The 55,518-nt window shown below is 61.3% G+C and carries 51 protein-coding genes and 3 pseudogenes; 39 read left to right on the forward strand and 15 right to left on the reverse strand.

Features of this window, described 5'->3' with window-relative positions; genetic code table 11:
* Positions 1–418 precede the first annotated feature (418 nt).
* The gene (locus AB4Y42_RS39545; RefSeq protein ID WP_266232672.1) at positions 419–748 is read left to right on the forward strand and encodes an XRE family transcriptional regulator; all 330 of its coding nucleotides are present in this window, start codon (positions 419–421) and stop codon (positions 746–748) included.
* A 45-nt stretch (positions 749–793) separates the two neighbouring features.
* Here AB4Y42_RS39545 and AB4Y42_RS39550 read toward each other — a convergent pair.
* Positions 794–1,308, reverse strand: a pseudogene (locus tag AB4Y42_RS39550) (transposase); the annotation flags it as partial.
* Positions 1,309–1,367: 59 nt separating this feature from the next.
* On the opposite strand from AB4Y42_RS39550, the gene AB4Y42_RS39555 reads away from it, so the two are divergent.
* The 4 genes from AB4Y42_RS39555 (at position 1,368) to AB4Y42_RS39570 (ending at position 5,891) form a co-directional block, all read left to right on the forward strand.
* A complete protein-coding gene (locus tag AB4Y42_RS39555) occupies positions 1,368–1,541 on the forward strand; it encodes a hypothetical protein (protein WP_266232671.1) in 174 nt (57 codons plus the stop codon).
* A 697-nt stretch (positions 1,542–2,238) separates the two neighbouring features.
* The gene (locus tag AB4Y42_RS39560; RefSeq protein ID WP_368605640.1) at positions 2,239–3,462 is read left to right on the forward strand and encodes a ParA family protein; all 1,224 of its coding nucleotides are present in this window, start codon (positions 2,239–2,241) and stop codon (positions 3,460–3,462) included.
* Positions 3,446–4,456 (forward strand): ParB/RepB/Spo0J family partition protein, encoded by a 1,011-nt coding sequence (locus AB4Y42_RS39565; protein WP_368697317.1) that lies wholly within the window; start codon positions 3,446–3,448, stop codon positions 4,454–4,456. The genes AB4Y42_RS39560 and AB4Y42_RS39565 overlap by 17 nt, the downstream gene beginning before the upstream one ends.
* A gap of 277 nt (positions 4,457–4,733) precedes the next feature.
* Entirely contained in the window at positions 4,734–5,891 is a 1,158-nt protein-coding gene (locus tag AB4Y42_RS39570) for a hypothetical protein (RefSeq protein WP_368697318.1), read from the forward strand.
* A gap of 653 nt (positions 5,892–6,544) precedes the next feature.
* Here the strand turns inward: AB4Y42_RS39570 and AB4Y42_RS39575 are convergent.
* Positions 6,545–7,045: a hypothetical protein gene (locus AB4Y42_RS39575; RefSeq protein WP_368697319.1), complete on the reverse strand. Its 501-nt coding sequence runs from the start codon at positions 7,043–7,045 to the stop codon at positions 6,545–6,547.
* 234 nt (positions 7,046–7,279) lie between these two features.
* Positions 7,280–7,714, reverse strand: a complete 435-nt coding sequence (locus AB4Y42_RS39580) for a hypothetical protein (RefSeq protein ID WP_368697320.1) — start codon at positions 7,712–7,714, stop codon at positions 7,280–7,282.
* A 446-nt stretch (positions 7,715–8,160) separates the two neighbouring features.
* Between AB4Y42_RS39580 and AB4Y42_RS39585 the strand changes: the two are divergent.
* Both AB4Y42_RS39585 and AB4Y42_RS39590 read left to right on the forward strand, forming a co-directional pair.
* Positions 8,161–8,385: pseudogene (locus AB4Y42_RS39585) on the forward strand (IS110 family transposase); the annotation flags it as partial.
* 333 nt (positions 8,386–8,718) lie between these two features.
* The gene (locus AB4Y42_RS39590) at positions 8,719–9,300 is read left to right on the forward strand and encodes a hypothetical protein (RefSeq protein ID WP_368697321.1); all 582 of its coding nucleotides are present in this window, start codon (positions 8,719–8,721) and stop codon (positions 9,298–9,300) included.
* Positions 9,301–9,658: 358 nt separating this feature from the next.
* Here the strand turns inward: AB4Y42_RS39590 and AB4Y42_RS39595 are convergent, their stop codons facing one another.
* A complete protein-coding gene (locus tag AB4Y42_RS39595) occupies positions 9,659–10,057 on the reverse strand; it encodes a helix-turn-helix domain-containing protein (RefSeq protein WP_368697322.1) in 399 nt (132 codons plus the stop codon).
* 830 nt (positions 10,058–10,887) lie between these two features.
* Between AB4Y42_RS39595 and AB4Y42_RS39600 the strand changes: the two genes are divergently transcribed.
* The 22 genes from AB4Y42_RS39600 (at position 10,888) to AB4Y42_RS39705 (ending at position 33,139) form a co-directional block, all read left to right on the forward strand.
* Positions 10,888–11,181 carry a hypothetical protein gene (locus AB4Y42_RS39600; RefSeq protein ID WP_368697323.1) on the forward strand — a complete coding sequence of 98 codons (294 nt, stop codon included), beginning with the start codon at positions 10,888–10,890 and terminating at the stop codon, positions 11,179–11,181.
* A gap of 37 nt (positions 11,182–11,218) precedes the next feature.
* Positions 11,219–11,890: a lytic transglycosylase domain-containing protein gene (locus AB4Y42_RS39605; protein ID WP_368697324.1), complete on the forward strand. Its 672-nt coding sequence runs from the start codon at positions 11,219–11,221 to the stop codon at positions 11,888–11,890.
* Positions 11,891–11,902: 12 nt separating this feature from the next.
* A complete protein-coding gene (locus tag AB4Y42_RS39610) occupies positions 11,903–12,247 on the forward strand; it encodes a hypothetical protein (RefSeq protein WP_133189231.1) in 345 nt (114 codons plus the stop codon).
* Between the two features lie 6 nt (positions 12,248–12,253).
* The gene (locus AB4Y42_RS39615) at positions 12,254–12,682 is read left to right on the forward strand and encodes a VirB3 family type IV secretion system protein (protein ID WP_133189229.1); all 429 of its coding nucleotides are present in this window, start codon (positions 12,254–12,256) and stop codon (positions 12,680–12,682) included.
* Positions 12,675–12,872, forward strand: coding sequence for a hypothetical protein (locus tag AB4Y42_RS39620; protein WP_368691519.1), 198 nt, complete (start codon positions 12,675–12,677; stop codon positions 12,870–12,872). The genes AB4Y42_RS39615 and AB4Y42_RS39620 overlap by 8 nt, the downstream gene beginning before the upstream one ends.
* Positions 12,863–15,262, forward strand: a complete 2,400-nt coding sequence (locus tag AB4Y42_RS39625) for a transporter (RefSeq protein WP_368697325.1) — start codon at positions 12,863–12,865, stop codon at positions 15,260–15,262. Before AB4Y42_RS39620 ends, AB4Y42_RS39625 begins: the two co-directional genes overlap by 10 nt.
* Positions 15,243–16,085, forward strand: a complete 843-nt coding sequence (locus AB4Y42_RS39630) for a type IV secretion system protein (RefSeq protein ID WP_368697326.1) — start codon at positions 15,243–15,245, stop codon at positions 16,083–16,085. Before AB4Y42_RS39625 ends, AB4Y42_RS39630 begins: the two co-directional genes overlap by 20 nt.
* 14 nt (positions 16,086–16,099) lie before the next feature.
* A complete protein-coding gene (locus tag AB4Y42_RS39635; protein ID WP_368697327.1) occupies positions 16,100–17,032 on the forward strand; it encodes a type IV secretion system protein in 933 nt (310 codons plus the stop codon).
* A gap of 22 nt (positions 17,033–17,054) precedes the next feature.
* Positions 17,055–17,414 carry a hypothetical protein gene (locus tag AB4Y42_RS39640; RefSeq protein ID WP_266232655.1) on the forward strand — a complete coding sequence of 120 codons (360 nt, stop codon included), beginning with the start codon at positions 17,055–17,057 and terminating at the stop codon, positions 17,412–17,414.
* A gap of 184 nt (positions 17,415–17,598) precedes the next feature.
* Entirely contained in the window at positions 17,599–18,501 is a 903-nt protein-coding gene (locus tag AB4Y42_RS39645; RefSeq protein ID WP_368697328.1) for a virB8 family protein, read from the forward strand.
* Entirely contained in the window at positions 18,498–19,334 is an 837-nt protein-coding gene (locus AB4Y42_RS39650) for a TrbG/VirB9 family P-type conjugative transfer protein (protein WP_368605626.1), read from the forward strand. The genes AB4Y42_RS39645 and AB4Y42_RS39650 overlap by 4 nt, the downstream gene beginning before the upstream one ends.
* Positions 19,327–20,547: a type IV secretion system protein VirB10 gene (gene virB10 / locus AB4Y42_RS39655; protein ID WP_368697329.1), complete on the forward strand. Its 1,221-nt coding sequence runs from the start codon at positions 19,327–19,329 to the stop codon at positions 20,545–20,547. Before AB4Y42_RS39650 ends, virB10 begins: the two co-directional genes overlap by 8 nt.
* A gap of 21 nt (positions 20,548–20,568) precedes the next feature.
* A complete protein-coding gene (locus tag AB4Y42_RS39660) occupies positions 20,569–21,720 on the forward strand; it encodes an ATPase, T2SS/T4P/T4SS family (RefSeq protein WP_368697330.1) in 1,152 nt (383 codons plus the stop codon).
* A 97-nt stretch (positions 21,721–21,817) separates the two neighbouring features.
* Positions 21,818–24,139 carry a type IV secretory system conjugative DNA transfer family protein gene (locus tag AB4Y42_RS39665; RefSeq protein ID WP_368697331.1) on the forward strand — a complete coding sequence of 774 codons (2,322 nt, stop codon included), beginning with the start codon at positions 21,818–21,820 and terminating at the stop codon, positions 24,137–24,139.
* Positions 24,132–26,759, forward strand: a complete 2,628-nt coding sequence (locus AB4Y42_RS39670; protein WP_368697332.1) for a DUF5710 domain-containing protein — start codon at positions 24,132–24,134, stop codon at positions 26,757–26,759. The genes AB4Y42_RS39665 and AB4Y42_RS39670 overlap by 8 nt, the downstream gene beginning before the upstream one ends.
* 35 nt (positions 26,760–26,794) lie before the next feature.
* On the forward strand, positions 26,795–27,529 hold the full coding sequence (gene stbB / locus AB4Y42_RS39675; RefSeq protein WP_368697333.1) for a StbB family protein: 735 nt from the start codon (positions 26,795–26,797) through the stop codon (positions 27,527–27,529).
* Positions 27,526–28,017, forward strand: a complete 492-nt coding sequence (locus AB4Y42_RS39680) for a hypothetical protein (protein WP_133189209.1) — start codon at positions 27,526–27,528, stop codon at positions 28,015–28,017. Before stbB ends, AB4Y42_RS39680 begins: the two co-directional genes overlap by 4 nt.
* A gap of 39 nt (positions 28,018–28,056) precedes the next feature.
* Positions 28,057–28,392 (forward strand): killer protein, encoded by a 336-nt coding sequence (locus AB4Y42_RS39685; protein WP_342925288.1) that lies wholly within the window; start codon positions 28,057–28,059, stop codon positions 28,390–28,392.
* Between the two features lie 62 nt (positions 28,393–28,454).
* Positions 28,455–28,856, forward strand: coding sequence for a plasmid mobilization relaxosome protein MobC (mobC, locus tag AB4Y42_RS39690; protein WP_368697334.1), 402 nt, complete (start codon positions 28,455–28,457; stop codon positions 28,854–28,856).
* Position 28,857: 1 nt separating this feature from the next.
* Entirely contained in the window at positions 28,858–31,878 is a 3,021-nt protein-coding gene (locus AB4Y42_RS39695; RefSeq protein WP_368697335.1) for an LPD7 domain-containing protein, read from the forward strand.
* A gap of 338 nt (positions 31,879–32,216) precedes the next feature.
* Positions 32,217–32,672 carry an antitoxin Xre/MbcA/ParS toxin-binding domain-containing protein gene (locus AB4Y42_RS39700; RefSeq protein WP_368697336.1) on the forward strand — a complete coding sequence of 152 codons (456 nt, stop codon included), beginning with the start codon at positions 32,217–32,219 and terminating at the stop codon, positions 32,670–32,672.
* Positions 32,669–33,139 (forward strand): RES family NAD+ phosphorylase, encoded by a 471-nt coding sequence (locus AB4Y42_RS39705; protein ID WP_368619014.1) that lies wholly within the window; start codon positions 32,669–32,671, stop codon positions 33,137–33,139. The genes AB4Y42_RS39700 and AB4Y42_RS39705 overlap by 4 nt, the downstream gene beginning before the upstream one ends.
* A 69-nt stretch (positions 33,140–33,208) precedes the next feature.
* On the opposite strand, the gene AB4Y42_RS39710 is transcribed toward AB4Y42_RS39705, so the two are convergent.
* Both AB4Y42_RS39710 and AB4Y42_RS39715 read right to left on the reverse strand, forming a co-directional pair.
* Positions 33,209–33,610, reverse strand: coding sequence for a DUF6283 family protein (locus AB4Y42_RS39710; protein WP_368697337.1), 402 nt, complete (start codon positions 33,608–33,610; stop codon positions 33,209–33,211).
* A gap of 195 nt (positions 33,611–33,805) precedes the next feature.
* Complete coding sequence (locus tag AB4Y42_RS39715; RefSeq protein WP_368697338.1) at positions 33,806–34,234, reverse strand: H-NS family nucleoid-associated regulatory protein; 429 nt, start codon at positions 34,232–34,234, stop codon at positions 33,806–33,808.
* Positions 34,235–34,742: 508 nt separating this feature from the next.
* Here AB4Y42_RS39715 and AB4Y42_RS39720 point away from each other — a divergent pair.
* A complete protein-coding gene (locus AB4Y42_RS39720; protein WP_368697339.1) occupies positions 34,743–35,378 on the forward strand; it encodes an H-NS histone family protein in 636 nt (211 codons plus the stop codon).
* 571 nt (positions 35,379–35,949) lie between these two features.
* Here AB4Y42_RS39720 and AB4Y42_RS39725 read toward each other — a convergent pair.
* From AB4Y42_RS39725 to AB4Y42_RS39735, 3 genes are all read right to left on the reverse strand, one after another.
* Entirely contained in the window at positions 35,950–36,141 is a 192-nt protein-coding gene (locus AB4Y42_RS39725) for a hypothetical protein (RefSeq protein WP_368697340.1), read from the reverse strand.
* 374 nt (positions 36,142–36,515) lie between these two features.
* Complete coding sequence (locus AB4Y42_RS39730; RefSeq protein ID WP_368697341.1) at positions 36,516–37,031, reverse strand: hypothetical protein; 516 nt, start codon at positions 37,029–37,031, stop codon at positions 36,516–36,518.
* Positions 37,032–37,408: 377 nt separating this feature from the next.
* Positions 37,409–37,846, reverse strand: a complete 438-nt coding sequence (locus AB4Y42_RS39735) for a hypothetical protein (RefSeq protein WP_368697342.1) — start codon at positions 37,844–37,846, stop codon at positions 37,409–37,411.
* 819 nt (positions 37,847–38,665) lie between these two features.
* Between AB4Y42_RS39735 and AB4Y42_RS39740 the strand changes: the two genes are divergently transcribed.
* The 9 genes from AB4Y42_RS39740 (at position 38,666) to AB4Y42_RS39780 (ending at position 49,529) form a co-directional block, all read left to right on the forward strand.
* The gene (locus AB4Y42_RS39740) at positions 38,666–38,926 is read left to right on the forward strand and encodes a hypothetical protein (protein WP_368697343.1); all 261 of its coding nucleotides are present in this window, start codon (positions 38,666–38,668) and stop codon (positions 38,924–38,926) included.
* Between the two features lie 184 nt (positions 38,927–39,110).
* A complete protein-coding gene (locus AB4Y42_RS39745) occupies positions 39,111–39,431 on the forward strand; it encodes a hypothetical protein (protein WP_368697344.1) in 321 nt (106 codons plus the stop codon).
* Positions 39,432–39,903: 472 nt separating this feature from the next.
* Positions 39,904–40,200: an H-NS histone family protein gene (locus AB4Y42_RS39750; RefSeq protein WP_368697345.1), complete on the forward strand. Its 297-nt coding sequence runs from the start codon at positions 39,904–39,906 to the stop codon at positions 40,198–40,200.
* Positions 40,201–41,036: 836 nt separating this feature from the next.
* On the forward strand, positions 41,037–41,228 hold the full coding sequence (locus tag AB4Y42_RS39755) for a hypothetical protein (RefSeq protein ID WP_368697346.1): 192 nt from the start codon (positions 41,037–41,039) through the stop codon (positions 41,226–41,228).
* Between the two features lie 1,729 nt (positions 41,229–42,957).
* Positions 42,958–45,462, forward strand: coding sequence for a glycogen/starch/alpha-glucan phosphorylase (locus AB4Y42_RS39760; RefSeq protein WP_368697347.1), 2,505 nt, complete (start codon positions 42,958–42,960; stop codon positions 45,460–45,462).
* 507 nt (positions 45,463–45,969) lie between these two features.
* A complete protein-coding gene (pdhA, locus tag AB4Y42_RS39765; protein ID WP_368697348.1) occupies positions 45,970–47,058 on the forward strand; it encodes a pyruvate dehydrogenase (acetyl-transferring) E1 component subunit alpha in 1,089 nt (362 codons plus the stop codon).
* On the forward strand, positions 47,051–48,031 hold the full coding sequence (locus AB4Y42_RS39770) for an alpha-ketoacid dehydrogenase subunit beta (protein ID WP_368697349.1): 981 nt from the start codon (positions 47,051–47,053) through the stop codon (positions 48,029–48,031). The genes pdhA and AB4Y42_RS39770 overlap by 8 nt, the downstream gene beginning before the upstream one ends.
* 4 nt (positions 48,032–48,035) lie before the next feature.
* Positions 48,036–49,160 carry a dihydrolipoamide acetyltransferase family protein gene (locus AB4Y42_RS39775; RefSeq protein WP_368697350.1) on the forward strand — a complete coding sequence of 375 codons (1,125 nt, stop codon included), beginning with the start codon at positions 48,036–48,038 and terminating at the stop codon, positions 49,158–49,160.
* A 114-nt stretch (positions 49,161–49,274) separates the two neighbouring features.
* Positions 49,275–49,529, forward strand: a complete 255-nt coding sequence (locus tag AB4Y42_RS39780) for a hypothetical protein (RefSeq protein ID WP_368697351.1) — start codon at positions 49,275–49,277, stop codon at positions 49,527–49,529.
* A gap of 227 nt (positions 49,530–49,756) precedes the next feature.
* Here AB4Y42_RS39780 and AB4Y42_RS39785 read toward each other — a convergent pair whose 3' ends face one another.
* The 6 genes and pseudogenes from AB4Y42_RS39785 to AB4Y42_RS39810 all read right to left on the reverse strand — a co-directional run.
* Positions 49,757–50,209 (reverse strand): hypothetical protein, encoded by a 453-nt coding sequence (locus tag AB4Y42_RS39785; RefSeq protein WP_368697352.1) that lies wholly within the window; start codon positions 50,207–50,209, stop codon positions 49,757–49,759.
* A gap of 71 nt (positions 50,210–50,280) precedes the next feature.
* Positions 50,281–50,790: an NADH-quinone oxidoreductase subunit B family protein gene (locus AB4Y42_RS39790; protein ID WP_368697353.1), complete on the reverse strand. Its 510-nt coding sequence runs from the start codon at positions 50,788–50,790 to the stop codon at positions 50,281–50,283.
* Complete coding sequence (locus AB4Y42_RS39795; protein ID WP_368697354.1) at positions 50,790–52,352, reverse strand: NADH-quinone oxidoreductase subunit C; 1,563 nt, start codon at positions 52,350–52,352, stop codon at positions 50,790–50,792. Before AB4Y42_RS39795 ends, AB4Y42_RS39790 begins: the two co-directional genes overlap by 1 nt.
* A gap of 3 nt (positions 52,353–52,355) precedes the next feature.
* The gene (locus AB4Y42_RS39800) at positions 52,356–53,819 is read right to left on the reverse strand and encodes a hydrogenase 4 subunit F (RefSeq protein WP_368697355.1); all 1,464 of its coding nucleotides are present in this window, start codon (positions 53,817–53,819) and stop codon (positions 52,356–52,358) included.
* Positions 53,812–54,471: a formate hydrogenlyase gene (locus tag AB4Y42_RS39805; protein ID WP_342920062.1), complete on the reverse strand. Its 660-nt coding sequence runs from the start codon at positions 54,469–54,471 to the stop codon at positions 53,812–53,814. The genes AB4Y42_RS39800 and AB4Y42_RS39805 overlap by 8 nt, the downstream gene beginning before the upstream one ends.
* Positions 54,472–55,293: pseudogene (locus AB4Y42_RS39810) on the reverse strand (respiratory chain complex I subunit 1 family protein); the annotation flags it as partial. It abuts the gene before it with no gap.
* Positions 55,294–55,518: the final 225 nt, after the last annotated feature.

The following is a 55,518-nucleotide window of genomic DNA, read 5'->3' on the forward strand; positions in this document are numbered from 1 at the left end:
ACGGGAGCATCGCGCGCGCCGCGCGCCCGGATCGAGGCGCACGGGGTCCCCCATGGCCGCATCGTCGGACATGGGGAGAGCGCCGGCGCGCCGCGTCAGCGGCGGGACGATCCGGTATAGCCCAGGCCGGCCACCAGCCGGGGTCGTCAAGCGCCCAAAGGGCGCGTGTATCCCCCGCGGCGTAAGCCGTGGGGGCTGGATAATGACGGGAGCATCGCGCGCGCCGCGCGCCCGGATCGAGGCGCACGGGGTCCCCCATGGCCGCATCGTCGGACATGGGGAGAGCGCCGGCGCGCCGCGTCAGCGGCGGGACGATCCGGTATAGCCCAGGCAGACCACGGGCCGGGGCCGTCAAGCGACCGAAGGGAGCGTGTATCCTCCGCGGCGAAGCCGTGGGGGCTGATTCCATGGACCACAAATGACTACCAAAAATACTTACCTCACCATCCGCCGCGAATGCCTGCAACCCGGCATTTACTGGGCGAAGCCTACAGGTGCAGAAATTCAGGAGATTCTGCGGCAGTCTGGAATGACGGACCGTTCCGCGGCTGCATATCTTGGATTAAAGGACAAAACCGGGCGTCATATCCGACGCTGGACAAGCGCCGAGAATGACATTCCTTATTCTGCCTGGGCACTATTATGTTACGCCGCTGGATACGGGCTCATCTGGGAAATTGATCCTTCGAAGATGCGGACGACGCACGGATCAAACGACATGGAAGACAGCGGCACACCGTCGGACTGAATGGTCTGCGGCGACGCTCAAAAAGAGGACCATCTGTATTTCGTGGGCCATTTCGACCAGTAACGCGCGTACTCTCCGGTTACCCTGCCTGCTAATGCCCCTGGTCGGTATGGCTCTGGCCGCTCTCATAGAGCTGCGGCACCAACCCTACGCAGGCGCCCACCTGACGACGGTTGCAGCTCGAGCGCGAGGCGCGACGCGCCTACGTCGCCTATCCCCTTCAGGCGCGCAAGGGCATTGCTTCGCTGGCGCGCGAGAGCCGGCACGTTCGCCTGGCGTGTCTTCTCCAGCGTCGCGAGTTGCTGCTCGGCCAGCGCCAGTCGTTGGCACTCGCGCAGCAGCCGCTCCCGCAACTCGGGCGGGAGCGGCGCACCGTCGTGGCACCGCACCTCGTCACGCGCGAGCCGGCCGGCGAACTGTTTGTGATCGACCTCATCCCAGCAGCCGAGCGTGACCAGCAGTTTGCGCATGCGGTCGCGATGCTGCAGTATTTCCTTCTGCAGTTCCCCTCGATCGCACATCAGATGGCGCGACGCCTCGTCCTGCGGCGACGGTACGTGACCGTATCAAGCAATTTATCGACGAAATGTATTCCACGGGCGTCAAGTCCAACCGACGCGTGCTAATCGAACTGGACAAGATCCTGAACATCGCGGTGGTAACGGCAAGCATCGGACGCTACACCGAAATCCGTCACTACCTGGACGGCCACGAAATCGTCACAGCGTGGCTCACGAAGGAAGAACGCATGCGTTGGATCGCCCGCATGCGCGCCGAAGGATTCACCGGCTGACGGATGGCGACTTTCCTCGGCGTCTGTGAAGGAACCATCTACAACGATCAGCGGCACCTGCGGGAAGAGAAGCCGAACTGGCTGATCAGCCTCGCCTCTGTCCAACGCCTTAGCTACTCGAACATTCGGGTTCAGCTTACGCGCACCGCGGCTCGGCACGCCCACTGAACATCCCACAAGCTCCCTCCTCCGGAGGGGGCTTATGCCACGCCTACTTTTTTGGTCTCCGACGACCAGAAGCAGAGTTAATTTTTTACGGGGTTCCCAAACGGCAGAGCTTTGATCCAGTCTATCGGCGCCTGTCACCAAGACGGGACCAACCCAAGCGAAGACCCCGCGGTGCGACTGATCGTCCACCAACTTGGCCATCTCTGCGGAACGTGGGAGATTTTTCACGACCCAGAGGTCCACGCAAACCTCATCGCTCGCTGCGAGGAGAACAGTGCTGCACTGCAAATCCAACGCGCCGCCACCTGAGTGGGCAAGAAATTCCATTTGTCCAGGTGGGATTTCCTGATCCAAATTCGAGGATTTTCCGCCACAGCCAGGCCCGGTGCGGCTTTCCCTGGGGTACGACCCAGGAAAGTTAACTTGCAAGGGCGTTGTTAACCCGCTACATTTCGCCTAAACGATTACGTCGCCGGATTTCGAAGAATCTGGCATTTTTCGATGACGGACGTGAAACGAGGTTACAGACATGGCAATTAAAGACCTCTCGCCCCCAAGAATCACGATTGGGGTGAACGAGCTCAACGCGATCGCCGATCGCGCCGAGGGCACTCTCGCTAAGCTCCGCGACGATCTGCTCGAACCGTGGCCGCGCAAGCAAGCGCCCACGGTGACGGGCGCTCGCCTCGCGAAGATCTGCAAGCTCGAACGGGCACAGATCAATTATCTCTGTACTCGCGGCCACCGAGAAGGCCTTCCTGTTGGGACGATGCGCGGACGCAATCGTGAGTTCACGCTCGCTGAAGCCCAACAGTTCGTGCGACTGGCTGGCCCCTACGAGCCGCGCCCCGAGGGCGCTAAGGGCATTGTCATCTCCGTCGGCAACTTCAAAGGTGGCGTCGGAAAGACGACGAACGCCGTTGCGCTCGCCCAAGGGTTAACCCTGCACGGACATAAGGTGCTGTTGATTGACCTCGATCCGCAGGCGTCGTCCACGACGCTCATGGGTTATGTCCCGACGCCGGAAGTCACCGAAGAGATGACGGTGATGCCGGTTGTCTACGGTGAAGCTGCCGATCTTATCGACGTCGCGATCCCCTCGTACTGGGACGGTCTGGACATCATCCCGTCGTCGTCTGCGCTGTTCGGTGCTGACTACTATCTGCCGAACAAGCAGGCTTCGGAACCGGACTACGAGTTCTGGAAGGTCTTGGACAGCGCGATGGATACGATCCGCGAGCGTTACGACGTGGTGGTGATTGATACGCCGCCGACGCTCTCCTATCTCGCGATCGGCTGTTTCATGGCGACGGACGGGATGGTGATCCCCCTGCCCCCGGAAACCCTCGACTACGCGTCGAGCACCCAGTTCTTCCGGCAGTTCGCCGAACTCTTCCGCTCGCTGTCCGATGGGCGGTCGGTGGAGAAGACCTTTGCATTCATCAAGGTCGTGCTCTCAAAAGTGAAGCCGGGTGTTTCGACCACCGATGTCGTGAAGTCTTGGATCCAGCAGACCTACGCGGAACTGCTTGCTCGCTCCGAGGTACTGGAGAGCGATCTGGTCAAGAACGCGACAGCCGAGTTCAAAACGATCTACGACCTCTCGAAGTACGACGGCTCGACCGCGACGTACAACCGGGCGCTCGAGTCGTTCGACGGCGTGATCGATGAGTTGGAAGCTGAACTGCAGCACGCGTGGCGTCTGCAGATTGCGGCTCAAGGTAGCGAGGTGGCAGATGTCGAGCAAACTTAAAGACCGGTTGATGGCGCGGACGGCGAATCTCGCCGACAAGGTTGCAGAGGGCGCCACGGAACGTACGCCAATCGCTGAACAGCGTCCGATGACGATGCCTGGTCAGCTTGGCGCTTTCCGTCTTGAGGCCCAACGCTACCAAAGGAAGATCGAGGAGCTGACCGCCGAGCTCGAAGCGGCGCGCAATACCGGCGGCGCAGTTGAACTGCCGGTGGACAAGCTGCACGAGGTTCCGGGTCGCCGGCGGTTCAAGCCGCGCGAGAAGTACGTCGAGTTGCTTGAGAACGTTCGCCACAACGGACTCATCGAGCCGGTCGTTGTTCTCACGCGCCCTGACGGCGAGTGGGATATCTGGTCGGGCCACCATCGCGTGGACACGCACAGGGACCTCTCCCTACCCACGATTCGTTGTGTGTTGGGCACCGCCAAAGACGAGGTCGAAGCGACCGACGGCGCGTTCTTCGCGAACCTGATGCAGTCGGATCTGACCGACTACGAGAAATTCATCGGGCTCAAGCGCTTCCAGGAAGGTCACCCCGAGTTCACACAAACCGATGTTGCCGAGCGTTCCGGTCTCTCGAAGCAGGCCGTGAGTGATCTGTTCGCGTTCGGCCGGCTCCCCGATGAAGTGCTGGAGATCGTCGACACGAACAAGACGATCCTCGGAGCCGGAGCAGCAGCAGACTTGGCCAGCCTCGCAGAGGCAGGGAAATCGGCTCGGGTGATCGAGGCAGTCAAGCAGTTGGCCGACAAAAAACTCGATCAGAAGCAGGCGCTGAAGTTTGCGCGGACGGTTGACGCACCGACGAGGGCTCCCGCGGCAGCAGAGAAATTCAAGGTCAAAGCAGGGAAGGCGACTTGGTGCGACGTGCGCCGTGTGGGCAACGTCATGCGCATCGAGTTCAAGTCGGAAGAGCAGGCGAGTGCGGCTCAAGAGGCGATTCGCTTGCATCTCGAGCGGATGGCACAAGACAGCAGCCACCATCCAGAATGACTAAGTGATTGATTTTTAAGGAGTCGGCAATGCCGACTAACCTTCAGGAGCGTTGACGTGAGCTAAGCACGGCACATAAACAAAAGCCCTCGGCTGGAACCGAAGGCTTTTGACCAGCAGCTTGAGGACTGGGTCCTAAGCTACCTACCCGATATCTGGCGCCAACCAGTCATCGAGTTCTGTACATAACCGGGCAGGCTTTGTACAGCACCGAGTGTAGCCGATCCCCCTGGTCAGTCAAGCGTTTTTCGAATCCATTCTTGGAAATGGACTGGCTATGGCTATCGCGCGCGTACTCGGTACGGCTGGCGAGGGACAAACACACCCTTCGCAAGCAGATCTCTCCACTGACAACGTCAACCTCCCTTGGGTCATCCTCCGGGCGACGCATCGGGCCGCTCGGCTCGACGGCGTCCCGGCGCGCGCACGCGCGGTTCTGGCCGCCCTCGCCCGCACCGTCGATGCCGACAAACCCTTCGGTGAGATCTTTGCTCGTCGCACGCTCCTGACCGAACGCGCAATGCAATCCGAGCGCACGTTTTATCGCAGCCTCACGGACCTGGAGACCGCTGGCCTGATCGACCGTCGCCCGCAGCGCCGTTACGTCGAAGCGGGTCTGTTCGGACGCGCGTATCTGCATCTGACGGAAAAAGCTGCGGTGTTGCTCGGACTCGTGGACGCACCCGCCGCTGAAGCCGAAACACAGCCTACCGAAGCAACTGCCCAGTCCGAGAAAGAATTTAAGCAGCCGTATGACAGTGTGGCAGACGGTGCTAATACTAAGGATCTTATCCCTACATCTTTTCAAAAGAGACAACCGGGGGAGTTTTCCACAAACAAGGCCGGACAACCGCCGCAAGACCTGCAGCGTTTGCGGTCGCTCGGTTTCACGGATTTCCTGATCTTCAAGCTCATGCGCCAAGCCCGTGAAGCTGGGAAACTGCTTTCCGAGGTCGTCGAGGTTTGCTGGGAACCACTGCGCAAGGCAACGTACCCGATCAGCTACCTGCGAGCACTGCTCGCAAGCCCGACCGACTTCGGCCACCAACTGCGCGCCCGTTCCGCCGAACAAGCGGCTGTCCGAGATGCCGCTCAGGCGAAGCAAGGCGCTGCACGCGAACTCACGCAACTCGATGGCCAGACGTTCGAGGACGCTAGCGGCATGCAACACTACGTCGTCAGCGAGGGTGGGGCGTGTTTGACCGTCTATCGCTCAGGTGAGGACGTCGCCCGGCGCGTCAGCGGAGAATGGGCTGTAGAGTTCGTGAATTTGATTAAACGGGGCCATATCAAACGAATTGGCTTTGCTTCTCCGGCTCCGAGCGCTCAGGTCTCCGCAAAGACCGACGAGTCGCCGCGGCAGCTCACGCGCGACGTGGCGACACATCTCGCCGCTCTCAAAGCGCTCTGTGGCTCGCGCGTGAAACACGCCTAAGGTTTCCTACACATCGATCTAACCCTTGCCGGATAGGCGTTTCAGCGGATTTCATCGGCATTGTTTCACGGGATAAGCGTCGTTTTGGAGGTCACGACCCCACGCACCGTAAACGGGAACGTGCTGGAGGTAGCACACAGCTGCCGAAGTACGCTTCCGTAGTACGCATCACGTATTTCGTAATAAACGACACCAATACATGATCAAAATCGACGAGAGCACGGAGGGTCTGTGGCCAAAGACCGGACTTTGATACCGGAGGAAGTCCGCATACGGTTCGATCGAGCCTTGCGCAGCGACTACCGAGGGGTGGCCGATTTGGTTTCGTGGGCACCGGATCTCTTACCGACGACCGATTTCAAGCGCGCCACGGATCTCATTGCGGAGGCCTTCGCCACGCGGCCAAGCCCAAACAACGTCGTGCGACTCGCAATCAATCAAAGCCCGCGTCGCTGGCACCAACCCCCGACATCACAACCATGGTTCTCAGCAGAGGACACCTCGGCGCGAGAGCCAGAAGTCGCGACGGCGTTGCGCACTGGAGAGCGCAGCTTATTCCTGAGTTTCGTTGAGTTACTCCGCGCACGCATTAGCGAGCCAGCCAACCTCTCTTCGCAGAGTTACCCATCGTTTTGCCGACGCGCGAGGACGGCTCAGCAGTGATGACATGCACCATCGCATTGGACGACGACTTGTCGGATCGAACGCAGAGCACTGGATTTGAAAATGCGGTCTAACGTGGCTGAGGGACTGGCTGCGTCCGGCATTCTTTGACGACTCGATCTATGGAGCGATGGGTCAGCGCCGGGCGGTTTGTAGTCCTTCAACGCAGCGTCGATGTACCGGATATCTTCTTTGATGTCTTCGTGCTGGTCCTCTGGCAGCGTTCTGAGCTTCTGCCGCTCCACCAGCTGGTTGCGAATGCGCTGCAGTCGGATCTTCGGACGGTCGTAGGTCGCGTCGAGATGACTGTCCGAAGCGATCATGATCAGACTCAGAAAACCCGCATAGAGCGAAAACGCGGGAAGCGTGCCGAGCAGTGCAACGCTCAGGGTCAGCGTGCCGAGCTTGAGGCCTTCGACCATCACAAAGCTCGGCAACGACCGGGTACTGATGCCCCACGACGACCTGTAGAGCTTGTCCAGCGAGGTCACGAGATAGTGCCCCGCGCCATGACGCGTCGCGTACTGGTCGGCGAGGAACTAGTAGCTGTTTTCGTCGTAGATGTCACTCCCCAGCTCCGAGCGGCTCTCGCGCACAACGTTCGACAAGAGGACGGCTTCGATGACCCGTTTATCAGTGATGTTCTCCAGCTCCTCGCATCGAAGTCCTTGAGTTTGAGTGCTTCACGGGCCGCGAGCAGGATCACCGTACGATCCTTCTGTGTGTCAGCGGTGTCCAGTGCCCGTGCTCTCATCTTGTTTGACGCGCGGCACCAGCCAGCACCTGGTTAGTCGTAGCGGTGCGGAGATGAACTCAAAATAGACAAACACGCGACCGATCTCGTGCAGCGTGATCGACGCGAGCTCTTCAGCGGAGAATCCGCGGTCCACCAACAGATCGACCGGCATGTAGATCGTCGGTTCGATCTCAGCGAATGCGCCCGACACCATACCGGTCGCGATAGGCACGGTACCCGCACCACGGGAGCCGGCGCTCTTGATGATCTTCAGGCTATCCTTCGACATGGTCCACTGGCCCCGCATTGCGTTGAGCATGGGGTGGTTGCGATCGACCTTGGGGAAGCTGACCGACGGACCCTCGAAGCCAAGATCAAACGAGATCTTCAGTTTCGTGTGGGTCTCGACGATCTTCGAGAGCATCTGTTGCGGAGACTCTGGATCGGTCCCGTCCGCCGTCGCGATCGTTTTGTACCCCATCTTGCGATGGACGCGTACGCCCCGGTCAGGGCGTCAAACAAAAAACGGTCTTGGAAGTCGATAGATTCCAGGCGAGCGTGGCGCGTCGAGCGCATTTTATTTTTCCTAACCGGGTCCTAAGACGAATAGAAAACCCACGCGTGGGCAATAGTTTGAAAGGTCATTTGATCGACCAACCCACACACAGGAACCGGCATGCAAAACGAAGCGACGACAAAAGAGGGTGCGTGGGTTGAGTGCAAATTCGTCGTGTAGCGATGGATGTGGCGGCGCTCTTCATATTCTCTTATTCCTTGCCTTCTTTGGAAATGAATTAAGGAATACGAAATAAATGCGACTTCAACCCTGCGGAAGCTTACTGCGCTTGCGGCGATCGATTCGCTATCTGTTTTGCGAAACTTAAACCGTGTCTCGTTGCAATGGATGCCTGCGGCGCCGCGCACTACTGGGCACGCGAACTCCGCGCTCTCGGACATGACGTGCGCCTGATTCCACCCCAGTTTGTCGCCCCGTACCGCAAGGGCGGCGCTCATGTAAAAAACGACGCCCTCGATGCCGAAGCGATCTGCGAAGCCGCAAGTAGCCCCTCCATGCGTTTTGTGCCGTTAAGGTCACGCGTGGGCTTTCACATGGGACGAGCTGGCTGCAGTTCGGAAAATTTGGAATTGCTCGCACCCCTAATGGTTGCGCATTACGATCCGAGCTATGCACGCTCGACAAAACGCGTCTACCAGTCGCTTACTATGCGCCGCGCATTGATCTAGTCGATTTGCCGCCCGCCACTCTGAACCAGACCGCAAGGAAACTTCTTGCCGACTGACTACCGAACGACTGTCATCAATGTTTCCGAGTGTAACCGAGATGGCATGCTCAGAGGGAGGTGCAGTATTTTCATACGAAATGTTGTGGCCTAACAGGACAAGTCACCGGATCAGGATATTCTGGACATGTCTACAACGATTGAAGATCGCCTTATCGTGCTTCTAAATAAGCAAGCACGGCTTGGGCAAACGGAAGGTGGCCTGCGGCGCGGAGCGCTCCGGCGAGTCGTCGATTCGTTTACCGAATTGATTCAAATTCCGGAGCTAGGGCGAGGCCCTTTTGAGCGGCTGACTGAGTACACTGGAATTTCCACGCAACGGTGGCGCAAGGTATTTCATCGACGCCAACGACCAACGCCGGATATGATCGAGGCACTGGCGCGCCTTTTCCCACACTATGCATTCTGGTTGGCGAGGGGAATTACGGATGCCACTAACGGCCATGTCACGCCGGAGAATGCGCAAATGTTCCCGGAGCGCCTGCATGTCGAGTCAGACGCTGCCAATCAACACTTCCGTCGCTCGCTTGTCCTGTTTCGTCGCTTGTTTCAGGAAGCGGGAGTCGATCCGCAAGGCGATCGCTCCCGCATGTATGCGGCAGAACGTACAAGACGTGAAAAACCTGCGGCCGACCTCTGCAAAAAGAGGGGCGGGCAGACCCCGTCGCGCAGCGTCCGGGCACTTAGAAGCCAGGGCGGCGGGGCGTAGCACAAGTTCCCATAAAAAACCAGAGTATTTGGGCATCTTGAAGTTGTCACGGTGTTTCGGCGAAAGTGTCACTGCAGTGCCAGTTGATCGCTAGGCCGCCTGAGTGAAGCGAGAAATTCTGAAGAGGGGCGGATGAATAGCATTGTTGGCTCGCAGTTCCGACTTCGGCGCGAGCCAAACGACTGGCTGACTGAGCACGCGCGGTATGAGTCGCGTTCCAAAAACGCGCAATTAATTGTCGAGCGGCGGGAACGGGGTGCGGAGATGACAGAGAGCGGGGCCTGCACGCGGTATCGCAGGCGCCTGTGGATGCAATTAAGCGGGCAGCAGTGTTGAATCACGCAACCGGTTGAGATAGTCAGGAAATGAGGCTGATTGCCTTTCGCACGATCAGCGGATCTACCTGCCCAGTTTCTGAGGACGCTTGATAGACGAGTGCGAACAGCTTGGCCTTCTTCTCAACATCCACAGGAATACCTGTGTCAGAGATGCTGGCTTCGATGGTCGCAAACACCTTTTGTAGCAATTGCTCATCCACCGCTCCGTAGCGCGCAGCTCGTTTCCCGGTTAGCAAATAGGCGACATCCACGCCGTGCTCGATTAGCGTCATCAGATAGCCAGCATCCGGATAGCGCTGTTCTTTTTCGTAGGCAGATTGAGTCTTGCGGTTGATGCCTGTCCACTCGGCGATGTTTCCCTGAGTGAATCCGAGCCGATCACGCTCTTCGGCTAGGCGCGAACCAAACGTTAATGGCATTTAAATTGGTCTTTTGTGTTGCGTATGGGACAAAAATGTCCCATACTGGAAGAAATTCATCTCATCGGACCAGTATACGGGCCACCCATGGTACTGAAAACAGTGGAAGACGAACAATCTGGCAAGGAATTCCGTGCTTAGCGGCCCAGCTCGAAACGGAAAGACCACACGTAACTCAACGCCGCGGTCTTGCTAGATCTCAAGGACGGGGTTGTGACGTCTAAAGGAGATAGCTAACGGGCTGAGCGTACTAACGTTTTTTTGTGGGAGGTTTCGCCAAATCAATAAGCATAACTAAGTTATATGCATTGCATTGAAATGGTTTGTCAAATCGGTCAGTTTCCGCATTAGCAATAGCGAAAACGCCTCATCTGGACCTGTTACACGAGGCTTTGATCAGAACCATATTATTCAACGGTGTATAACGTTAGCATTCCTAAATGATTAATGAGAGAGGTGGACGCTGTCGATGCTCAAATCGAGATCCTGCGCGCAGCGAGATACCGTGCGGCAGCTTCGTCCGCGCGCGTGGGGCGGGGTCGGAGGGATAGCCGCATGGGCACGACGGGCTCGCAGCATGCAAGTGGGGTCTGGCCACATCGGAGGTCATCGTAATGGGCAGGGTTTTCGGGTGGATCCGAAAGGGTGCGTGCGCACTGCTGTTGTTCGTGGGCGCAACATCGTTACTTGGCACAGCGTACTGGATGGTGGAGCGGCACTCGTCGTTGCGCGAGCTCATGGCGGTGGCCATCGTGGGTCTGGGTTGGGCCGCGGTCGGCTGCGTGGCGTACAGACGCAGCTGGCCGAGTGACAACCGGGAGTGGTAAACCATGCGCGGCCTCTTTAGACATCCCCTTGCGAAACCCGTTGAAATGGGCCTGTTGCAGCTGGGCGTGCTCGCCGATTGGGGCTGCGGCGCTCTGGGCTGCCTTCTCGAACACTACATAGGCTGGGCCGTCCAGCGGATGCAGGGGCTGTCGTTATCGGCCATGGTGCCGGCCGCTCTCGACCTGCGCGTGGGCGGTACGGCTGCAATGCGGGTGACGCCCCAACTGCCTGCGGTCGAGGTTGCCGTCGCTGAAGGCGTCGCGCATCGGCTCAGGCGCGACCGAGGCGCCACATGAAAACCCACCTCGCGTTTGGGCCCGCAACGGAGCGGTCATGATGCCAGTCGACTTCGCGATGCTCGCGCAGCAATGCGCCCCGGCCATCTATCCGACGACCCTGCAGGCGCTCGTTAAGGTGGAATCCGGCTTCAATCCCTTCGCCATCGGCGTGGTCGGCGGCCACCTGGTGCGCCAACCGCGTAACCGCGATGAGGCGGTGGCGACCGTACGCGCGCTTGATGCGGCTGGCTGGAACTACAGCATGGGCCTGGCCCAGGTCAATCGCGCGAACCTGCGGGTCTATGGCCTTACCCCTGAAACCGCGTTCGATCCGTGCGCGAACCTCCGCGCGGGCGGCGTCATCCTCGCCGATTGCTACACCCGCGCGGCCGCCGGCGGACGCGTGCCGCAGGATGCCGTGCGTGCGGCGCTTAGCTGCTACTACAGCGGCAATTTCACGCGCGGCTTCAAACCGGATGTGGGTGGTACGAGTTATGTCCAGCGCGTGGCTGCGAACGTGCCCGATAGCGAAGCCAGCGCTGCTGTCGTGCCGCCGATCGTCGTCGTACCGGTGGGCAACGCACCCGTTGTGCACACAGCATCGCGCGCAGCAGTGCACCCGGCCCGTGTGCGGCGGGCCGATGACGCAGTGAGCACCGACACCGGGGCCGACCACGCCCAACCGGTCAATCACCATCCAGCCTGGGACGCCCTGGGCGATTTTTGACGGAGCAGGCAGATGAAGAAGATTCTTCTCGAACCCTTGACCGGCCGTGCCGCGGCTTTGGTGCGTTTGCGTGGCAGGAATGCGAGGCGCATCGGCGCAGTGGCCATGTCGATGGCCGCCCGCGGAGCCTGGGCGGGCGGTGGTCTGGCAGCGGGCACGTCGGCGGCCAACACCTTCACGCTATGGTTTTACGGATTCTGTGGCGTGATGGCCGGTTCGTATCTCCTGTGGGTTGGGGTTCAGTGCTGGTCCAACAAGGCCGACTGGATTCATGACTTTGGTGGCGGCATCGCGAAGGTGGCCGGCGTGGGTTCGGCACTCGTGCTCGCAGGTTGGGCTTTCGGACTCTTCGCCTGAATCACCATGGACGACGAACGCACGCTTTACCCCTCCTACGCGGGTCTGAACCGTACCGCGATGATCGGCGGCGTCCCGATGTTCCCGGCGCTGATCATTGGCTGCACATCGCTGATCACCAGTATGGTCGGTGGCTTCGTGCTCGGTCCCGGCGGTCTGTTGATCGGCTCGGCTGGCGTGCCCGTGTTCCTGTTTTTCCGGCATGTCTGCGAGACAGATGACCAGGCACTGCGCCTGACGTGGCTGGAATTTCGCTGCTGGCTGGACCGCCGTCGTGTGTCGGTATTCGGCAGAACATACACGCTCGCACCGATGCGGTATGGCCGCGACCTGAACGTGTACACCCGCTCGTTTTCGCGCGGCCGGGACCTTGAGCGCTTCGAGGCGCTGCGTCAGCGTCTGCTTGCGCAAGCAGAGGACGACGAAGATGAATGACCATAATCCTGCGCCGTCGTCAGATGGCGCTGCCAGTGCGTGCCCGTCCATTGTGGGCCACACCATGACGGTTGGTGCTCAGGGTTCGGGCAAGACGATGTATGACGTGTTTCGCCGGCCCGCGGAGGAGCGCCGTCGCATTCGCGGCGCGGACGACATGCCGTACGCGGGAGACGAAGCATGCGCGTGAGCAACGAATTGAACCGGCTCGTTGCGTCCGCGGAGGACAAGCTGCCGCGCATCGGCCGTCCGGTGTCGGAAACGGCGACGAGCATCGACAACGGCGGCGCTTTCCTCGTGATGCGCGTGAACGGCGTCCCATTCGAATCGGTGAGCCGTGGCGAGATCGAAGCGCGCTACGACAGCTGGAACCGTCAGCTGGCAGCGATGACGCTGGAGAAAGGCAATCGCCTGTCGCTGTGGACCACGTTTCGCCGCCATCGCATCTCGTTCGGCGACGAGTACCGTTTCTGCAATCCGTTCATCCAGCAGGCCGTCGACAAATACCTGCGGCGTTTCCGCAGGCACGATCACTTCGAGAACAGTTTCTACATCACCGCGATCCTGCAGGGCGACGACCTGGACGAGACGGTGCGCGAGCTCGAGGAGCTGGGCGAGGGGCTGATGAAGGCTCTCGTTGCCTACGATCCTCAACTGCTCGAAGCATACGGGCACAACGGCATCCTGTTCTCGGAGGCGTATCAGTTCATTGGCGAGCTCGTGAATGGCGTCGACGAGCGCGTGCCGGTCACGCAGGCAACCGGACGCGACCTGATCCCGACGTCGCACCTGCACTTCCACTACGACACGGTTGAGATCCGCACCGATCGCTCAACCCGGTTCGCGGTCTGCTACGACCTGAAGGATTTTCCGAAGGCCGGCTGGGGGCAGACGAATCCGCTGCTGTCGCTGCCCGTCGAATTCACCTTCACACAGAGCCTGGGCTGTCTGAGCACTGCCGAAGCGATGAAGGCGATCGAAGACCAGATCAATCAGCTGAGGTCGGTCGAAGACAAGGCGAAGCACCAGATCAAGGAACTGGAGGATGCGGTGGCGCTGATCGCCGGTCGCGATCTCGCATTCGGCGACTATCACGGTGCACTCGTCGTGTACGGCGACACGCCGGAGAAGGCAATCAGTAACGGCGCATACGTAACAAGTCGGGCGCTGAACGATTGCGGCTTCAAGTTCGTGAAGGCGACGGCATCGGCGCCATTCACGTACATGAGCCAGGTCCCGGGATTCAGGACGAAGCCGCGGCCGATGCCGAAATCGACCCGCAGTCTCGCGTCGTCGTTTTCGATGCATACCTATTCGGCCGGCAAGGCACGCGGCAATCCGCTCGGCGACGGTTCGGCCCTCATGCCGGTGCAGACCGTTGCGAAAAGCCTGTTCAGCCTGAACTGTCACGCTTCGCGCCTGGATGAGGACAGCGTGGGCGAGAAGGTTGCCGGCCATACGCTGATTCTCGGCTCGACCGGCACGGGCAAGACCACCCTCGAGACGATGCTGCTCGCCTTCCTCGAGCGGTTCGACCCGAAGATCTTCGCGCTCGATCTCGATCAGGGTCTGCGGATCTTCCTCGAGGAGATGGGCGCTGTCTACTACACGCTGCGCGAAGGCGAGCCGACCGGTCTTGCGCCGTTTGGCTTGCCCGAGACGAAGCGCAACCTCGCGCACCTTTACGACCTGGTGGGTGCGTGCTGCCGCGACGAGAACGGCAAACTCAGTGCTGACGACCAGCGGCAGATCAAGCACGCGGTCGACACGGTCATGAAGCTGGAGAACATCGAGCACAGAACCTTCAGCCGCCTGCTGGAGTCGATTCCGGATACGGGCGACGAGAACGGCCTGTGGGTACGTTTGAGCCAGTGGTGTGGCGCAACTAACGGTCGATTCTCATGGGCGCTGGACAACGTACCGGATGCGCTGACGAACATTACCGACGTGCGCCGGATTGGTTTCGACGTCACTGACTTCCTGAAGAAAGACTATGCCGCCACGGAGCCGGTGCTTGCACACCTGCTGTACCTCAAGGACCAGATGCAGAAGAGGGGCGGCCTGCTCGCGACGGTGATAGCCGAATTCTGGCTGCCGGCCAGCTACCCCACTACGCAAGAGCTGATCCGCAAGTCGCTCAAGACGGGCCGCAAGGCAGACGAATTCCTGATCCTGGATTCGCAGTCGCCGGAGGACGCAATCCAGTGTCCGGTGTTCGCTGAGATCCGCGACCTGACGGCGACAAAGATCTATCTGCCGAATCCGGACGCGACGCGCGACGGTTACAAGCTCCTGAACCTGACCGACCGCGAATTCGACACGCTCAAGAGGCTGTCGAAGGAGTCCCGCACGTTCCTGATCAAGCAGAGCAACCAGTCGGCGTTTGCAACACTCGACCTGGGCGGCATGAACGACGAGATCGCGGTGCTTTCCAGCAGTCTGGACAACGTTGCGATCTGGGAAGAATGCACGCGCGACGCACATGGCGACACGGACCTGCGAATGCAGCTGTTCCAGGCACGCCGCAAAGGCAAACGCGATCGAAAGCACGAGGCCGAACTTGTTGAGGAAACCGAATGATGACAACACACGGTCCTCACCTTTCGTCGGCGATCGAGCCAGCGACGCGCGAACAGCTCAAGGAGCGGGCGGACGGGCACGACCGGCGCTGTCTCCGGCCGATTGTGCCGCACAACCTCCACGTGCTGGCGATGGTTTGCCGACAACTGCAGCCCAGCTTGGGAGCATGACGATGAAAGTCATTCGCACTCTGACGCGCGCCGCATTGATCGCGGCCACGTTCTCGATGCAGGCAGCGCACGCGCAGGGCGTCCCGGTGATCGACCTGCAGGCGATCGCGCAGGCGATCTCGACCGTCAAGCAACTGGAGCAGCAATACAGCCTGCTCTCGGACCAGTACCAGTCGACGATCGGCAATCGCGGCCTCGGAAACATCTTCAATGACCCGTCGCTGCGCAACTACCTGCCGGATCAGTGGCAGTCGGTCTACGACGAGGTGAAGAGCGGGCAGTTGAACGGAATCAGCGGCCTCGCCAGCACTATCGAGAGCCAGGAGGGGATGACCGCGTACACACCCGGCCAGCAACGTCTGAACGATACTCTGGCCGCCAACAAGGCAATGGCGATGCGCTCGTATCAGGCGTCAATCGACCGTCTGACGAACATCCAGCAGCTGATGCAGCAGTCGAACCTCACGCAGGATCCGGCGGCGAAGGCCGATTTGCAAAACCGGTGGGCGGCAGAGAACTCGTCGATTAACGCGGAAAAGATGCGCCTCGATCTCGCGGCGCGACTTCAGGATGCGGAGAAGGATTTCGCGCAACAGGCTGCCCATAACGACATGCAGCAAAGACTGAACGGCGACGAAAACGCCGATCAATAACGCGGAGTGCGACCATGCAACTGCAGATCTTTAGCGACATGTTCAACTCGTTCGACCAGAACGTGCTGAACACGATCAATACCGGCTCGGCCCGGATGATCTCACTGATCAGTCCGCTGGTCGCTGCCTGCTTTAGTCTCTACGTCCTGCTCGTACTCGTGTCGTACTGGCGTGGCCACAACGACAGCCCGATATCCGACTTCCTGCTGAAGATGGCAGGGTGGGCGGCTGTGCTCACGCTCGGGATGAATATCAGCTACTACAGCGAATACGTCGTGCCATTCTTCAATGGCCTCGGGGACGATCTGAGTAGTGCCTTGATGGGTGGCAACAGCCTGAGTAGTGGGCTCGATACTCTGTTGAATCTCTATATCTCCGCAATCAAGGCAATGTACGCGGGACTGACGTGGAGCGATGTCGGCCTCTATATCGAAGTTTCAGTACTTGCAATCTGCATCCTGCTGGTCGGCGTGCCGTTTCTCGCGATTGCAGCGGCATACATCATCCTCGCGAAGTTCGCTCTTGGATTGCTGCTCGCGCTCGGGCCGGCCTTCGTTGTAGCGGCACTTTTCCCGGCGACGCGCCAGTTCTTCCAGAACTGGGTCGGACAGTGTCTGAACTATGGCCTGCTTGTCGCACTATTCGGTGCAACAGGCGCGATCGAGGTGAGTTTCATGACCTCTGTACTGCCGAAGACATTCGACGTGCATAACGTGATGCTGACCTATGCAATTGAAGGAAAGATCATCGGGGCGGGGCTTGTGTTCATCGTGGTGTCGTTGAGCATGCCGTCACTCGCATCGCAACTTGCCGGTGGCGTGGGCATCTCCTCGATGGTTGGTAAGCTCGGTAACGCGGCCAGCGCAGCCATGAGGGCGACCAGGCTGACAGGCGGGCGCGCAAGTGGGGCATCATCGGCGCCTACCAACTCGATTGGCCGCGTGTGATCTTACATACCAGGAGATGTCCATGAGGGAATTTCGATCTGCGAAGGCGGCAGTAGTGGTCGTCGTGGCGTTGGCGCAATTTGGATGCGGCAAGGGCAATGATGGTGATCAGTACATCGGCAAGTGGGCGCGCGTTAGTGGTCAGGACTATAAAGATATCGTCATTAGCAGAAATGGGAGCGGAAATGATTTTTATGTTTCGCATCGGGAAGATCAGTACAACGACGATGGAAACAAGGTCGGAACGGTAATGCGCCAACAACCGGCCACGATTGTAGATGGGAAGATGATTGTTAGTTCCAGCATTCAATATGCAATGACGATCGATAAGTCGAATGGACATCTCGTTACACCTGGCTCCGAATTCGAGCGCGAGAAGTAAGCGGCAGTCTATCCGCCGGAGCGATCAGAGACGGCGGACAGTCCACCCGATCGGAGATTGACGTGAAATTAATCGTCGTGCTTTGCTGCGCCGCGCTCCTTGCTGCGTGCTCGTCGGCGCCAAAGCCAACGCAACCGGAGGGGCCGTGGATGCCCGTCAACCATACGACACAGGGGAGTGCGCCATGAAATGGATGTCGTGGAAGCCGGCGCGGGCGCAGGCTGAGCCAGTCGTGGCTGCCGTCGACGGCAATTGCGCGACCGCGCTGCAGCACATTGCGGCGAAACTCGCCGACGCCGATCCACGCGAGATGGCGCGGATGTATTTCAGGGAAGCGCTCTCGTTCGAGAAGTCCCGGCAGCAGCTGCAGGAAAACATGACCAAGATTGCATGGCGCGTTGCGGGCGGGGCCATGTTTGTCGCACTTATTTCTATTCTTGGCTCGTCAGCCTTAGTACAACTAAAGAGACCGTCACCACCGGTGATCATCAAGGACAACACCGCGACCGGCGACGTGCAGGTGATTGATGTCGCGCACAGCGGATCCGTGACGTTCGGTGAACTCGAGGTGCGGGCAGCACTGCGCACGTATGTCAAGCTGCGTGAGAAGTACGACTGGTACACGATCCAGGATGCGTACGACACCGTGACGCTGATGAACTCGCCACGCGAGCAGGCGTTGTACGCGGCGCTCTACAACCGCAAGAACTCGCCGCAAAACGTGCTCACCGACAAATATCGCGTGATCGTGCGCCCAGGTGCAATTACGTTCGTTGGATCAACAGCACAGGTGTTCTTCTCGAAGACGATGATTTCTTTGTCGTCGCAGGGTGGCTCGACGCCAGCACCACCTAAAACCGAATACTGGGTCGCGACGATCACCTACGAGATAGGCGATCTGCCGACCCGCAGCGACGAACAGGAGCTCAATCCAACGGGCTTTCGTGTCACCAGCTACTCGGTCGACCGCGACTGGACGCGCAGCACCTCAGACGGCGCGACACCGATGCCGTCGGCGGCCACATCGTCCCAGTCGGCACCGTCGAGTATGTCGTTGAGCGCACCGGCCGGAGGGGCCAACCCATGACCATCCGGTTCCCGAAAGCGCTTGCTGCAGCGTCGATCGCTGCCGCGCTATTCGGTATGTCGCTACCGGCTGTCGCCGAAGTCGTGCCCGGTGCGTGCGGCAGTGACCGGCACATTGCGTGCGCCGTGTATGACCCGAATGAGACGTACCGGATCGCCTATCGCCCGGGCGAGGCGACTGTCCTCGTCTTCGAGAAAGGCGAAAAAATTGACGGCGGCGGCATGGGCGACGGTAAGGCATGGACGGCTGGCCCAGCCGGCAACGGCTTCTTCTTCAAGCCGAAGGCACCGCAGGCGGCCACCAACCTGATTCTGCTCACGAACAGACGTCGCTATGTGCTCAAGCTGGTCCCGGTCAGGAGGCACGAGGAGGCAGTCTGGTCGCTGACCTTCGATTATCCGGACACGCGTGCAAAGGCGTCGGCGGCCGCCGCGGTGCGCTCGGCCGAAGCGCGGGCATTGCTCGCACAGACCGTCAGCGCGTCTGGCGTGGGCAACTTCAATTACGACATGCATGGGGACACGACACTCGCACCCACGGCGCTGTGGGATGACGGCCGCTTTACCTACTTCGAGTTCAGAACGAGCCGTGATCTGCCGCAGATCTATCGGGTGTACGGGGACGGCAAGGAAGCGCTCGTCAATCCTGACGACATGCGCGGCCCCGTGCTCGTCGTGCACGACACGGCGGAGCGTTTCAACCTGCGCGTGGGGGACGCCGTGCTCGGCATCCGCAACAACGCTTACCGGCCAGACGGCCAGCTGAACCCGACAGGCACGACGATTCCGGGCACAGTGCGGCTCGTGAAGCAAAAGGAGGCGGGCGGTGAGTGACGATATCAATCTGAACGGTCCAAACCTGGCGAACCCGACACCGGTCGAGCCCGCCGGCATAGGCGAGCGCGGGGTGCCGGGTGTTGGCCGCACGAAGCGCAGGAGCCCGTTCCGGATGCTTCCGATCGTCATTGGGATGGTGCTGATCCTGCTGTTCGGCGCGATCGCAGTGGGAGTCGCGATCAAACGGTGGTCGGCGCAGCATCACGCCGAGTCCGAGGCGGCAAGGGCGGAAGCGGCAAAGGACAAGCCGTCAGATGACCGGCACGACTTTGCGCGCGACAAGGCAAAGATCGAAAAGCAGCGGGCAGAGGAAGCGGCGATGGCGTCGGAAGCGGCTGTAGCTAGCGCGGCGCTTGCTACACCTGCGCATGCGAACGCAGCCAGTGCGGTGAATGGAAACGGCGCTGCCGCGGGGACCACTACGGCGACGGCGGCCAGCGCGGTCGAGACGCCGGCGCAACGCAAGCTCGATGGCGACGTGCTGCTCGCATCAAAGGATGAGAGGACGACGGACGCGGCAGCCCCTGGTGGCACGCCCGGGTTGACCGGTTCGCATACCGGATTCGCGAAGGATGGACTGGACAGCAAGCTGCAGCCATCGAAGCTGGAAACGGTGAAGGCGGAACTGATGCCGTTGCGTGACTACCTGCTGATCGCGGGCACCACGATCCCGTGCGTGCAGGGTGCGGAGATCGTGACCGACTACCCGGGCATGACCACCTGCCATGTGGCGAAAGACGTGTACTCGGCGAACGGCAAGGTGCTGCTGGTCGAGCGTGGCTCCGAGGTCGTGGGCGAGCAGCGGCAGGCGCTGATGCAGGGTCAGGCGCGGATCTTCGTGATCTGGACGCGGCTGACGACGCCTGACGGCGTAAAGGTGCAACTCGATTCGCCGGCGGCCGATGCGCTCGGCGGCAGTGGCCTGCCGGCCTACGTCGACAACCACTTCTGGACGCGGTTTGGCGGCGCCATGATGGTCAGCCTGATCAGCGATGCCGGTCAGGCGCTGTCGACACTGGCCGCGAACTCAGGCAGTAGCGGCATCCAGTTTAACAACACCACGAATGCCGGTGGTGAGGTAGCGGCCGAAGCGCTGCGCAACACCATCAACGTGCCGCCGACCGCGTATTCGCAGTACGGGTCGATGACGACGATCTTCGTTGCGCGCGATGTGGACTTCTCCGACGTGTACGAACTGGCGACGCCTTGATTCATTTAATTCGAGATGCTTATGAGTATGCAATACGACGACAGTCTTACGGTACGCAGTCACCTCAAGACACTCGGCATCGCCGCAATGCTGGCGATGCCCGGCGTCACCGAGTTTGCGATTAACCGTCCGTATGAAGGCTGGACCGAAACGCTCGACGGCTGGCAGCGCCATGATCTTCCGAATGCGTCGCTGGAAATGCTGAACCAGTTTGCACCGGCCCTGGCCATCTACAACAAGGCGAAGCCGCCGCTATCGGCGGCCGAGCCGGAAAAGCCGGTGCGCCTGCCCGACGGCGAGCGTGGCCAGATCGTGATTCCACCGGCGTGCGAGCCGGGCACTGTGTCGCTGACGATCCGCGTGCCGAATTCAACGCGCCTTTCGGTACAGCAGTGGTCGGACGCCGGGCGGTTCGCCAGGTTCCGTGATGTGGTCCGGGGCGCACCCGGCGGTAGTAGCGCAATGACGCCGGGCGAGATTGGTGCCGCGGCGGCACGGGCAGGCTCAGAGGGCATGGACGTCAGTCGTGCCACTGCGGTGTTCAATCCGTCCCGGGCGCTGGGCGCCTATGGCCTGGCGCGCTTCCAGCATGAGATGCTCGACGCGCTCGCGCAGCGCGATGTCGTGCGGTTTCTGAAGCTGGCCATCCTGAACCGGCTGAACATCGTGCTCGTGGGCGGCACGGGCTCCGGCAAGACCACGCTGATGAAGGCGCTGGCCGACCTGATCCCGATCATTCCGCGCGAGGCGCGTCTGGCGACGATCGAGGATACCCACGAGCTGCCGTTGCCACTGCATCGAAATCACGTTCACCTCTTCTACAGCGAGGCGATTCCGGCGCGACGCCTGGTGAAGGCGACGTTGCGCATGAAGTTCGATCGCGTGTTGCTTGCGGAGTTGCGCGGCGACGAAACCTGGGACTACCTGACGCTGCTCAACACCGGACACCAGGGCGGGTTGACGACGGTGCACGCGAACGACTCGATCGCGACGCTCACGCGCATCGCCACGCTGGTCAAGCAAAGCCCGGTCGGCCAGACGCTCCCGTTCGATTACCTGATGCGCGAGATCCGCACGACGGTCGACGTGGTGCTGTTCATGGAGAACCGCGATCTGACGGAAATCTGGTTTGATCCGGCGACAAAAAACAGGTTTCTGCGAGGTGATGCATGAGAGCGCGACCGAACGACTCCGGCATTGGTGACAGTGGCGGGCATACCGGCCGGGAACCCCTGGAGCGGCAGACGCACGCGGCAGTGGGAGCGTCAGCATGAAAGCCCGTCTCCTTGTTGGAGGACTGCTTAGCATTGTGTCCGGCGCAGTCATGTTCGCCGCCGGCCGTCTGCTTCATCTCGATGCGATCAGCGACCCTGTCGAAATGGGCGCCGTGATTGCTCTCGTCGTCGTGACGTGCGCGTTGTGGGGCGTGTGTGCGAGCGCCGTGCTGCTAAAAACCGCAACGCTTGCCGACCGGATCATCGCGGCCGGTCTGCTTGCACTGGTGGTTCTGATCGGTCTCGCTGCGGCCGGCCAGTACGTCGGCGCGATGCTGTTTGCGAAGCTGGAAAAGTTGCCGGACTCCGCAATCGGCCTGTGGACGCTGCACGACTACTGGCGCGCCTTTGGGGACGTGAAGGCGGTGAAACGCTCGCTGCAGATGGCGACAGCGGCATCGGTCATCGTACCGCTTGTGCCGGTAGCGGCGATCGTCGCGGCGCTGGTCATGAAGCCGAAGCGCGAACTGCATGGCGATGCCCGCTTCGCCTACAGCTACGAGGTTCGGCGGTACGGCCTGCTCGATGAGGCCAACGGGCGCGGTCGAAACAGGGGCGGCCGCAAGGGCGATCACCGCGACCCGTCGATCATCGTCGGGCGGTACAAGGGCAAGTACCTGACGTTCCGCGGAACGGAGTTCGTGATGGTTGCTGCGCGAACGCGTTCACGCAAAGGTGCAGCCATTGTGATCCCGAATCTGCTCACCTTTCCGGATTCGGTGGTCGTACTCGATGTGAAGGGAGAGAACTACGACCTGACGTCGCGGTACCGGCAGGCCTGCGGCCAGCAGGTGTTTCGCTGGGCGCCATTTGATCAGACTGGCTACACGCACCGCTGGAATCCGCTTTTCAGGATTGCGAAGAGTGCATCCTTCGTGCGGGTCGGTCGCCTGCAGGCGATTGCAGCGCGCCTGTATCACACGACCGACGGTCGCAACAAGTTCTTCTATGAGCAGGCGAGTGACCTGCTCATGGGCCTCGCGCTCTACCTGATGGAGATGACGGGTGACTGTACGTTCGGACAGGTGTTGCGGCTCGCGACCACGCCCGACAGGAAAGTGCGTGAGCACCTTTCGGACCTGATGCAGCACGAGCCGCAGAAGGGGGTGCCGCTGTCGGGCGACTGCCTGGGCGCGCTCTCGCGCGTGCTGGCCTCGCCCGACGAGACGATGCTGAACATTGTTGCGACGTTTAACGCCGGTCTGCGCCTGTTCAGCAACCCGATCGTCGACCAGGCGACGAGCGCATGCGACTTCGAGCTCGACCGCGTGCGGCGCGAGCTGATGTCGATCTACGTTGTGCTGCCGGTGCGTGAGCTTGCCGTCGCGAGCCTGCTCGGCAACCTGTTCTACACGCAGTGGATCGAGGACAACCTCGACGTGCTGCCAGGCGACGATCCGGCCATCAAATATCAGTGTCTTGGCGTGGGGGACGAATTTACTGCGCTCGGTCGCATCGAGGTACTCGACAAGGGCAACGCGTTCATCGCGGGCTACTGGATTCGACTGCTCACGATCCTGCAGTCGAAGGCGCAGCTGGAGCCGAACGATCTGTACGGGCTGGCCGGGGCGCGCACACTGATTACCAACCACGCAGTGCTGGTGGCGTATGCGCCTGGCAACCAGCAGGATGCAAAGGAACTGTCCGAGACGCTGGGCACGTTCACCGAGAAGGCAACCTCGAAAAGCCGTAATCACGGCCGCAACACGTCGACCGGCACGAACACGTCAGATCAGGGCCGCGCGTTGATGCTCGATCAGGAACTGAAGCGCATGGAGCAGGACCAGGAAATCGTGCTTGGTTTCCAGCGTCCGATCCTGTGCGAGAAGGCGACCTACTACGAGGATGACCTGTTCATCGACCGCATGCGCTCGGTCAGTCCGATGCTCGCTGCAATCAACAAGCGCCTGCCCACCGAAGACGAAATCAAGGCGGCCTGGCGTGCCGGTGAGCTGCGCGCGAACGGTATCCCGACGCACAGCCCCGAGACGTATCACGCGGCGCTGTCGGCGAGGGCCGCTGGCGAGATCCGTCTTGCACGTCAGGCCGGTGCGAAGCCGTTGACCGCGGCCGAGCTTCTCGCGCTCGACCATCGCACACCCGGGCCACTCGCGACCGGCATGGCGCTCGCAGGCTTCGAGGCTGACCTGGCCGAGCTCGGCGTCGTGATGCGCGCGGACGTGCGCGAAATGCTCGGGGGTATCCGCATCGATTTCAACGTGGCAGGCGGGGATGACGCTGTCCAGGACGGGATTGAACCGGCGCTCGCGACTGTCGCGCCGGCGGACAACGAGGCAAAGGAGGTATCACATGGCTGACCCGAACAGGCCGAAAGGCAAACGGACGTATCTGGACGTCCCGTTCAGGGAGAAGGACGCGGCGCACGATCTGGGCGCCAGGTTCGACCGGCGATCGAAAAAATGGTACGTGCCGGGTGGCACTGACGTTGGGCCGTTTGCGCGGTGGATTCCAGCGCATGAGCCGCAGACAGCGCAGGACGGCCGGCCGGCACGTCAACCAGTACGCGGGCAGCAGCAGACGCTGTTCGGCAGTGAAGCCGACATCGAGCGGGAAGCCGTACGGCTGAGCGAGCTAATGGGTCAACCGCTCGATGAGTCCCACGCCTTCGTGCGGGACTCCCTTCAGGCCGCCGCGGAAAAGGCAGGGCTGGAGGCACGGGACCGCTTGCGCGCGCAGGGTGCCTCCGCGTTCGAGATGATTGACGGAGTGCGGGACGCCAGTGTCCAGGCGCGGCACCAGTATTTCGCCGACCGGCAACATCTGTATGTGCAGGGCGCGCGCGTTGGCCGGCACGCTGCTCAGCCGAAGCTGGACGACGCGGCGCTCGGCCGGCGCTTTCGTGAAATGATCCAGTCGATTACGACGGCGATCACGCTGCGAGGCAACGAGGTCAACCATACGCTCGCGCTTGAGCAGCGGCTGGAGTCGATCCATCGTGAAGCCTGGCGCATGTCCGGCAACGCTGTCGATGGCGAGCGCGCGATTGGCGAGCAGATCCGCAACCGTACTGGTTTTGCGGCGGAGACCCTGCCGCCACGGGCAGCCAAAGCGCTGGCCAAACTTCGCGATGAAGCGGGCTTGAGTCCGATGGAAATCGACGAGCGCACGCCTGCGCGCGACGTGACGGATTCCGACCCGGTGGACGACGCGTCTCCGGTTGACGGGGCAAGCGTCGCGCCGCAACACCGGCATCGCCATCGCGAGCCAGACCGCAACGACGGCATTGCCACCTTCGCTGACATCGCCGAAGCGCTCGAACCTGTGGCCACGATGCCTGCGACCGGCTGTGAGCACGAGGATAGAACTGACTGGTCGATGGTGGCGAAAGACCTGGCCGACTTTCGCGAGCTGACAGGGCGCATCAGCGAGGAGTTCGGGAAAGGCAAGAGCGCGCCCGAAGTTGTCGCCGCGCTCGATCATGAGCTTGCGTTTCTGTCGCCCGCCGCCCGCGAGCCGTTCGTGACCTACGTGCGCGAAGCACTCGACAGGCAGGTCGATGCATCACTGGAGCAATCTCCAGCCTCGCAGGCGCAGCCGGACGTCAAGACGGATGGCGATGCGGTGACCTTTGCCGACGTCGGCGATGCAGCGGCCATCAACGACGCAATGCGCCGCCGTGGCATCACAGGAAATGCCGTGCCCGGCAACGAGGACGTCGCTCGCCCGACTGTCGACGCGGCGGCGGCGAACGAACCCGTTGTTCAGCCCGGCCGCGCTGCGAACGATACGTCGATGGACACACCGGCGGTGTCAGGCATGATCGACACGCAGATCGGGCGCACGCAGACGCCCGCGCAGAATGAAACGGACGCAAGAAATCCGGCGAACGATCCGGAGCGCCCGGCGTTTGACTCCGTGTCGACTCAGGATCTGGAGCGCGTGCGCACGGTGCGCGACGGCGAGCGAGCGGCCGCCGAGCGGTTGCTTCGCGAACAGGGCAAGCCGATGCCAGGGCAGCACGCGGGCGACGCCGGTGCAGCGGCAGACGCGCACGAGGCTGGCGTTGCGGGTATCGCCGACAGCAGCGACAACCAGATCGGCGTCGATCCTGCCTCACGCAAGCCGGTCGTGACGAAAGACGGCTACGACGTGCCCGCCCATATCGCTGCGCGCTACATGGTGAAGGATGGCCGGTTCTGGAAGCTCGATGGCATGGAGGCCGGGTTGGGTACGTCGGGCGCGCAGCGGGATCCGACAGCGACCACGCAGCCGCACTTCGAGGATGTCGGGGCACGCCTGTACTCCCGGCAGAACGATCGCTCAACGATTGCCGACATGATGGCAGTAGCGAAGGCCAAGAACTGGGATTCGATCGTGGTGCGCGGCAGCGAAACGTTCCGCCGCAACGCGTGGATCGAAGCGTCCCTCGCGGGTGTGGAGGTAAGGGGCTTCAGGCCCGCCGAGAGCGACGAGGCATTGCTCGAGGCCGTGAAGCGTGAACGTGCGGCGCTGACGATCAAGGCCGGAACGTCGCCGACGCCGGATGTCGCGCAGAAGACGAACCCGGCGAAGGAGAATCCAGCGGCCGCGCCGTCAAACCCAAAACCGGAAGCGGCGGCCAGCGCAGCGCGTTTCTCGCCTGCTGCGGACATGGCGGCAGCGCCCACGCCTGAAGCACTCAAAACCGTCGCGCAGTTGCGCGAAGTCCTCGAAAAGTCACTTGAGCGGGCACCCGCGCGCATGCGTGCCGAGGTGATTCGCCGGTTCGATGCCCGCATGCAGGCGGGCACGGAGATCGAGGCCCGGATTGCACGCGGCGAACTGGGTCGTGACGCCGGCCCGGCCGAGATCGACAGGCGCGCGGCCGAGCTGCATGCGGCGTGGACGGCACCGAAGGCCGCGCCTGCCCAGGGCCCGTCGAACATCCCGCTGCCCGCGCAAGCGCAGACAGGCGGCCGGGCACCGAAAATGATGTAAGTGGCGGCACTCCAAATATTGATGAGGATTTCGAAATGAGTATGGCTATCGTGAACTGTTCAGGCAACGTCGGCAAGACTACCGTGACCCGCGAACTGCTCGCGCCAAGGCTGCCGTCCATGTCGGTACGCCAGATTGAGTCAATCAATACGGATGACTCGGCCGGCCCGAAGGTCGAGGTGATGATTGCCGCGCGCTTTGACGAACTGCATGACGAGCTGATGCGCGGCCGTGATCTGCTGGTCGATATCGGTGCATCGAACGTCGAGGAGTATCTCAACCGCCTCAATGGTGCCAAAGGGGCTCAGGAGGATTACGCGTGCTTCGTTGTGCCGGTCGAACCGGAGAGCAAGCAGATGAAGGACTCCATGAAGACGATCAACATGCTCGCGGATCTCGGCGTCGAGCCTGGGCGCATCCGTGTGCTGCTCAACAAGGTCGATCTGGTCAGGAGCGAGGACCGCGAGGTAACGCTGCGCCGGCACTTCGGGCAACTGTTCGAACTGCATGAGAGGGAGCAGATTTTCGAACTGAATCAGGATGCGCTGATCCCAAAGAACGACGTGTTTACGCTTGCGGCGGCCGCCGGTCGTACGATCCACGATATTGCGACAGACGGGGTGGACTACAAGGCGCAGCTGATCGACGCTGCGAGCGCCTCTGAGAAGGACCGTCTCGTGAGGCTGGTTGGCCTCAAGCGCAAGGCGCTGTCGATCAAGCCGTTGATGGATCAGGCGTTTACCGCACTGATGGCAGGGGTCGATGCATGAACGAGCCGACGCCGCAGCCGGATCACGCCGGGCGAGCGTCTGAGCGCCTGGGCCAGGTGATCGCCACGATGCCGGCGTCGAACGAGCTGGCCGTGCTCGCGGAGATCCTGATCGAGCAGATGAAGGTCGTGGATGCGCAACACCATGTTGTCGCGCTGATGGAGTCGACCGACCAGAAACTGACCGCGACGGTGCAGGCGCTGCGCGAGGAGAACACGCAACTGACGAAGCTGCTTACGCAATCGCGCCAGGCGTTCATCGGCGAGGTGGCCGCGAAGGCGGCTGACCAGGCGCGACGTGCGGCAACCGCGGATGTCGTGGACGAACTGGCGCGGCTGCGGGCTGCCGTTGAATCGCGTGGTCGCGTCGTACCCACGAATCCGGCGGTTGCAGCAACCGGTTCGCTCGTCGCCTTCATGGGCATTGCGTTCTGCGCGGGCGCCGCGCTCATCTGGGTCGTTGCCCGTCTGGCACACACGCTCACCTAGCCGAAAACCACCGCATCTCATGGAGGGGAACCTTAGATCATGAACGCAATGAAACGACGGTCGATTGCGGCCGCGCTGTGCAGCGCGGCACTGGCCTGTGCGCTCGCCACGCCGTCGTCGCACGCCGATGATAACCAGGATGCGTGTGGCGCGGTGCTCTGTCTTGCCGGTTTGATCATGGGTGGCAATGGCGGCAAGACATGCGCCGAATACGAGGCGGGCTACTTTTCCATCGTCCGCTTTCACCACGGTCACTTCGATGAGGGCGGCACGGCCAACGCGCGAGGCGATTTCCTGAACCAGTGCCAGTCGGCCGGGAGTGACGTGAAGGGGCCAGTCAATTCGCAATACGGGCGAACCCAGTACGGCCCCTGACTGTTGCACGCCGGCGGCAGCAGTTCGCCGCCCGATGTCTCTCTGGTAACGGAAAACATGCGATGAGCGCAGACGATCTCAATGTTGTGGCGCAAGCCAGGCGCCGTGGTCGCAAAAAAGTGCAAAAGGCGCTCGGCAGGCCTGTCAGCACGAGGCTCACCGACGACCAGTGGCAGGTCTTCAATGAAAAGGTCGCACGCTCCGGCATGAGTCCATCCGTTTTTTTGCGCGAATGCATCCTGACGAACCGCACGCAGATCGTCGCGCGTCCACCCACGACTGTTGAGCGGCAACGGATCATGTACGTGATCAACAAGACCGGCAACAACCTGAACCAGCTGGTCCACGTGGCGAATACGGCGCGCGTGGCTGGCCAGCTATCCGAATCCACGTTTGTCGCCCTGGTCGACGAGCTGGAATTGATCACGCAACTGCTGAAGGCCCATCTCCATCGTGTTGATTAGAGTGGACGGCCGTCACGACGGCGTGAAGCAGTATCTCGAGGAAGGCCGCAAGGTCGGCCGCGACCTGGATCGCGACGACCTTGATGAACGTGTGGTGCTCGCCGGTGATCTCGACCTGACCGACGCAGTGATCCAGTCGATCAATGCCGCACCCGGTGTCGAACGTTACCTGTCCATCACGCTCTCCTTCAAGGAGGATCACGTCGCCCGGGAAACGATGTTTCAGATCGTCCGGGAGTTCGAGGCGTTCGCGCTGCACGCCTACCGCCCGGACGAATACAGCTTCTATGCCGAGGCACACCTGCCCCGGATCAAGAGCTATGTGGACCAGCGGACTGGCGAACTGGTTGAGCGCAAGCCACACATCCATATCGTCATTCCGCGCTGGAACCTGCTGGCTGAAAGTCACCTGGAACCGCTCGGCTACGTGCGCTCCAACCTGAGCTTCATCGACGCGTTCCAGGAGCATGTCAACGCGCAGTATGGCCTTGCGAGTCCGAAAGACAACCGGCGCACGCTGCTGACCGACGCATCAGAAATGATCAGCCGCTACCGTGGCGACCTGTTCCGTGCCAACAGTCGCGAGCTGAAGGAACAGATTCTTGACGCGGTGCTGGATCGCCAGATAGAGACCCATGCGGATTTCATGGCGCTGCTGCACGAGTACGGTGCCGTGCGCATGCGCAACACCGGTCTCGACAGCGCCTACCTGAATGTGAAGCCGGCTGGCGCCGACAAGGGCGTGAACCTCAAGGAATACGTATTCACGCCTGAATTCATCGCACTGCCGACCGCTGAGAAGCTGCAGGCGCTGTCGGCAGATGCGGCCGACCGTTATGAGGCTGGCGTTGCGCCCAGACGCACACCAGCGCACATAGCGGCCGTGCTGGATGAGTGGTACACCACCCGCGCACGCGAAGTGAAGTATCTCAACAGCGGTAGCCGTCAGTACCAGCGTTACCAGGAATCCTCGCCTCACGACCGCGAACTGATGCTTGTGGATCTTGAACGCGGCTTTTACGCACAACATCTGAAGGCACATCATGAACGAGCAGACGACTCCCTCCCAAGCCTCGGAGGACATCTTCACAGAAGCGGACGCACATTTGAATTCGGCGCCCAGCCGCCCGACGCAGTCGACGGGACAGGCGGGCGCGAAACAGAACTCGACACGTCCGAACCCTTCGACGATGGATACGGCGGGCTCGATGCCGAGTTTGACCTTATCCCAGGTGGGGCGTACCCGGCGCCCGAACCCTTCAACGCTGTGCGAAACGTGCCCGGCCGCCCTGTGGACGGCATCGGACATCGATCTGCAGTGCTATTGCCGCATCATGCGTTTCACCAGCTGGAGCCAGACGGCACCGTATCCGCGCACGGCCTGCGACGGGCTACAGATCGCGATGGAGAGCCTGCAGCGCAACGAGTAGGGCACGCCGCCCCCTCAGTCGACGGGCTGGACGCGTACCACCGTGCGCTTGAGAGGCACTATGCGTTCGGCGATCCGTTCGACGGCCTGCCAATGATGCGGTCGCATCCGGCATGGACACCATCCGGCATGTCGCCGCCAGGCTGGTTTTCCGGCAACCGGCGAGACGCGTTTCCAGACCGGTTCGACTCGATCGACGCGTCGTTCGAGTTCGAGGCAGGCCGGCCAATCCTGCGGACGCCGCACGCATTGGCGGTTGATGCTCCACCGTACCGGTCGCGCCGCTCTCACACCGACGACGCCACGTATGCCACACCGCGACACACGGGGCGCGTCTCGGACAGCGTGGTCTCGCAACTCGCGCGCGAGCTGCGGCAGCGTGATGAGTCAGGTAGTCAGCACGCTGAGTTTCGTGAGATTCGCCAGGGTCTTGATGCCCGTCGCCTGCTTGCCGAACTGTCGCACACGCACGGCGTGCGGCCCGCGAAATATGCGGTCACGACGGGCCGCGACGGCGCCGATCGCATCCGCGCGGGCTCGCGCAACCTCAACGTGTCGGACTTCCTGACTAAAGAACTGAATCTGTCGTGGCGTGAAGCCGCACCATTGCTACGCGCAGTGTATGAGCGACAGCAGGCCGGTGAGCCGGTTCCGGCTCCACGCGAGCTGCCACGCGCGGCGCTCTGGCGTGAATACTCGGTCGCGCGCGAAGCGCATGTCGTGGCCCGTAGCGACGCGTGGCTCACGCAGCGCGCAAATGAACAGTGGCGCCGCGCTGAGATCCGCGCGGCGTTCGACACCAGGCGCGCGGAAATCCGGCAGGATGTGCGACTCACACCGGCTGGCCGACGAGCGGCGACCTCACTCGCACGCGCCGGGCAACTGGGCCGCGACGACGCGCTGCGGGAGTCGATCGCACGTGAGCGGGCGGCACTCAAGGAAAAATTCGGAGCCGCAGGCGGCCCGAGCTTTTCCGGCTGGCTGCGCACACGAGCGGAGCAGGGTGATGAGCGTGCGCTCGAGGAGTTGCGACGCACTGCGGGCCCGGAGCGTGTATCGGGCGCGGTCAAGGTCGATGCCGGGATCGGCGGCGAGGCGTTCAACGTGATCCGGCCGAACACGCCACGGCAGCACGCGCAGGACGAATACAATGCGATCATTTTCCGCTCGCCGGGCCTATCCTGGTCGGTCAACGAACGTGGCGACGTTACCTACCGGCATGACGGCCGCGACATTGTTCGTGATCGTGGCACAAGCGTTCAGGTGCTGCAGGCGGAGCGGTCCGCCATCGAAACCGGGCTGCGGCTCGCGCAGGGCAAGTTCGGCCGCACGCTCGAACTGACTGGCGACGACGCGCACCAGATGGCGGCCGCGAGGGTGGCCGTGGACGCCGGGCTGCGCGTGCAGTTCAGCGACGAGCGACTGAACCGGGCGATGGATCAGTATCGCCACGCTCGCGTCGACCAGCAGGTGCTGGACGCGCTCGGCACGTCTGGTGCCTGTCCGCCCGCCGATCCACTGCCGCAGGCGCACTCCGATCGACCGGCACAGGATTGGCCGAAGCCCTCCGAGGACGGTAAGCCGACCCTCTGATGCTCGATCGGCCCGGCAACTCCGCGTCGAGCGCCTCGTGTCCGCTCGTCACCGTGCGGCCGTGCGCCGAAGCCAGTTGCGAGGCTCGCCACAGATCGGGATGGATTGCCTCGACGTCCAGTAGTGGCTACGGCATGCTGCCCCATAAAATACTGTATCGAAGCCGCTCTATTCTGGAAAGTCACGCCGGAGGCGCCGGTCGGCTGTGCGGGGCCGCGGGGACTGGACTTGCTGCAAGTGGCGGTCGCGCGCAGTCGGCGCAGCGCAGACAGCACAACAGGCAAGCGCAATCTGTGGCAAAATGCCCGTATTGATTGGGCATTCTGCTTGGAGGGTCCATGGCTACCGTTGAATATCGTCCCACTGGACGGGTCAACCCGCGGCATACCGAGTTCTCGCTGCTGGGAAACCTGCTCCAGGCGCACATCCGATCCGGCAATGACCTTGCTGCGCTCGCGACCGAGCGCGTCGGCGTGGAGGTGCTCGACCGCCTGGGCGAGCACGGCCTCAAGGCCGAAGAGCTGCTCTTCATCATTCCACGTCGAACGCTCTCACATCGTCGCCAGAATGGTGAGCGGCTCTCGACTGACGAGTCGGACAAGGCCATCCGCCTTGCAAGGATCGTTGCACAGGCGGAGACGGTCTTTGGAAACCCGGAAAAAGCCATGAACTGGCTTCGCGGCAGCAAAGAGCGATTCGCCGGGAAAACGCCGCTCGAGATGGCCGCAACTGAACACGGTGCACGGCTCGTCGAGGACGCACTGGTTCAGATCGACGAGGGGTACTTCGCCTGATGGAATTCTGGAGGATCAGTAATTACGCGGATCTTCGCGGCATCGGCGGGTTGAGGGCGTCTGGCCGGTGGCATTATCGGGGGCAACCCGTCGTTTATCTGGCGGAAAATCCCGCGCTTGCGCTGCTTGAGACCATGGTGCACCACGAATTCGGGTCCCCGCAGGCGTTGCCTGATAACTATCAACTGCTTCGCGTGGAAATTGCGGAGGGCGCCGCGATCGCGGAACTCACGGCGAACGTGATCCCGGATGACTGGCGTGAGAACGCGGACTGGACGCAGGCCGCCGGTAGCGAATGGCTGGCAGCCGGGCAGGAACTGCTCCTCAAGGTTCCAAGCGCCATCCTCCCTCATTCGTACAACTATCTGTTTAATCCCGCCCACCCCGGAGCCGGCTCGGCGATTGTCGCGGAAGTGCTGAAAGTGCCATACGATCCGAGAATTCGGGCTATCCTGGGTGATACGTAAGCACGGCCGACTTACTGGAGCCCATTCGCGCAGCGGGCTCGATGATCATCACCGGGGCAGGCAGCTGGATCACCCGATTTTCACTGCAGACTCATCTTCTTTGGCCTCGTCTTCAGAATTCGACGTTGCACGCAGCTTGTCCAGCACTTCCCGATAGCTGTCATGCAGCTCCGGCCAGTCTACGCCAGGCTCCAGTGCCGCCGAATCAAGTCGACCAGAGACTACTGCCATGCGCACTGCGGGATGGCAGTGTCCGACTTTCGCCAGCCATCCCGCGCACGCGAATTCCTCTCCTTCCCTGGATTGATGGCACGCAAACAGGCTGTCTCCAAAGTCGGGCCCCATGCCGCGGTCATCAGGGCACGTATCGGCCAGCTTCTCTGCCAGAGCGAGATCGAAGTTTGGAATATCTCCTGCACCCACAGCGCGACGCCAGGGACACGATGCGCAAGGTTTTCCTGATGTTTTCATGATTCAACCGTTGCCCTTAACGTGGACAGACTCCGGAATTCCAACTTCTTGCGTCCAGAAATGGGCGCAGCCTTTCACCCTGTAACAGAATATGTGTTCCTTATCTGCCAGGAATGAATTCGCGTAAGCGTCGGCACCGATAGGGTAGTGAAGGTCATTCCTGACGCTGGATTCTAGCTGGTTCCGGTTCAGCTCTCAGGCGCCAACGCCCTCTGTTTTGATTTTCGCCAGTCTGGTGCCGGCAAACGGGTCGTTGCGCCAGTCGGCACCGGCGCGTTTGCCTGGTTCCTGGGTCGATGCCGAATCAATTGCAAAATGTTCAAGAGTCTGTCCGGCGCTGGTCGCCTGAACTACCCATTGTGGCGGGGCGCCTTTGCCGTCCCATGAATTGCCAGAGGCGTCGCGGAAACGCACTGCCCGCAACCGCTCCTGATCTGCCGCAATTGACGTGGCGATGTCTTCCGGTTTGATTCCAAATTCATCCATCCGCCGCCGTAGATAGGCAACGATGCTTTCGCGCTTTCTTTCATCCATTCGGTGTACTCTCCGCGCAACAATCTGTTGTTGAGCAGGTAATTGCAAATCGCGTGCCGCCAGGATACCACGCGACCCAACGCTGCCCATGCTGCAGGCGCGAAGAGGGTGGAGCACTTTTAATCGTTTTGCTGGGAACGGCACACGGCAGGTGTCGCGACTGGCGACCGGTGTGAACCCAGTATAAATCAATCCGCAAGCGACGCCAGGTTTGCCTGCGCACCTTACGTCATCTTTTGTAGCGCGAACAATTCATCGTGTAGAACGAAGAGGGGCTTCGTTCACACGATCGACGATGCGTGGGTACATGTCTGGACAATTGAGAATTGAGTACTTTGCTGCAAGGTAGCATTCGAACGAAGGAGCGTTGTAGTACCCGCAGGCAACACTGGACGCAGCTCAATTTTAATCTACAGTGACATTTTAAATCGCTGCGCACCGTGCGATCAATTTGCACGAGCGTACTGATGAAGTCATAATCACGACCGCGACGATGGCGTCAATTCTGACGGGCAGACCGAACTTCGAAGTGCCTGGGAAATAAGCCAGGGAAGTTCCAGGATCGCATGGACGGTAAACCCCACAGGGAGGAATAGATATGGTTACCTTGGACGCAATCAACTCGAAAATTGCAAAACTCCAGAAGCAGGCAGTAGCGATTGCCGAAAAGCAGTCGTCGGTGGGCCTGACCAAAATCCGTGAGCTGATGCAAAGGCACGGACTGACTGTTGCTGATATTGAAGGTTTTGTCGCTAAACGACGCGGACGCAAGCCGGCTACGGGTGCGAAGGCAGCAGCAAAAGCCCCGCGTGCCGCCGTGCATCATGTTGCGCCGAAATACGCGGATCCGAAAACGGGCGCGACGTGGTCGGGCCGTGGCCTGGCACCGCTCTGGATTCGCGATGTCAAGGATCGTTCGAAATTCCTGATTGAAGCCGGTGCAACGGCAAAGGTCGCCGGCGCCAAGGCGGCTCCCGCGAAGAAGGCGGCTCCCGCGAAGAAGGCGGCTCCTGCCAAGAAGGCTGCCGCGAAACGTGTCGTGGCTAAAAAGGCAGCGAAGACGACGATCGCGACGAAAAAGGCTGGCCGGGCAGCGGCTGTTCCGGCAAAGGGTGTGCGCGGTCGCAAGGCTGCAGCACCCGCGAAAAAGGTTTCGGCACCGCGCAAGGTTGCAGCCAAAAAGGCACCGGCCGCAGTTGAGACTGCAGCGACGCCTGAAGTCGCAGCAGCGTAACGGGTAACGGGCGATCCAGTCGTAGCTGGCGGAGCAAGATGCCGAACGCAGTGCATTGGCGTCCCGCTACGACTGATCACTCAGGGCCCTTTGCGCGTCGCCTTCGTCAGGGCGACGCCAAATATGCACATGCGGAAGCGCGGACACTGATCCGCGCGCCTTGAACCCCATGCCACACCGTTTCGAGCTTGTTTCTCTGGCGTTGCCGGCTGATTGTCCACCGGAGTCGGTTCCTTCGGCGGTCAGTCGGCTGATCTCGCTCGCGTGGCCGGGCATGAGTCGCGCACAGCTCGTGGACCGTGCCCGGCGGCTCGACATGCGCGCTTCCCTGCGGGTGCAGCCCGGCATTGGACCGGATGGGCTGATGCAGTTCAGGCTCACGCTCAGCTTTGCGGATGAGCATTTCGTTCTGGTTGCCCACGTACGTCGTCTCACTCGCCGACGCGCAGGCGCACGACGCCAGAAACCGTCACTGCCTCCAGCGCGCGATATCAGGCAACAAAGTCTTTTCTGAGTTTTTTCGAGGCCGCGCAACAACGCCCCTCGTCAGGCAGGTGTCACCGCGGGTCTGCTAGAGAATCCTGAGATTGCGAATCTTTCCTATTGTCGGAGAGCGTTCGACGATCAGGCCGGTGATGAACTCCGGCAACAGCGCGCGCGGCACGTTCGCGGGAATATCGGTCACGAGCTGCGAGGGCACCTGAACGATGAATTCTTCCGGCGCGGACGCCAGGCTATGTTCGTAAGCGACGCGAATTTCCATGTTGTTTTCTTTCGGGGACGTGGTTGTCAGCCGCACATTTGTCGCGCGCAGGACTATGCAGCGTTGTGGACGCAGTGTAGCGCGGGATACACGCGTCCCTGTTGCGTTGAGCGTTACTGGATTGTCTGTTGTGAGCGTTTGCGCGCTTTCGCACGTAATTGCAGGGTGTGCTGCTCGCGATCCACAAACCCTCGCGACGCACGCGCTGGGGTTTGGTCTCCATCTATGGTGGCTGGTTACCATCGGGCTGGCGGGAACCAACCGTATGACGTTTGCGTGCGACCTTCTCACGCACATACGTATCGTTTTCCGGCGAGCTTCGACGCACGTTGCGCTAACCGATCCGTGATTCCGGCACGCGATCCGACGTGAAGTTACCGTGCAACCTGGAGTTGACTGTCGTTGGTGTGCGTGTCTCTCGCAGCCAGATCCACAAGTTTTCCAAGATGATCGCTCGCCCGGACAACGATCTCCATCCGGGTCGCGCAGAGCTGGCGGTCGTACTCGTTAATCACGGTGGTGAGTCCCACGATCAACGATTCGGGCACTTGCCACACTCCGGTGTGATCGGCCTCGCTAAGTACCTCTCCGAGGCCACGCTCAACGCACTCGACCTCCGCGATATCGATCTGTCCATGTCCCGCCCGGGCAATGTAGCTCGTGATGATAGCCACCTGCGAGACAAGATTGATGAGGGAGCGGTCCGCCTCACCATTGCGCAGACGCTCAAGCGCGATCCGTGCACGCAGTGCGAGATCCGAGGCTTCGTGGCGGGGCATCGGGAGAAAGAGCGACTTTGCGTGCGTTCCGGCAACTGGCCGACGCGTGGATCGAGAGTTCTTCTTGTTGGGCATGTCCGACAGGCGGTTGATCTGGATTTGACACGTCATATTGAGATCGTCACCCCGGGATCAAGAGCGACCACCCGATTTAATTTGCATGATCGGTCAGCGAGTTCGGTGGCGGGTCCAGACGAAAGCGGCCGCCCAGTGTGATGATTCCGGCGGTCCTCCATCACTCCGATGAGTTCGCCCGACGCTGCGCAGCGGACAAACTCATCGGAACGGCGCGTCCGCGCAAGACTGTGTGCCGCGCGGCGAAGCTTCCTGGTCAGGTGGGACTCCCGGGCAAACAGCACCGGGAATCATGAGTACCGGATGCAACTAACCGTCAATCGCCACTACGAACCACGAACGCCTGTCGGCGGCAAAAATCGACGTGCAGCATGGCACTGACCTACCAGAGCGTACGTCGCGGCCAGGTAACGTTACGGAGCAAGTGAGAAAGCACCCAGTTCGGACGTACGGGTCAGCAGCGCCCGGTGATCGAGATACAACACGTAATCCGACTTGATGACCTTTTTAACGCTTGGCGCATACCAGTAGGTTTCGGTAAAAGGCGCGTCGTACAGGCGATCAAGCCGTTTGGCGTTCACCCCATGGCTGACTATCTTGTAGGCGTCAAATGAACCAGCCGGTACCCGTACCCGCTCGAACGCAACGATTTCGTCGTGGCCGCTGACATCAATGGTTCCGATCGTGAAACGCCGGACATGATGAAAGTCCCAGCTCTTTCCCACAGTCATTGGGAAACTCAGCGTTCCATTGCTTGGCTCATACGTTGTTCCGTTGCCATCCCGCGTCAGGTTGCCCTGATTGTCGTAGTGGTTTTCCTTTGGGGGGCCGCCGTTCCACGAAGACGACATCGTCGTCTGCGTCTCTGTTACTCCTACTACCGTCACAACCAGAGGGGTCCCGGAGCTGGAGTCAGTTCGCCCCCATATGAAGGTCCACGTATCGCCGACCTTGTAGCTCGGCGCGTCAGCTGTGGGTGTGCCGGGTGTACTTGCTGGCGCCTGCGCCGTGCAGGGATTTGTCAGGCAGCCGAGCAACAGTGCGGCATGGCACGAATGCCTCGTGAGCAATGAGAGGTATGGCGCGCTGTGAACTTTCACGAGTAGGCTCCTGACTGCGATTACACACGAAGACCTGACGTCGTGAGTTCGAAGTTCTTTTCATTATTGTTCTTTGTTGCGTTTGCGGACGAACTGTTGCTATCGGGCAGCACGAGGCTGCGGGCCAGCTAGCAATCGCCCAAAATGCGTGCGCAGGTACCTGCGCTCTCCTGACTGCGTGGCCACGGTAAAATTGGTCATGTGGAAGGCGTGCCGTCCGAAAGAATGTCAGTCTGGCGTGATGTTGTGGACGAGGCATTGGAGCGGCAAAACACTGACTGCAGCGCCGCGCGCACATGTGGCGAAGGTATACCCGGAATGCAGGGGCAAGATGGCACAGTACCTCTCGTCCAGGGCGGATGTTGTGAGCTAACGCGAGAACGAGTGTGGCGATGACGTGCCTCACCGCGCGATCGCGGCGGCCGGAACTGTCTTCCGGGTCGACTTTTGTGGCACACCCGACGAAGCCAGGAGTTTGGCCGGTCGCTGGGACTGTCGATGCCGCATATGGAGGTAGCAGGGACAACGCGAACTTGTGCTCGACTGCTACCGGATAGACAGGAAAAAAGTGTGACTCAACCTTACTGCATTGACGTATCGTCGCTGGGCGATACCGTGTGGGTGACCGCCCATGACGGCTCGTGTGTGGGGCGATTCAGCAAGCGCTTCGGGATCGACGTGCATCGAACGGTGACCGAACAGCTGGCCGGTGCGGATCAATGTCTGCACTGCACGCATGAGCGGGCCGGAGAAAGCGAATGGCAGGTATTTCGCGAAGCCGTGCTTCGGCACCACGGGATCGATGTCCCGTTCGACGCAATCCGGTTCTAGAAAGTAAAACTGGATGACTACGTTACTGGCGTGTTCGTGGTCGCTGTCAGGTGATCAGTTGCGCGAACTTGCCGCCGGTGTGATCGGGACGTCGCCAGGCATGCCGCTCCCGCCTGAAATGCGAAAATGATTGAACAGGTGATGCCTCACACGCGCGGCATGAAGCATTGCAGGAGCAGAAGCAATGGATGATGAACTGAAGGCAAGGATCGGCGTTATCGCGGGCAAGCTTGTTCAGGAAGTGATGGCCAGCGGGTTGACGTGGGATGAGGCGGCCGCTGCATTGGGTCTGGCCGCGAAAGCCGTCGCGCAGGCCGCAGCGGGCGCGGGTCATGGACCGGCGTCTGAATGCGTCGCACTCGCACGTCGTCGTTTCGAGGATGCATTCGCGCAGGATGTCCGTGTCATCGTCGCGGATGGCAGTGCGCCAGAGCGCGACGCCGGGGTCGACGAGAATCCGCTCCTTGCAACTGCACGCCGTCGCCAGGCGTCCAAGCTCCATTGACCCAAAAGGCTGTTCTTTAGCAGACCCGGCGCTGCAGCTCCAGCTGCAGGGATTCGCGCGGAATTCAGACGGGGCCCGTATCGGTTCACAGGGTCTGCCACTAACCGTCCGACGCGGGGGGCGCTTCTATGCCGGCCTTCCCTTCCTGGCCGCCGCGGTGCGATGAATTCCGGCTTTTTGCGCGATCATCCATGGCGTTTCACCACGCTTGCCTGAGGCTGCGCATGAAGCATCCGGCTTTCCATGAATCTGCATACGGCCGTAGCCTGCAACGGCTTTGTTCCTCTCCATCGTGATTCATGACGCGCGAGCGTTCGCCATTATCGATGTGGTCGCGAGGCACCTCTGTCTGCCGGAAAACCCGCAGACACCAGCCTGACGCAATGCCCGGCGACCATCGTCCCGGTTCGGATCAGCGACATGCGAAAGTCACTATCATGACCCAGTGATTTCCAAATGCGGGAGACGCTTCGTGGCAACGTACAGGGAACTGAAAGCGCAGATCGCCGAGCTGGAGAGTCAGGCGGCAGCAGTCCGTCATGAGGAGTCTGAGGCCGTCCTCGCTGATATCCGTGCGAAGGTGGCCGTTTTCGGATATACACCTCAGGACATCTTTGGGCGTCGCCGCGGCAGGCCAAGACGTTCAGACGGTGCGCTGCCTGCGAAATACCGTGATCCGGCAAGCGGCGCCACCTGGTCTGGCCGAGGGCGCGCGCCAAACTGGATAAAGGATGCGAAGACCCGCGACCGATATCTCATATCGCGCTGAATGCCAGCCGGCGCCACACGTATTAATCCGCTAAAGTTCGTGAGTCGGCCGCCAAAAATGCTTGCATGACACCATGAGCTACTGAATTCTCCCTGGAACGATCCTGTCCGGGCTGAAGCGTGGGCGCTGGAAGCCAGCATCCGCGCGATCAGACGCGCTCAGGGCAAGCGCAATCCAGAAGACTTCCCACCCGGTAGCGCGCAATGTCTCGGAATGATGGAAGAGTTCGTGCGCGATATCGGTCGTGTGCTTTCGCTCGATATCAGCAACCTTGAAGGGGACGACGACGGCCATCTGGACGGGGCGGGTGCAACGGGGTAAGCGTGCCGCGTGAGGCAATGTTTTCCCCAAGGCGCGCCAACGATTTGTTCGCGCGACGCATCGTCGTAGGGTTCTGCCCTAGCGAGCCAGGGAGTTGTCCAGCGCAGATTCTTCGAGGTCGCCATGAACGAGGCGGCGACGCGTGTGCTGCAGATCCAGCGCGCGTTGCATGACGGGCTCCGAGCCGGGTACTTCAAACTACACTTCCAGGCTAAATTCCCAATGCACTTGATCGAGGCTGTACGATCCTGCAGATTTGGCGCAGGCGCTCGCACGCTGAAAGCGGGCGATTAGTCTGGCTTTTTTGGGGCGTACACCGCGCCATGCAATGCACGCAGTGGCAGAGCGCTCCCGATATGCGGGACGACCCGAATTGATGCGCCAGGGGCGCACCGCCTACCATCAACTCCCCGCACCATATCGCGGCGACTGCACCGCCGGCAGCGCATTTCAAAAGCGCGCGCCTGAGCCGACGAGATCCATACAGCACCTACCGAAGCTATCAGGAGGCAAGCATGCTTAGCGCCCATGAGTTTGCGACATTGATGCTGGTAAGGGACTCGGCCGACCACATTGCGGACCGGGAAGAACTCGATACCTTGCTTGAACGCCAGCTGGTCGCCCTGGAGACGCTTGACGGGACCGTACGGCCTCGCGTTACGCGGGACGGCGATTCGCTCCTTCGTAACCTCGCGCGCCTGCACTGACACGGCTGATACCGGGGCGCGTGACAGGGCGGTGTAATGCCTGGGTCGTCGCGGAACCACCGGTTAGCATCCGTCAGGGATGCCAAAAGCTGCGTGCTTTCCGCGCACTGAGCGCATTCGATTTGTGAGGCGCGTGCGCTGTCACAACAACGGCATCGCCAGACTGACCGACTGCCAAAGAACTTTTCTACGCCGCGAAGATTCTCGAAGTCCAGAGTCCCCCTGCGTTCTGGGATCCGGCATTTCAACAGTTTCGCGTCGGCGAGCGGGCGAGTGAGTCGTCGCTGGCTTACGTGGACGTTTCGACGGCGCGCGACAGGCGCAAAGCCCGGCACGTGCGCGTCCGTTTGCCGTAACAGGGAAGAGCTCACTGTATGTTGTGAAACTGGTGTGGAACGACCATACTTCCCTGTAACGCGCCCTCCCTCCCAAATTCTTCAGATCCGCACGGCACAGGGATGCTCGAGTCGCATATTTTAAGGCCCGTCACGTAGGCCAGGACTCCCAAAGTCGATGCTGTTACCCGACGCGCCATTGCGCGAAATGCGTTGCCCGTCGTGTCCTGCTCCACGGGTGTAACTGCGGTCGCAGGCGGGCAGGCTGGCGCGCTTCGCCTCAACGGGAAGGCGCGGTTGAGCCAGCCCGAACCGCAAGGCGGATCCAGTATTGGACGATTGTCTCCGGCATCGTCGCAAGACGCACCGTGGCATCCGCACCTTCGAAGTCTGGAGGGATGCATCCCACCGTTCCTGACCGGGGACGCTGACCACGTTGGCGTGCCGCCTGTCACCCAGGCTCGTGCGTCGCGCTACTCGTGCCGGTTCTTGACGGAGACGGTCATACAGGGGCCATTGAATAGCGGGCGCCGGGCAAGGCAGCGCATCACGTGCGCGGCGTGTTTTTTCTGCAGGCCTCGATCGTCAGGGGCATTGCAAATTGTCAAACAATTGACCGGGGATTCCAGCCTGGCGGTCGTCAACATCTCGTGGACGGCGATTCGGTAGCGCTCACGTCAGTCGCTGGTGGAATGAATGGACAGCGTATTACGGAGCGGATGGTGCAGGAAAACGACTCTTCAGGAATGCGAACCTGAACGAATGGGCCAGTACGGCCAGCTTGCGCGGCTGGAGTGCCGCTTCGCGGTAACCGTAAGCCGCAGGAGGGCAGCGATGACGACGTTGATACGTAGATACTTCGTGTGCGTCAACGGACACGACGGCGAAGAGGTGGCGTGCGATGACGATGAACCGTACTCTTCCCAGTGGGACTCGATTCGCACGACAGGACTGGTGAACAACGGCAGGGACTCGCACGGATACGCCTGTTATACATGCAAGACGTGCGGCGAGCTCATGTCGGAAACCGGGAAAAGGTGATTGATAGAAAGCCAGAATCGTGGTTCGACGTTCTGCATGGACGTGCGCGATCGACTGCCGCAACCGGAATTTGAGAAACGGTAAGTTTGCGTCATTCTCTTCATCAATCGGCTAACAGGCTTCGATGTCCTGCATCTAGTGAGACCCGATGCCCGCGCGCAGGCATCGGGTAACCCTCGGCGTGCTAAAGCACGCGGACGGGGCGACAGACGCTGGCCTGGCGATGCGCCGGAACACGAATTCGAGACGCCGGCGATTCGTCAGCCGGTGCGTGTCGAGAAGTACGACCATGAGGTCGCGGACCGGGCCTGGCCCGAACAGATCCTTGAATCGATGAAACCTGGGAAAGCAATGTGGCCTTCACCCCGACGTCAGGCGCGAACCCTCGCATCGAAGCTGCGCGTAGCGGCCTGAGCAGCGACGCGCTGCAGCGCGGCGTGCTCGACAATCTTGTCTGCCTGCAGGCCCGTACACCGGGCATAGCGACGCCGCACGACTGGTACATGGCGCTTGCCTATAGCGTGCGCGACCGGCTGCTTGCCCGCTGGGCTGCAACGATCCAGACCTATGCCGGGCGCGATTTACGGGTGGCGTGCTACCTCTCTGCCGAGTTCCTGATTGGACCGCAACTGGGTAACAATCTCGTCAATCTCGGTATCGAAGACAATGCGCGTCACGCGATGCAAGCGCTCGGTCAGGATCTCGACGAACTGCTCGCGCTCGAAGAGGAGCCTGGGCTTGGAAATGGGGGGCTCGGCAGGCTCGCGGCCTGTTATCTGGATTCGCTCGCGACGCTCGAAATCCCGTCCGTGGGCTATGGCATCCGCTATGAGTTCGGTATCTTCAATCAGGAAATTCGCGATGGCTGGCAGGTCGAAAGCACCGACCTTTGGCTGCAAAAGGGCAATCCATGGGAGATCGTGCGCCCAAACGTGAACTACTACGTCCCGTTTGGCGGACATACTGAAATGTGGAACGACGCGCAAGGCCGCCTTCGCGTTCGCTGGCTGCCTGCGCGCATGGTCAAGGGCGTGGCCTGTGATACGCCGATGCCCGGCTTTCGGGTCAATACGTGCAACACGCTGCGCCTGTGGAAGAGCGAGGCTATCGAGTCCTTTGGCCTCGAGGACTTCAATGCCGGCGACTACTACCAGGCCGTGCAGGAGAAGGTGATCTCCGAAACGCTGTCCAAGGTGCTCTATCCGAATGACGAGCCTGAAGCCGGCAAGCGGTTGCGCCTTGCGCAGCAGTACTTCTTCGTCTCGTGCTCGCTACAGGACATGCTGTGTCTGCTCGATCTGAAGGGCGAACCCGTTTCGCGCTTCGCCGAGATGTTCACCGCCCAACTGAACGATACGCATCCTGCCATCGCTGTCGCTGAACTGATGCGCCTGCTGGTGGACGAGCGGCTGCTTTCCTGGGAAGAGGCATGGGACATTACGCGGCGCACGCTCGCGTATACCAACCATACCCTGTTACCCGAAGCGCTGGAGACTTGGGGATTGCCGCTTTTTGGGCGGTTGCTGCCGCGTCCGCTCGAGATCATCTACGAGATTAACCGTCGTTTCCTCGACGAGGTGCGGCAGAAATATCCTGGTGACGAGGCGCGGGTGGCGCGCATGTCGATCATTGACGAGGTGGGCGAGAAAAAAGTGCGCATGGCCCACCTGTCGACCGTCGGTTGCCAGGCCGTGAACGGTGTTGCAGCGCTGCATTCCGCGCTTCTCACGCAGACCGTGCTACGCGACTTTGCGCAGATGTGGCCCGAACGTTTTCTCAACGTCACGAACGGTGTTACGCCGCGCCGGTTCATTCTGCTCGCCAATCCGGGCCTTGCCCGGCTGCTTGACGAAACGGTGGGCGCAGGGTGGGTCGCCGACCTCACGCGCCTTCGGAAGCTGGAGGCGTACGCCGACGATCCGGCGTTTCGGGAAAAGTGGCGTGCAGTCAGGCGGTCGAACAAAAAGGCGCTGGCGGAGCGCATCAGCGACGTGACGAACGTCATCGTGGATCCCGACGCGCTCTTCGACATTCAGGTAAAGCGTATTCACGAGTACAAGCGACAGCATCTGAACGCGCTTTACATCATCACGCTTTACCAGCGTCTGCGCCTTGATCGGGAGCGGGGTTGTGTGCCGCGCTGCTTTATCTTTGGCGGAAAAGCGGCGCCTGGCTACAGGATGGCGAAACTGATGATCCGGCTGATCACGGGCATCGCCGAGGTCGTGAACAACGATCCCATCATGGAGGGCCGGCTGAAGGTCGTGTTCCTTCCCGACTTCAATGTGAAGAACGCGCAATTCATCTATCCGGCCGCCGATCTGTCAGAGCAGATCTCAACGGCCGGCAAGGAAGCATCCGGCACCGGCAACATGAAATTCATGATGAACGGCGCGCTTACGATCGGAACGCTGGACGGCGCCAACGTCGAGATCCGCGAGGAAGCGGGTGAGGAAAACTTCTTCCTGTTCGGTCTGACTGCCGAACAGGTGGAATACGTCAAACGCGAAGGCTATCGACCCGCGCAATATGTCGAAGGCAATGCGGAGTTGCGCGACGTGCTGGACCTGATTGCCGGTGGATACTTTTCGCGTGGTGACCAGCAGGTGTTTCGTCCACTCGTTGAGAACCTGATGCGGGTCGATCCATTTCTCGTGCTTGCCGATTACGCCGACTATGTGGCGTGCCAGGAGCGTGTGAGCGACGTCTGGAAAGACGAGGCACGCTGGACGCGCATGTCGATCCTCAACACGGCGCGCTCGGGAAAGTTCTCGTCGGATCGCGCGATCCGCGAATACTGTGAACGGATCTGGAAAATTGCTCCCGTGAGGATCGATCTTGGTCAACCCCGATATTGAACATGGTCTGCGCGAGGCAGTGCGGCACAGATCGCGGAGTTATAAAGTCGGGTAAATATCCTGCGTAGAGTTGTCCATTGCCCCTCGCACAACGCACTAGTCGAAATGCTCACCAATCACGATAGACCTGGAAGCGGCACGCACTGACGGACGTTGCTCCTGGAGCCTTCGTGCGTTACGTCAGGCTCAGTCAACCGGGCGCAGGCGCGGAGACAGCGCAGGCGCCCCGCACTTCGGGTCCATCGTCAAAGAATGGCGGCAAACCGCCCCTTTCGGTGGCGAATGCGGTGGACGGCGCGGCCATTTCGGGGGTGGAAAGATTCTTGCCCGCACCTGGCAGCGCATCAAGATCAGGAGCGCGGCTGCTGTGCAGCATATATGGTACGTAGATTGCACGTGCCGTATTCCATGTGAATGTGCGGGATCGAGTCCTGACATCGGTGGCGCATTGCACAAACAAACAGGCATCAGAGCGCCTACGATGTGTGAAACAGCCAGGAGGCTGTCATGACCACGGTTGCGAGTTTTCACATCGACTATATGCAGTATCTCGGTCCTGAGGGTGAACCCGTGCGTCCTCTTCCGGGCTTCGCGAGAGACCCAGCCGCGCTCCTGCCGCTGTATCGCGCGATGGTGGTGACGAGGGCCTTCGACAGCAAAGCGGTTGCGCTGCAGCGTACGGGCCAGCTTGGCACATTTGCATCGTCGGTTGGCCAGGAGGCTGTCGGCGTCGGCGTGGCCAGTGCGATGCGCCCCGAAGACGTGCTGTTTCCTTCGTATCGCGACCACGCGGCTCAATTGCTGCGCGGGGTCACGATGACAGAAAGTCTGCTTTATTGGGGCGGCGACGAGCGTGGAAGCGATTTTAGAGTGCCCCGCTTCGATTTCCCGAACTGTGTGCCGATCGGGACGCAGATCTGCCATGCGGCGGGTGCGGCCTATGCGTTCCAGTTGCGCCAGGAGCCGCGCGTTGCAGTGGCGCTTTTCGGCGATGGTGCCACATCCAGGGGAGACTTTTATGAGGCGATGAATTTTGCCGGCGCGTGGGGCGCGCCGCTCGTGCTCGTGATCAACAACAACCAATGGGCGATTTCGGTGCCGCGCAGCCATCAGAGCGCCGCACAAACACTCGCGCAAAAGGCGATTGCCGCGGGAATCGATGGACTGCAGGTCGATGGCAACGACGTGATTGCGGTCCACCACGTCGTTGGGGCGGCACTCGCAAAGGCTCGGGGCGGCGACGGTCCGACCTTGATCGAAGCGCTCAGTTATCGCCTCGGCGATCACACGACGGCCGACGATGCCACGCGCTATCGCGACGCCGAAGTCGTCAGCAAGGCGTGGGAATCCGAGCCGCTGCGCCGTTTGCGCACGTACCTGATCCGTATGAACGTTTGGGACAAGGCGCGTGACGAGCAACTTGGCAAGGCGTGTCACGCACAGGTCGAGCAGGCTGTCGAGGCGTATCTTGCGATCGCCGCGCCGGACGTGTCCTCGATGTTCGACCGTCTCTATGAGGCGCTACCGTTTGCCATGCGCGAGCAACTGGCGATGGCGCAGCGATTTGCGCCTGATGCGGAGAACGGCGATGGCTGACCTGAACATGGTCGAGGCGATCAATGCTGCGCTCGCCTGGGAACTTGCGCATGACCCCGCTGTCGTGCTGCTTGGAGAAGACATCGGCGTGAACGGTGGGGTGTTTCGCGCCACCGCGGGCTTGCAAACACGCTTTGGCGCACAGCGCGTGGTCGACACACCGCTTGCCGAAACGGCGATCGCCGGCACGGCGGTCGGCATGGCCGCAATGGGCCTCAAACCGGTCGCGGAGATTCAGTTCAGCGGCTTTATCTATCCGGCCATCGACCACCTGCTGAATCATGCGTCGCGTCTGCGGCACAGGACGCGCGGACGGCTCACGTGTCCTCTCGTGGTCAGGTCACCAGCCGGTGCGGGCATCCACGCGCCGGAGCATCATTCCGAAAGCCCGGAAGCGCTGTTTGCTCACATACCGGGGTTGCGCGTCGTCACCCCGTCGTCGCCCGCGCGCGCCTATGGCCTGCTGCTGGCGGCGATCCGCGACCCCGATCCGGTCATCTTCTTCGAGCCGACGCGCCTCTACCGCCTCTTCAGGCAGCCAGCGGAGGACAACGGCGAAGCGCTGCCACTCGACTGCTGCTACGTGCTGCGGGAAGGGGCGGACGTGACGCTGGTCAGTTGGGGCGGAGCGTTGCAGGAAGTCCTCGGGGCCGCCGATCTGCTCGCGCAGGAGGGTGTGATGGCGGAGGTGATCGATGTGGCCACGCTCAAGCCGCTCGACATGGACACTATTCTTGCGTCGGTAGCGAAAACGGGACGCTGCGTGATCGTGCATGAAGGATCGCGCACGGGCGGCGTGGGCGCGGAAATTGCCGCGGGTATTGCCGAGCACGGACTCTATTCGTTGCTTGCGCCGGTGCAGCGCGTCACGGGATATGACGTGGTGGTCCCGCTTTACAGGCTCGAGAGTCAGTACATGCCAGGCACCGGGCGCATCGTTGCCGCGATCAGGCAGGCGCTGGAGGCGCAGTGAAACCATGAAGATCTTCAAGCTGCCCGACCTGGGCGAAGGCCTCCAGGAAGCGGAAATCGTCGAATGGCACGTCAGGACCGGCGACGACATTCGCGCGGACCAGCCGCTCGTGTCGGTCGAAACGGCAAAAGCCATCGTTGAGATCCCCTCGCCGCAATCCGGACGCATCGCGAAGCTGTTCGGCGAGCCGGGCGACATCGTGCATCTGGGGGCACCGCTTGTCGCTTTCGAAGGGGACAGAGAGGGTGGTGAGGATGCCGACGCGGGCACCGTGGTCGGCCATATGGAAGTGGGCCGGCAACCGGTGCAGGAAGGACCCGCTGCGCCCGGCATTGGCACGGGAGCGGGGCCTGGCGTTATCAAGGCGATTCCCGCGGTGCGGGCGCTTGCCCGCAAACTGGACATCGATCTCGCGATGGTGACGCCTTCCGGGCCGGAAGGCGTCATCACGGCGGCCGACGTACAACGGGCGGCAAAGCTGCTCGCAGAACTCGGTCCGCCTGAAGTGCTGCGCGGCGTGCGGCGCGCGATGGCGCAGAACATGGCGCGCGCCCAGAGCGAAGTGGCGGCCGCAACCGTGATCGACGACGCCGACATACACGCGTGGCCACCGCACACCGATGTGACGATCCGCCTGATTCGCGCGCTGGTGGCCGGGTGCCGCGCGGAGCCGGGACTGAACGCATGGTTCGACGCCAGGATGGCACGGCGCCATGTGCTTGGGAAGATCGATCTCGGCATTGCCGTTGATCTGCCGGAAGGCCTGTTCGTCCCGGTGCTGCGCGATGTCGCGCATCGGGACGCGGCCGGCCTGCGCGCCGGACTCGACCGGATGCGTGCCGATATTCGCGCACGCAAGATTCCGCCTGAAGAGATGCGCAGCAACACGATCACGTTGTCGAACTTTGGCATGATCGCTGGCAAATATGCAGCTCCGGTGGTGGTGCCGCCCACGGTCGCGATTCTTGGAGCCGGGCGGATGCATGACCAGGTCGTGGCGCACGAGGGTGCGCCCGCCGTGCACAGGATTTTGCCGCTGAGCCTGACATTCGACCATCGGGTCGTCACGGGCGGAGAGGCTGCGCGCTTTCTTGCTGCAGTCATCAAGGACCTCGAGATGGCGCAATAACTGGATGCCACGGTCGGTCCGGCTAGAATCGCCATGGCCGGTGAGCCTTGCGCACCGGCACCTTGCCATTCTCCGGATTGTCGGGCCGCCGCCCCTTTTTGGAACGATCTTCGATTGACCTGGCGTAACAGAAAACGGCTTGCGTTATCTCGGGCCTTCATGCAGCGATACAACGACTGCGTGCCCCGATGGAATCCAAAATCTTCACAGGAGCCGGTGAGCGGCGACCAGGTTAAGGCGCGTTATAAGGCAATCGTCGCGTCGCTCGGTAAGGATGAATTCAAGGCACACATCATCACGGTGCCGAACGATGAAGCGGCGGAGAAGATGCTCGACGCATTGCGATTCACCTGGAAGAGTAGCGCATAATCATCGGGCATATAAACAAGGTAACGTCTCCATGACATCCTTTATGCAAAGTTTGCATATCTCCATGCCGACATAGCATTAGACGATCACATCAGGCCACTTCATCATCGCGTCTGATTTCCGGCGAGCTAAAGCCGTTGATCTCGTCGATCATGTCATTCGTGATAAGTTCATTCGGCGGCACTTTCTCCTTTGTGACTCCAACCATTCCTGCATGGTTTCCAGAGTCAGTCAATGTATCGTCCGCTAAAGGCCCAAGCGAGCATCACAGCCAGCGCACCGAAACAGCACATCCATTGCGTGACAGCGGATCCAGTCCCGAACTCGGGGTTCGAAATCAGCGTGGTTTGGATCGCCAGGCCGAGAAGCGCACCTGGTTTCAGATGGTGCGTCCGCTCGATTCGCAGCCAGTACATCGAGAGCAGACTGGCCGACCAGCCGGAACCGACCAGGAGCCAGTCGATCACCCTGAAATCAAACGACCTGGCGGGATTCCTTGCGACATTCATGGCGATGTGCGAAATCGAAACCGTCACAACAAGAACGGCCAGGGCAACAAACCACGTCGGGTAGCGAAGCAGAACGGCAAACAGGAAGCCGAACATCGTGACGAGTTGAGGCCATGCCAGGCGCACGAGTGCGAGGCTCGCGCACAATTCGTCGAAATCGTCATCATGCATTGAGCGCGTCCCGGTGTGTGGAGGTACGGCACGGCGCATACCCGCCTGGATGTCGATCTTCCTGAATTACGCTAACGTGCCCGGCAGGCCGTCAGGATGCCCCGCAGCAAATCGATGGGTGGTGGTGGACAACCGGGGATTGCCACATCAACCGGCAGGACCGACGAAACCGGGCCGCATACGGCATAGCTGCCGGAAAATATGCCGCCCGTGCATGCGCATTCTCCTGCCGCTACGACGAGTTTCGGGGCTGGCGTTGCTTCATATGCCGCAAGCACGGCCGCCTTCATGTTCAAGGTCACGGGACCAGTTACGAGCAGCAGGTCCGCGTGGCGGGGGCTCGCAACGAACCTGATCCCCAGGCCTTCAATGTTGTAGTAAGGATTGCTGAGCGCGTGAATCTCCAGCTCGCATCCGTTACAGGAGCCCGCGTCGATCTGCCGGATGCATAGCGCTCGCCCGAGGAGATCGAGTATTTCCCGACGAATCTCTCGCTCCTCGTGTCGCCATGCATCTTCCACTGTCGGCGCTGGTTCGTCCGGAAAGCCGGAGCGCGCGAATTGCCGGATAAGCTGCCACATCAGAGGTCGTGCCCCGCGTAGTTCAGGTTGAACGACTTGTTGATCAGCGGAAAATCAGCAACGATGTTTCCAATGATCGCGTGCTCGAGTGCTGGCCAGGCCTGCCAGGATGGATCGTGGCAATGGCAGCGCGTAACCACATCGTCCGCCTCCAGTTCGAGCGCGACGAATACGTCACCGCGCCACCCCTCCACCCAGCCTGTCCCGCGCGACGATGCAGTGACCGGCTTCACGTCGACGGCAACGGATCCGGCAGGAAGGCTGGTGAGCAGTACACGTATCAGGCGCAGGGACTCGTCGATTTCGGCAAATCGCACGGCAACGCGCGCCGCGACGTCGCCCCGTGCGTCGCTTGCAGCCTTGACGGACACATCGTCGTACGGAGCGGGTTGCATGGCCGCGCGCAAATCGAATGTATGACCGCTGGCGCGAGCGGCCATGCCGCGCACGCCGAAATGTCCAGCGACGTCGGCAGTCAACCGGCCGGCACCAGCAAACCGGTCCTGCAATCCCGACTGGTCCTCGTAGATCTTGCGCATAATGCGGGCTTCACGCTCGATAGCATCGCACTGCTTCACCAGGGCCGTCGCGGTCTCCGGACGAATGTCGACTGACACGCCACCCGGTACGATCCGGTCCATCAGATAGCGATGCCCAAAGGCGTGCGCGTTCATCCGTATCCAGTCTTCCTTGAGCCGTGAGAACTGTGCGAGTCCGAAGGCGAACCCGGCATCGTTGCCGAGCGCGCCAAGGTCGCCCAGATGATTGGCAACCCGCTCCCGTTCCAGCAGGAGGGCGCGCACATACAGCGCGCGGTTCGGTACCGTGACACCGCACGCCTGCTCAAGCGCCATGCAGTATGCCCATGTAAACGCAACTGTCGAGTCGCCTGCAATCCGTGCCGCGACCCGATAGCCACCTGAGGCCGGCGTTCGTTCGAAGAGGCGCTCGACTCCGCGGTGCACATAACCCAGGCGCTCTTCAAGGCGCAGCACCTTTTCCCCAACGACCGAAAAGCGGAAGTGCCCCGGCTCGATGGTGCCGGCGTGGATCGGCCCGACCGCGATTTCGTGTACGCCGTCTCCCGCGACCTGCACGAAGGGGTAATCCGCCTCGCTGGACTCGAACGTCTCGACGCCTGATGCCTGTCTTTGCAACGGGAAATAGTCACCGGGCCAGTTGCCGTGATTGAGCCACGGGCGGGTGTCCTGCGCATCACGCGCCCGCAGGCCGCTGAGATCGAAGATTGCGCGCTGCATGCGCGCCGCGTACGGAAAAATGGCGGCAAGATCAGGGAAGCTCCCACCGGCCTGAGGGCTGCACCCCGTCGCAAGACGCACCCACATGATCCCGTCTTCGCACTCGTACGCCGCGTTTGCCGAAAAACCCCCGTCGGGTGCTTCGCAGCCCCACATCGTGATGAGCCGGCTCTGCTGCGAGTGTGCCATGTGCGCGACTTCGAGCCACCGCGCTTCGTTCACCTCCACGATGGCTGCCGGAATCTGTCCCGTTGCGGGTGACAGCCGGATCGCGCCTTCGATCTGTACCGTGTCAAGTCGCATGCTTCAGCCCCCCAGCATCGTTGCGGCCTGGCGATACCACGTTGCCAGGTAAGGCGGCACATAGAGGCCGAGCATCAGCCCGAGGCCCAGATGCACGAAGACCGGCAGCAGGGCAGGGCGATGCTCGAGCGGTTTTGCCGTGGTCGTTCCACCAAACACCATCCGCTGCACACGCGCGAAGATTGCCGCAAAAGCGACGGCGAGTCCGAGCAGGAGCAGGGGTGCCGTCCACGGTATCGTATTCATGGCGGTCGTCAGAATCAGGAACTCGCTCGCAAACACGCCGAACGGCGGCAGGCCGAGGATCGCGAGCGAGCCGAGCATCATTGCCCAGCTGACCGTCGGGCTGACCTGCAGCAGCCCGCGAATCCCGTCGATCGCCTGCGTGCCTGCCTTCTGCGCCGCGTGACCCACGGTGAAGAAGATGGCCGACTTGACGAGCGAATGGACGGTCATATGAAGCAGCCCGGCAAACGTCGCGATCGGGCCGCCAAGTCCGAACGCGAAGGTCATCAGCCCCATGTGCTCGATCGAGGACCAGGAGAACAGCCGTTTGACGTCCTTCTGGCGAAACAGCGAGAACGACGCAACCAGCACCGAAACGAGCCCGAATCCGACCAGCAACTGCCCCGGCAGGCCATTGCCCAGGGCACCGTCGGCAAGTACCTTGCAGCGCAGCACCACGTACAGCGCGACGTTCAGCAGAAGACCAGAAAGCACGGCCGAAATCGGTGTCGGGCCTTCGGCGTGGGCGTCCGGTAACCAGCTATGCATTGGTACCAGTCCGACCTTGGTGCCGTAGCCTACGAGCAGGAAGACGAAGGCGATCGATACGATGTTGGGGTCAAGGTGGATCCTGGCCGCTGCCAGGCTTGTCCAGAGCAGCGCATCATCGCCGCTCAACTGCCGGCTCGCCTCGAGGTAAAGCAGGATTGTGCCGAACAAGGCCTGCGCGATGCCGACTCCACACAGGATGAAGTACTTCCATGCGGCCTCGAGGCTCGCAGCTGTGCGGTAGACGCTGACCAGCAGCACGGTCGCGAGTGTGGCGGCTTCCATCGCGACCCAGAGTACCCCGAGATTGTTGGTCAGCAGCGCAAGCAGCATGGCGAAGATGAATAGCTGGTACATGCTGTGATACAGCCGCATGCGCCTGGCCGTCATCCGGCCACGGTCCTCTTCGACCTGCATGTACGGCCGCGAGAACAGTGACGTCGTCCAGCCGACGAATGCGGTCAGCGCGACGAGGTACACGTTGAGCGGATCGACATAAAATGCCCGACCGAACGCAAACGACGGGCCGTGTTCGACGGTACGCGCCGCGAGTACGAGCGTGGCAGCAAACGTCGCGACGCTGAATGCGACGTTCAGGTGCCGTGCGACACGGCTCGTTCGAGTGAGCGCCAGGCATGCGGCGGCCAGGAGCGGAATGCCGAGTACGGCGAGCACGACGTGGGCGTCACTCATCCCTGAGTTTCTCGATGTGATGGATGTCCAGGCTGTCGAACTGCTCCCGGATCTGGAACATGAACACGCCCAGAATCAGGATGCCGACCAGCACGTCCAGCCCGATGCCGAGCTCCACGATCATCGGCATGCCGTTGGTCGCGGCCGTTGCCGCGAAGAACAGGCCGTTCTCCATCGACAGGAAGCCGATCACCTGGGGAATCGCCTTCGCGCGCGTGATCATCGCCATGAACGACAGCAGCACGCACGCGAGTGCGATCCCGAGTGTGCCGTGCGCGACCGAGGTCGCGAGCTGGCTGATTGGCGAGGCGACGGTGAACGCGATGATGACGAGCACGATACCAATGAGCATCGTCGTCGGAATGTTGATGAGCGGCTCGACGTCGGCCCGCACGTCGAGCCTTCGCACAAGCCGGTACAGGATCCACGGAATCACACCGACCTTCAGCACGAGCGTGAGGCCCGCGGACACGTACAGGTTTGCATCGCCCGTCACGAATCCGAGGATCAGGTTTGCCAGCACGAGTACGACGCCCTGCAGCGTATAGAGGTGAATCAGCGAGAGGATCCGGCGCTGGCTCAGCATCGCGAACGACAGTGCGAGCAGCACTGCCGCGAGGAAGTTGATGAGTTGCGTCGCGTAACCGTGCATTCACGCCCCCAGCAGGATATGCACGAGCATGCCGATGACCGCGAGCAGGAAAGCGGTGGCGAGAAACTCGGGAACGCGGAAAATGCGCATTTTCGCGTTTGCGGTTTCGACCGCGGCAAGTGCAGCACCGCCCGCCATGAGCTTGATGAAAAGCACCGGCAGCGCGAGCAGCAGCGCAAACGGGCTGCCTGCCCCGGCGATGCCCCAAGGTACGAACAGCGCCAGTCCAATGCATGAGTACGCGAACAGCTTCAGGCTCGCCGCCCATTCCATCAGCGCGAGGTGTCGTCCTGAATATTCGAGGATCAGCGCCTCGTGGATCATCGTCAGCTCGAGGTGAGTGGTGGGATTGTCGACCGGCAGGCGCGCGTTCTCGGCGAGCGACACCAGCGTGAACGCAATACCCGCGAAGGCCAGGCTCGGATAGATCGTGAGTTCACTCCGGCCCAGCGTTGCGACGATGTTCGTGAGCAGTGTCGACTGCGTGATCAGCGAGGCAGAGAACAGCACCATCAGCAGCGCCGGCTCTGCGAGGAAGCCGATCAGCATCTCGCGGCGGGCGCCGAGCGTGCCGAACGCGGTGCCGATGTCCATCGCAGCGAGCGACAACGCGACTCGCGCGAGCGCAAACAGGCCGACGAGCGCGATCGCGTCCGCAGCAGGTGACAGCGGCAGTTCAGTCGACAGCGTGGGCACGATCGCACACGCGAGCGTCATCGCGGCCCAGACGACGTAGGGGGCCCCACGGAACACCGGACTTGCACTGTGCGCGACGACCGATTCCTTGTTGAAGAGCTTGTGGAGCGTCCGGTACGGCTGCCAGTGAGGCTGACCCGGTTCGACGGACGGATTTGCAGCCAGCGATTTGATGCGATCTAACCTCCGCTGAGTGTTGAGTCGCGGGTTGTCCACGGGCGGGCGGCGGGTCGCCTCTCACGACCATGACGCTGCCCGCCGGTGGGCAACCCGCAAGGCGATACGGTTTGCCTTTTAACGTTGAGGTTTTCGAATTCAAGCGGCGAACGGTAGCCAATGCTGCTGTGCAGG

Source organism: Paraburkholderia sp. EG286B (assembly GCF_040965655.1).
Lineage (GTDB): Bacteria > Pseudomonadota > Gammaproteobacteria > Burkholderiales > Burkholderiaceae > Paraburkholderia.

Excerpts from the sequence above, each read along its gene's own strand:
- AB4Y42_RS39645 (WP_368697328.1), top strand. The coding sequence starts at position 17,599 with ATGAAATGGATGTCGTGGAAGCCGGCGCGGGCGCAGGCTGAGCCAGTC.
- AB4Y42_RS39805 (WP_342920062.1), bottom strand. The coding sequence starts at position 54,471 with ATGCACGGTTACGCGACGCAACTCATCAACTTCCTCGCGGCAGTGCTG.
- AB4Y42_RS39660 (WP_368697330.1), top strand. The coding sequence starts at position 20,569 with ATGAGTATGCAATACGACGACAGTCTTACGGTACGCAGTCACCTCAAG.
- pdhA (WP_368697348.1), top strand. The coding sequence starts at position 45,970 with ATGACCACGGTTGCGAGTTTTCACATCGACTATATGCAGTATCTCGGT.
- AB4Y42_RS39560 (WP_368605640.1), top strand. The coding sequence starts at position 2,239 with ATGGCAATTAAAGACCTCTCGCCCCCAAGAATCACGATTGGGGTGAAC.
- AB4Y42_RS39565 (WP_368697317.1), top strand. The coding sequence starts at position 3,446 with ATGTCGAGCAAACTTAAAGACCGGTTGATGGCGCGGACGGCGAATCTC.
- AB4Y42_RS39640 (WP_266232655.1), top strand. The coding sequence starts at position 17,055 with ATGAGGGAATTTCGATCTGCGAAGGCGGCAGTAGTGGTCGTCGTGGCG.
- AB4Y42_RS39625 (WP_368697325.1), top strand. The coding sequence starts at position 12,863 with ATGCGCGTGAGCAACGAATTGAACCGGCTCGTTGCGTCCGCGGAGGAC.
- AB4Y42_RS39665 (WP_368697331.1), top strand. The coding sequence starts at position 21,818 with ATGAAAGCCCGTCTCCTTGTTGGAGGACTGCTTAGCATTGTGTCCGGC.
- AB4Y42_RS39620 (WP_368691519.1), top strand. The coding sequence starts at position 12,675 with ATGAATGACCATAATCCTGCGCCGTCGTCAGATGGCGCTGCCAGTGCG.
- AB4Y42_RS39605 (WP_368697324.1), top strand. The coding sequence starts at position 11,219 with ATGATGCCAGTCGACTTCGCGATGCTCGCGCAGCAATGCGCCCCGGCC.
- AB4Y42_RS39800 (WP_368697355.1), bottom strand. The coding sequence starts at position 53,819 with ATGAGTGACGCCCACGTCGTGCTCGCCGTACTCGGCATTCCGCTCCTG.
- AB4Y42_RS39685 (WP_342925288.1), top strand. The coding sequence starts at position 28,057 with ATGAACGCAATGAAACGACGGTCGATTGCGGCCGCGCTGTGCAGCGCG.
- AB4Y42_RS39790 (WP_368697353.1), bottom strand. The coding sequence starts at position 50,790 with ATGTGGCAGCTTATCCGGCAATTCGCGCGCTCCGGCTTTCCGGACGAA.
- AB4Y42_RS39745 (WP_368697344.1), top strand. The coding sequence starts at position 39,111 with ATGGATGATGAACTGAAGGCAAGGATCGGCGTTATCGCGGGCAAGCTT.
- AB4Y42_RS39770 (WP_368697349.1), top strand. The coding sequence starts at position 47,051 with ATGGCTGACCTGAACATGGTCGAGGCGATCAATGCTGCGCTCGCCTGG.
- AB4Y42_RS39570 (WP_368697318.1), top strand. The coding sequence starts at position 4,734 with ATGGCTATCGCGCGCGTACTCGGTACGGCTGGCGAGGGACAAACACAC.
- AB4Y42_RS39735 (WP_368697342.1), bottom strand. The coding sequence starts at position 37,846 with ATGTCGTCTTCGTGGAACGGCGGCCCCCCAAAGGAAAACCACTACGAC.
- AB4Y42_RS39700 (WP_368697336.1), top strand. The coding sequence starts at position 32,217 with ATGGCTACCGTTGAATATCGTCCCACTGGACGGGTCAACCCGCGGCAT.
- AB4Y42_RS39755 (WP_368697346.1), top strand. The coding sequence starts at position 41,037 with ATGCTTAGCGCCCATGAGTTTGCGACATTGATGCTGGTAAGGGACTCG.
- AB4Y42_RS39580 (WP_368697320.1), bottom strand. The coding sequence starts at position 7,714 with ATGCTCTCGAAGATCGTCGAGACCCACACGAAACTGAAGATCTCGTTT.
- AB4Y42_RS39590 (WP_368697321.1), top strand. The coding sequence starts at position 8,719 with ATGTCTACAACGATTGAAGATCGCCTTATCGTGCTTCTAAATAAGCAA.
- AB4Y42_RS39775 (WP_368697350.1), top strand. The coding sequence starts at position 48,036 with ATGAAGATCTTCAAGCTGCCCGACCTGGGCGAAGGCCTCCAGGAAGCG.
- AB4Y42_RS39615 (WP_133189229.1), top strand. The coding sequence starts at position 12,254 with ATGGACGACGAACGCACGCTTTACCCCTCCTACGCGGGTCTGAACCGT.
- AB4Y42_RS39720 (WP_368697339.1), top strand. The coding sequence starts at position 34,743 with ATGGTTACCTTGGACGCAATCAACTCGAAAATTGCAAAACTCCAGAAG.
- AB4Y42_RS39545 (WP_266232672.1), top strand. The coding sequence starts at position 419 with ATGACTACCAAAAATACTTACCTCACCATCCGCCGCGAATGCCTGCAA.
- AB4Y42_RS39795 (WP_368697354.1), bottom strand. The coding sequence starts at position 52,352 with ATGCGACTTGACACGGTACAGATCGAAGGCGCGATCCGGCTGTCACCC.
- AB4Y42_RS39710 (WP_368697337.1), bottom strand. The coding sequence starts at position 33,610 with ATGAAAACATCAGGAAAACCTTGCGCATCGTGTCCCTGGCGTCGCGCT.
- stbB (WP_368697333.1), top strand. The coding sequence starts at position 26,795 with ATGAGTATGGCTATCGTGAACTGTTCAGGCAACGTCGGCAAGACTACC.
- AB4Y42_RS39715 (WP_368697338.1), bottom strand. The coding sequence starts at position 34,234 with ATGGGCAGCGTTGGGTCGCGTGGTATCCTGGCGGCACGCGATTTGCAA.
- AB4Y42_RS39600 (WP_368697323.1), top strand. The coding sequence starts at position 10,888 with ATGCGCGGCCTCTTTAGACATCCCCTTGCGAAACCCGTTGAAATGGGC.
- AB4Y42_RS39670 (WP_368697332.1), top strand. The coding sequence starts at position 24,132 with ATGGCTGACCCGAACAGGCCGAAAGGCAAACGGACGTATCTGGACGTC.
- AB4Y42_RS39650 (WP_368605626.1), top strand. The coding sequence starts at position 18,498 with ATGACCATCCGGTTCCCGAAAGCGCTTGCTGCAGCGTCGATCGCTGCC.
- AB4Y42_RS39610 (WP_133189231.1), top strand. The coding sequence starts at position 11,903 with ATGAAGAAGATTCTTCTCGAACCCTTGACCGGCCGTGCCGCGGCTTTG.
- AB4Y42_RS39680 (WP_133189209.1), top strand. The coding sequence starts at position 27,526 with ATGAACGAGCCGACGCCGCAGCCGGATCACGCCGGGCGAGCGTCTGAG.
- AB4Y42_RS39635 (WP_368697327.1), top strand. The coding sequence starts at position 16,100 with ATGCAACTGCAGATCTTTAGCGACATGTTCAACTCGTTCGACCAGAAC.
- AB4Y42_RS39595 (WP_368697322.1), bottom strand. The coding sequence starts at position 10,057 with ATGCCATTAACGTTTGGTTCGCGCCTAGCCGAAGAGCGTGATCGGCTC.
- mobC (WP_368697334.1), top strand. The coding sequence starts at position 28,455 with ATGAGCGCAGACGATCTCAATGTTGTGGCGCAAGCCAGGCGCCGTGGT.
- AB4Y42_RS39725 (WP_368697340.1), bottom strand. The coding sequence starts at position 36,141 with ATGGAAATTCGCGTCGCTTACGAACATAGCCTGGCGTCCGCGCCGGAA.
- AB4Y42_RS39785 (WP_368697352.1), bottom strand. The coding sequence starts at position 50,209 with ATGCATGATGACGATTTCGACGAATTGTGCGCGAGCCTCGCACTCGTG.
- AB4Y42_RS39730 (WP_368697341.1), bottom strand. The coding sequence starts at position 37,031 with ATGACGTGTCAAATCCAGATCAACCGCCTGTCGGACATGCCCAACAAG.